59 protein-coding genes and 1 tRNA gene (2 of these 60 only partly in view) are annotated in these 57,671 nt (G+C 35.8%); 35 read left to right on the forward strand and 25 right to left on the reverse strand.

Annotation, left to right across the window (positions count from 1 at the left end; translation table 11 throughout):
* From JAZ75_RS19775 to JAZ75_RS19785, 3 genes are all read right to left on the reverse strand, one after another.
* Positions 1-89 carry the 5' portion of an OsmC family protein gene (locus JAZ75_RS19775; RefSeq protein ID WP_021188554.1) on the reverse strand. It extends 307 nt beyond the left edge of the window, so the window shows 89 of its 396 coding nt (coding positions 1-89); the start codon lies at positions 87-89; its stop codon lies off the left edge, out of view.
* A 5-nt stretch (positions 90-94) separates the two neighbouring features.
* Positions 95-982: a pirin family protein gene (locus JAZ75_RS19780; RefSeq protein ID WP_021188553.1), complete on the reverse strand. Its 888-nt coding sequence runs from the start codon at positions 980-982 to the stop codon at positions 95-97.
* A 385-nt stretch (positions 983-1,367) separates the two neighbouring features.
* Complete coding sequence (locus JAZ75_RS19785) at positions 1,368-2,954, reverse strand: ABC-F family ATP-binding cassette domain-containing protein (RefSeq protein WP_208697884.1); 1,587 nt, start codon at positions 2,952-2,954, stop codon at positions 1,368-1,370.
* Between the two features lie 479 nt (positions 2,955-3,433).
* Between JAZ75_RS19785 and JAZ75_RS19790 the strand changes: the two genes are divergently transcribed.
* The 6 genes from JAZ75_RS19790 (at position 3,434) to JAZ75_RS19815 (ending at position 10,802) form a co-directional block, all read left to right on the forward strand.
* Positions 3,434-3,856, forward strand: coding sequence for an HYC_CC_PP family protein (locus JAZ75_RS19790; protein WP_132839901.1), 423 nt, complete (start codon positions 3,434-3,436; stop codon positions 3,854-3,856).
* An 87-nt stretch (positions 3,857-3,943) separates the two neighbouring features.
* Entirely contained in the window at positions 3,944-5,338 is a 1,395-nt protein-coding gene (locus JAZ75_RS19795) for a TolC family protein (RefSeq protein ID WP_208697886.1), read from the forward strand.
* 13 nt (positions 5,339-5,351) lie between these two features.
* Positions 5,352-8,495: an efflux RND transporter permease subunit gene (locus JAZ75_RS19800; protein WP_208697888.1), complete on the forward strand. Its 3,144-nt coding sequence runs from the start codon at positions 5,352-5,354 to the stop codon at positions 8,493-8,495.
* A gap of 13 nt (positions 8,496-8,508) precedes the next feature.
* Positions 8,509-9,606, forward strand: coding sequence for an efflux RND transporter periplasmic adaptor subunit (locus tag JAZ75_RS19805; RefSeq protein WP_208697890.1), 1,098 nt, complete (start codon positions 8,509-8,511; stop codon positions 9,604-9,606).
* 13 nt (positions 9,607-9,619) lie between these two features.
* Positions 9,620-10,063 carry a hypothetical protein gene (locus JAZ75_RS19810; protein WP_031287440.1) on the forward strand — a complete coding sequence of 148 codons (444 nt, stop codon included), beginning with the start codon at positions 9,620-9,622 and terminating at the stop codon, positions 10,061-10,063.
* A 187-nt stretch (positions 10,064-10,250) separates the two neighbouring features.
* Positions 10,251-10,802, forward strand: coding sequence for a dihydrofolate reductase family protein (locus tag JAZ75_RS19815; protein ID WP_208697891.1), 552 nt, complete (start codon positions 10,251-10,253; stop codon positions 10,800-10,802).
* Between the two features lie 347 nt (positions 10,803-11,149).
* Here the strand turns inward: JAZ75_RS19815 and JAZ75_RS19820 are convergent, their stop codons facing one another.
* Positions 11,150-11,458 carry a 2Fe-2S iron-sulfur cluster-binding protein gene (locus JAZ75_RS19820; RefSeq protein ID WP_208697893.1) on the reverse strand — a complete coding sequence of 103 codons (309 nt, stop codon included), beginning with the start codon at positions 11,456-11,458 and terminating at the stop codon, positions 11,150-11,152.
* Between the two features lie 302 nt (positions 11,459-11,760).
* Between JAZ75_RS19820 and JAZ75_RS19825 the strand changes: the two genes are divergently transcribed.
* The 4 genes from JAZ75_RS19825 (at position 11,761) to JAZ75_RS19840 (ending at position 15,469) form a co-directional block, all read left to right on the forward strand.
* On the forward strand, positions 11,761-12,336 hold the full coding sequence (locus JAZ75_RS19825; RefSeq protein WP_208697895.1) for a TetR/AcrR family transcriptional regulator: 576 nt from the start codon (positions 11,761-11,763) through the stop codon (positions 12,334-12,336).
* A 155-nt stretch (positions 12,337-12,491) separates the two neighbouring features.
* Positions 12,492-13,529 (forward strand): LLM class flavin-dependent oxidoreductase, encoded by a 1,038-nt coding sequence (locus tag JAZ75_RS19830; RefSeq protein ID WP_208697897.1) that lies wholly within the window; start codon positions 12,492-12,494, stop codon positions 13,527-13,529.
* Between the two features lie 8 nt (positions 13,530-13,537).
* On the forward strand, positions 13,538-14,374 hold the full coding sequence (locus JAZ75_RS19835; RefSeq protein ID WP_208697899.1) for an alpha/beta hydrolase: 837 nt from the start codon (positions 13,538-13,540) through the stop codon (positions 14,372-14,374).
* Positions 14,375-14,668: 294 nt separating this feature from the next.
* Positions 14,669-15,469, forward strand: a complete 801-nt coding sequence (locus JAZ75_RS19840; protein ID WP_208697901.1) for a class D beta-lactamase — start codon at positions 14,669-14,671, stop codon at positions 15,467-15,469.
* 306 nt (positions 15,470-15,775) lie between these two features.
* On the opposite strand, the gene JAZ75_RS19845 is transcribed toward JAZ75_RS19840, so the two are convergent.
* Both JAZ75_RS19845 and JAZ75_RS19850 read right to left on the reverse strand, forming a co-directional pair.
* Complete coding sequence (locus JAZ75_RS19845) at positions 15,776-16,015, reverse strand: hypothetical protein (protein WP_208697903.1); 240 nt, start codon at positions 16,013-16,015, stop codon at positions 15,776-15,778.
* Positions 16,016-16,220: 205 nt separating this feature from the next.
* On the reverse strand, positions 16,221-16,556 hold the full coding sequence (locus JAZ75_RS19850; RefSeq protein WP_208697905.1) for a hypothetical protein: 336 nt from the start codon (positions 16,554-16,556) through the stop codon (positions 16,221-16,223).
* 206 nt (positions 16,557-16,762) lie between these two features.
* On the opposite strand from JAZ75_RS19850, the gene JAZ75_RS19855 reads away from it, so the two are divergent.
* Both JAZ75_RS19855 and JAZ75_RS19860 read left to right on the forward strand, forming a co-directional pair.
* On the forward strand, positions 16,763-17,404 hold the full coding sequence (locus JAZ75_RS19855; protein WP_208697907.1) for a DUF4272 domain-containing protein: 642 nt from the start codon (positions 16,763-16,765) through the stop codon (positions 17,402-17,404).
* Between the two features lie 57 nt (positions 17,405-17,461).
* A complete protein-coding gene (locus JAZ75_RS19860; RefSeq protein WP_208697909.1) occupies positions 17,462-18,562 on the forward strand; it encodes a hypothetical protein in 1,101 nt (366 codons plus the stop codon).
* Between the two features lie 106 nt (positions 18,563-18,668).
* Here the strand turns inward: JAZ75_RS19860 and ubiE are convergent, their stop codons facing one another.
* Positions 18,669-19,400: a bifunctional demethylmenaquinone methyltransferase/2-methoxy-6-polyprenyl-1,4-benzoquinol methylase UbiE gene (ubiE, locus tag JAZ75_RS19865; protein ID WP_208697911.1), complete on the reverse strand. Its 732-nt coding sequence runs from the start codon at positions 19,398-19,400 to the stop codon at positions 18,669-18,671.
* 45 nt (positions 19,401-19,445) lie between these two features.
* A complete protein-coding gene (locus JAZ75_RS19870) occupies positions 19,446-20,039 on the reverse strand; it encodes a TetR/AcrR family transcriptional regulator (RefSeq protein ID WP_208697913.1) in 594 nt (197 codons plus the stop codon).
* 53 nt (positions 20,040-20,092) lie between these two features.
* Between JAZ75_RS19870 and JAZ75_RS19875 the strand changes: the two genes are divergently transcribed.
* The 4 genes from JAZ75_RS19875 to JAZ75_RS26100 all read left to right on the forward strand — a co-directional run bounded on the left by JAZ75_RS19875 (position 20,093) and on the right by JAZ75_RS26100 (position 22,596).
* Complete coding sequence (locus JAZ75_RS19875; protein WP_021188542.1) at positions 20,093-20,278, forward strand: hypothetical protein; 186 nt, start codon at positions 20,093-20,095, stop codon at positions 20,276-20,278.
* Between the two features lie 568 nt (positions 20,279-20,846).
* The gene (locus JAZ75_RS19880; RefSeq protein WP_232789276.1) at positions 20,847-21,611 is read left to right on the forward strand and encodes an NADAR family protein; all 765 of its coding nucleotides are present in this window, start codon (positions 20,847-20,849) and stop codon (positions 21,609-21,611) included.
* Between the two features lie 106 nt (positions 21,612-21,717).
* Complete coding sequence (locus JAZ75_RS19885) at positions 21,718-22,260, forward strand: hypothetical protein (RefSeq protein WP_208697915.1); 543 nt, start codon at positions 21,718-21,720, stop codon at positions 22,258-22,260.
* Between the two features lie 213 nt (positions 22,261-22,473).
* Positions 22,474-22,596 (forward strand): hypothetical protein, encoded by a 123-nt coding sequence (locus JAZ75_RS26100; protein WP_262896129.1) that lies wholly within the window; start codon positions 22,474-22,476, stop codon positions 22,594-22,596.
* A gap of 29 nt (positions 22,597-22,625) precedes the next feature.
* Here the strand turns inward: JAZ75_RS26100 and JAZ75_RS19890 are convergent, their stop codons facing one another.
* On the reverse strand, positions 22,626-22,901 hold the full coding sequence (locus tag JAZ75_RS19890; protein ID WP_132768144.1) for a hypothetical protein: 276 nt from the start codon (positions 22,899-22,901) through the stop codon (positions 22,626-22,628).
* Positions 22,902-23,071: 170 nt separating this feature from the next.
* Complete coding sequence (gene folE / locus JAZ75_RS19895; protein ID WP_208697917.1) at positions 23,072-23,746, reverse strand: GTP cyclohydrolase I FolE; 675 nt, start codon at positions 23,744-23,746, stop codon at positions 23,072-23,074.
* 154 nt (positions 23,747-23,900) lie between these two features.
* Here folE and JAZ75_RS19900 point away from each other — a divergent pair, with 154 nt between their 5' ends.
* On the forward strand, positions 23,901-24,692 hold the full coding sequence (locus tag JAZ75_RS19900) for a ZIP family metal transporter (protein ID WP_208697918.1): 792 nt from the start codon (positions 23,901-23,903) through the stop codon (positions 24,690-24,692).
* Positions 24,693-24,714: 22 nt separating this feature from the next.
* On the forward strand, positions 24,715-25,404 hold the full coding sequence (locus JAZ75_RS19905; RefSeq protein WP_208697920.1) for a hypothetical protein: 690 nt from the start codon (positions 24,715-24,717) through the stop codon (positions 25,402-25,404).
* 156 nt (positions 25,405-25,560) lie between these two features.
* On the opposite strand, the gene JAZ75_RS19910 is transcribed toward JAZ75_RS19905, so the two are convergent.
* Positions 25,561-26,253: a DUF6896 domain-containing protein gene (locus JAZ75_RS19910; protein WP_208697922.1), complete on the reverse strand. Its 693-nt coding sequence runs from the start codon at positions 26,251-26,253 to the stop codon at positions 25,561-25,563.
* Positions 26,254-26,588: 335 nt separating this feature from the next.
* Between JAZ75_RS19910 and JAZ75_RS19915 the strand changes: the two genes are divergently transcribed.
* Complete coding sequence (locus JAZ75_RS19915; RefSeq protein ID WP_208697924.1) at positions 26,589-27,179, forward strand: hypothetical protein; 591 nt, start codon at positions 26,589-26,591, stop codon at positions 27,177-27,179.
* A gap of 113 nt (positions 27,180-27,292) precedes the next feature.
* On the opposite strand, the gene JAZ75_RS19920 is transcribed toward JAZ75_RS19915, so the two are convergent.
* A complete protein-coding gene (locus JAZ75_RS19920; protein ID WP_208697926.1) occupies positions 27,293-28,870 on the reverse strand; it encodes a Na+/H+ antiporter in 1,578 nt (525 codons plus the stop codon).
* A gap of 292 nt (positions 28,871-29,162) precedes the next feature.
* Here JAZ75_RS19920 and JAZ75_RS19925 point away from each other — a divergent pair, with 292 nt between their 5' ends.
* Positions 29,163-29,792 carry an NAD(P)-dependent oxidoreductase gene (locus JAZ75_RS19925; RefSeq protein ID WP_208697928.1) on the forward strand — a complete coding sequence of 210 codons (630 nt, stop codon included), beginning with the start codon at positions 29,163-29,165 and terminating at the stop codon, positions 29,790-29,792.
* 88 nt (positions 29,793-29,880) lie between these two features.
* On the opposite strand, the gene JAZ75_RS19930 is transcribed toward JAZ75_RS19925, so the two are convergent.
* The 3 genes from JAZ75_RS19930 to JAZ75_RS19940 form a co-directional block, all read right to left on the reverse strand.
* Entirely contained in the window at positions 29,881-30,939 is a 1,059-nt protein-coding gene (locus JAZ75_RS19930; RefSeq protein ID WP_021188532.1) for a class I fructose-bisphosphate aldolase, read from the reverse strand.
* Between the two features lie 389 nt (positions 30,940-31,328).
* Entirely contained in the window at positions 31,329-32,102 is a 774-nt protein-coding gene (locus JAZ75_RS19935) for a hypothetical protein (RefSeq protein ID WP_208697930.1), read from the reverse strand.
* Between the two features lie 95 nt (positions 32,103-32,197).
* A complete protein-coding gene (locus tag JAZ75_RS19940) occupies positions 32,198-32,821 on the reverse strand; it encodes a zinc-ribbon domain-containing protein (protein WP_208697932.1) in 624 nt (207 codons plus the stop codon).
* Between the two features lie 508 nt (positions 32,822-33,329).
* Here JAZ75_RS19940 and JAZ75_RS19945 point away from each other — a divergent pair.
* Complete coding sequence (locus JAZ75_RS19945) at positions 33,330-34,217, forward strand: hypothetical protein (RefSeq protein WP_208697933.1); 888 nt, start codon at positions 33,330-33,332, stop codon at positions 34,215-34,217.
* Between the two features lie 285 nt (positions 34,218-34,502).
* Here JAZ75_RS19945 and JAZ75_RS19950 read toward each other — a convergent pair whose 3' ends face one another.
* Both JAZ75_RS19950 and JAZ75_RS19955 read right to left on the reverse strand, forming a co-directional pair.
* Positions 34,503-34,904: a RidA family protein gene (locus JAZ75_RS19950; RefSeq protein WP_208697935.1), complete on the reverse strand. Its 402-nt coding sequence runs from the start codon at positions 34,902-34,904 to the stop codon at positions 34,503-34,505.
* Between the two features lie 186 nt (positions 34,905-35,090).
* The gene (locus tag JAZ75_RS19955) at positions 35,091-35,891 is read right to left on the reverse strand and encodes a helix-turn-helix domain-containing protein (protein WP_208697937.1); all 801 of its coding nucleotides are present in this window, start codon (positions 35,889-35,891) and stop codon (positions 35,091-35,093) included.
* Between the two features lie 184 nt (positions 35,892-36,075).
* Between JAZ75_RS19955 and JAZ75_RS19960 the strand changes: the two genes are divergently transcribed.
* The 7 genes from JAZ75_RS19960 to mgtA all read left to right on the forward strand — a co-directional run bounded on the left by JAZ75_RS19960 (position 36,076) and on the right by mgtA (position 43,109).
* A complete protein-coding gene (locus JAZ75_RS19960; RefSeq protein WP_208697938.1) occupies positions 36,076-36,513 on the forward strand; it encodes a GNAT family N-acetyltransferase in 438 nt (145 codons plus the stop codon).
* A 57-nt stretch (positions 36,514-36,570) separates the two neighbouring features.
* A complete protein-coding gene (locus tag JAZ75_RS19965; RefSeq protein ID WP_132768162.1) occupies positions 36,571-37,017 on the forward strand; it encodes a GNAT family N-acetyltransferase in 447 nt (148 codons plus the stop codon).
* A 321-nt stretch (positions 37,018-37,338) separates the two neighbouring features.
* Positions 37,339-37,758 (forward strand): cupin domain-containing protein, encoded by a 420-nt coding sequence (locus tag JAZ75_RS19970; RefSeq protein ID WP_208697940.1) that lies wholly within the window; start codon positions 37,339-37,341, stop codon positions 37,756-37,758.
* On the forward strand, positions 37,755-38,183 hold the full coding sequence (locus tag JAZ75_RS19975) for a putative quinol monooxygenase (protein WP_021190625.1): 429 nt from the start codon (positions 37,755-37,757) through the stop codon (positions 38,181-38,183). Before JAZ75_RS19970 ends, JAZ75_RS19975 begins: the two co-directional genes overlap by 4 nt.
* A 243-nt stretch (positions 38,184-38,426) precedes the next feature.
* Positions 38,427-38,822 (forward strand): hypothetical protein, encoded by a 396-nt coding sequence (locus JAZ75_RS19980; RefSeq protein WP_208697947.1) that lies wholly within the window; start codon positions 38,427-38,429, stop codon positions 38,820-38,822.
* A gap of 742 nt (positions 38,823-39,564) precedes the next feature.
* Positions 39,565-40,266: an MgtC/SapB family protein gene (locus tag JAZ75_RS19985; protein ID WP_208697949.1), complete on the forward strand. Its 702-nt coding sequence runs from the start codon at positions 39,565-39,567 to the stop codon at positions 40,264-40,266.
* Positions 40,267-40,397: 131 nt separating this feature from the next.
* The gene (gene mgtA / locus JAZ75_RS19990; RefSeq protein ID WP_208697951.1) at positions 40,398-43,109 is read left to right on the forward strand and encodes a magnesium-translocating P-type ATPase; all 2,712 of its coding nucleotides are present in this window, start codon (positions 40,398-40,400) and stop codon (positions 43,107-43,109) included.
* Positions 43,110-43,483: 374 nt separating this feature from the next.
* Here mgtA and JAZ75_RS19995 read toward each other — a convergent pair whose 3' ends face one another.
* Positions 43,484-43,840, reverse strand: a complete 357-nt coding sequence (locus tag JAZ75_RS19995) for a hypothetical protein (protein ID WP_208697952.1) — start codon at positions 43,838-43,840, stop codon at positions 43,484-43,486.
* 419 nt (positions 43,841-44,259) lie between these two features.
* Between JAZ75_RS19995 and JAZ75_RS20000 the strand changes: the two genes are divergently transcribed.
* From JAZ75_RS20000 to JAZ75_RS20020, 5 genes are all read left to right on the forward strand, one after another.
* Positions 44,260-44,712, forward strand: coding sequence for a hypothetical protein (locus tag JAZ75_RS20000; RefSeq protein WP_208697954.1), 453 nt, complete (start codon positions 44,260-44,262; stop codon positions 44,710-44,712).
* Between the two features lie 113 nt (positions 44,713-44,825).
* Positions 44,826-45,353: a hypothetical protein gene (locus JAZ75_RS20005; protein ID WP_208697956.1), complete on the forward strand. Its 528-nt coding sequence runs from the start codon at positions 44,826-44,828 to the stop codon at positions 45,351-45,353.
* A gap of 226 nt (positions 45,354-45,579) precedes the next feature.
* On the forward strand, positions 45,580-46,638 hold the full coding sequence (locus JAZ75_RS20010) for an ankyrin repeat domain-containing protein (protein WP_208697958.1): 1,059 nt from the start codon (positions 45,580-45,582) through the stop codon (positions 46,636-46,638).
* 352 nt (positions 46,639-46,990) lie between these two features.
* On the forward strand, positions 46,991-48,586 hold the full coding sequence (locus JAZ75_RS20015) for a sensor histidine kinase (RefSeq protein WP_208697960.1): 1,596 nt from the start codon (positions 46,991-46,993) through the stop codon (positions 48,584-48,586).
* Between the two features lies 1 nt (position 48,587).
* Positions 48,588-49,337 carry a LytR/AlgR family response regulator transcription factor gene (locus JAZ75_RS20020; protein ID WP_232789277.1) on the forward strand — a complete coding sequence of 250 codons (750 nt, stop codon included), beginning with the start codon at positions 48,588-48,590 and terminating at the stop codon, positions 49,335-49,337.
* A 98-nt stretch (positions 49,338-49,435) separates the two neighbouring features.
* Here JAZ75_RS20020 and JAZ75_RS20025 read toward each other — a convergent pair.
* Together JAZ75_RS20025 and JAZ75_RS20030 are read right to left on the reverse strand one after the other, a co-directional pair.
* Positions 49,436-49,508: transfer RNA gene (locus tag JAZ75_RS20025), tRNA-Lys, on the reverse strand.
* Between the two features lie 140 nt (positions 49,509-49,648).
* Positions 49,649-49,939 carry a hypothetical protein gene (locus JAZ75_RS20030; RefSeq protein WP_208697962.1) on the reverse strand — a complete coding sequence of 97 codons (291 nt, stop codon included), beginning with the start codon at positions 49,937-49,939 and terminating at the stop codon, positions 49,649-49,651.
* A 169-nt stretch (positions 49,940-50,108) separates the two neighbouring features.
* On the opposite strand from JAZ75_RS20030, the gene JAZ75_RS20035 reads away from it, so the two are divergent.
* Complete coding sequence (locus tag JAZ75_RS20035; protein WP_208697965.1) at positions 50,109-51,467, forward strand: hypothetical protein; 1,359 nt, start codon at positions 50,109-50,111, stop codon at positions 51,465-51,467.
* A gap of 166 nt (positions 51,468-51,633) precedes the next feature.
* Here JAZ75_RS20035 and JAZ75_RS20040 read toward each other — a convergent pair whose 3' ends face one another.
* Both JAZ75_RS20040 and JAZ75_RS20045 read right to left on the reverse strand, forming a co-directional pair.
* On the reverse strand, positions 51,634-51,933 hold the full coding sequence (locus tag JAZ75_RS20040) for a hypothetical protein (protein ID WP_208697967.1): 300 nt from the start codon (positions 51,931-51,933) through the stop codon (positions 51,634-51,636).
* Between the two features lie 85 nt (positions 51,934-52,018).
* Entirely contained in the window at positions 52,019-55,138 is a 3,120-nt protein-coding gene (locus tag JAZ75_RS20045) for a heavy metal translocating P-type ATPase (protein ID WP_208697968.1), read from the reverse strand.
* A gap of 176 nt (positions 55,139-55,314) precedes the next feature.
* On the opposite strand from JAZ75_RS20045, the gene JAZ75_RS20050 reads away from it, so the two are divergent.
* Positions 55,315-55,641 carry a hypothetical protein gene (locus tag JAZ75_RS20050; RefSeq protein WP_208697970.1) on the forward strand — a complete coding sequence of 109 codons (327 nt, stop codon included), beginning with the start codon at positions 55,315-55,317 and terminating at the stop codon, positions 55,639-55,641.
* Positions 55,642-56,589: 948 nt separating this feature from the next.
* Here the strand turns inward: JAZ75_RS20050 and JAZ75_RS20055 are convergent.
* The 3 genes in view from JAZ75_RS20055 to JAZ75_RS20065 are tightly spaced (at most 54 nt apart) and all read right to left on the reverse strand, a layout consistent with a single transcriptional unit that may run on beyond the window.
* Entirely contained in the window at positions 56,590-56,829 is a 240-nt protein-coding gene (locus JAZ75_RS20055) for a hypothetical protein (protein WP_208697972.1), read from the reverse strand.
* Between the two features lie 54 nt (positions 56,830-56,883).
* Positions 56,884-57,609, reverse strand: a complete 726-nt coding sequence (locus tag JAZ75_RS20060; RefSeq protein ID WP_132768190.1) for a ThiF family adenylyltransferase — start codon at positions 57,607-57,609, stop codon at positions 56,884-56,886.
* A gap of 3 nt (positions 57,610-57,612) precedes the next feature.
* On the reverse strand, positions 57,613-57,671 hold the end of the coding sequence (locus JAZ75_RS20065) for a TatD family hydrolase (RefSeq protein WP_208697979.1). Its footprint extends 598 nt past the window's final position; only the last 59 of its 657 coding nucleotides appear in the window; the start codon falls outside the window, past its right edge; it ends in the stop codon at positions 57,613-57,615.

Here is a 57,671-nt window from a genome sequence, read left to right on the forward strand (position 1 = left end):
TCTGGTTCGTCTACAATAATGCTGTTTTTTCCTGCAGTTACTGTTGTTTTATATTTATCTATACCGATAGTAGCTTTAGCGCTATTCATGATGTTTATTTGTTTAAATAAAATTCTGGAAGTGGAATATTTCCTGTTTCATTCGGAACTTCTGGAAATCTATTGTTGATCCAGTCTTGCTTTGCTTGTTCTAATCTTTCTTTGGAGGAGCTCACAAAATTCCATAAAATATACCGTTCCTCGGGTAAAGGTTCTCCTCCGAAAATATAGATTTTTGAATTTTCACCGATTTCAAATTCACATAATTTAGCATCTTTAGCGACCAATAAATGTTTAGATTCAAATGTTGTTCCGCTATCTGTAATGGTACCATCTAAAATATAAAGACCCGATTCGCCGTATAAATCGTTGCCGATGCTGATCTTTGCCTTGTTTTTAGATTTAATTTCGATGAAGTATAGTTTGCTGTATACGGATACAGGAGATTTTTTTCCAAAGGCTTCACCCGCAATTAAGGTATAGCTGACCCCATTTTCATCTTCCCAATGCGGTAAATCTTCGGCATTAGTATGTTCAAAAGATGGTTCGCACTCTTCAAGCTCTTTTGGTAATGCTACCCAGATCTGAAGGCCATGTAACACTTTATCGGTATGTCTTAAGTATTCGGGAGTACGCTCAGAATGGGTTACGCCTTTACCCGCAGTCATCCAGTTTACCGCTCCGGGTTTTATCTCCATTTCGGTACCTAGACTATCGCGGTGCATAATTGCTCCTTCAAAAAGATAGGTTAGGGTTGATAAGCCAATATGAGGATGTGGACCGACATCGAGGTTTTCATATTCATTTAATGCCGCAGGGCCCATATGATCAATAAAAGTAAAAGGCCCAACCATTCGCTTTTGACGAAAAGGCAATAAACGACCAACCATAAAATTGCCGATATCTGCGGCCCGTTCTTCTATAATAATACCAATGTTAGACATAGCTATGTTATTTTAAAATCTTATTGTATGAAACAGTTGTCATGTATTTTAGTTTTGGTGTCAGCAAAACCATATTCAGTAGGTTATCGCTAGGGATACTGATAAACACATGCCAGAGAACGCCTCGTTCTTCTGTTAAAGATAAGTACTTGTTTTATTTTTATTATTGATCTAGATTAAGAAAATGACGGCAACCAGTAATTTATTTAAAATTCAGGAAGTTTATCCATGATATGCCGCCTATAAAAGAACAATGCCAGATTTTTGTATGAAGCGTGGTGGTACAGTAATCATATGTTACTTTAGGAAAAAGATAACTTTTCGACTCCACTTACAATAGGTCTGAGGTGGAGTCGAAAAGTCAATTTTTATTATGCCAAATAAACTAGAGCATGATTGTTCGCTCGATATTTATCTCCTGTAAAAAGTACTCATCATGAGATACGACCAGTATGGTACCCTGGTAAGTTTTTAAAGCGGTAGTCAATATTTCAATATTCTGAATATCTAAGTTATTAGTCGGTTCATCCATAATGATGAGATCGGGTGCTAGATTCTGAATTGTTAAGCAACATAGGCATAGTCTCATTTTTTCTCCACCGCTCAGGGTATCGCATCGCTTATCCCAGCTGTCTTTACCAAATAAAAATCGATTTAATCTGATTTTGATCTCATGTTCCTGTAAGCTAGTATCATTAAATAACTGTACCTGATCATATATGGTCAGATCATTGTTGATCATGGAATAATCTTGATCAATATACACTGATTTATGTGCTGCACGATACACTTCACCTTGGTAATCATGGATCTTATTGAGCAAAATCTGAATAAGAGTCGTTTTCCCAGATCCATTTTCTCCTTTTAAAGCAATACGTTCTGTGCTTGAGATTTCAAAATCTAAATTTGTATTCCAAAGTGGCTTTCCATTAAAATTGCCATTCAGCTTCTTTACGGTAAAGAGTTTTTTGCCTGCGTGTAAATTGGAGTCCGTTAGACCAAACTTTATTTTATCAATATCTGGAATTCCCTTTCTTAAGCTCTGCAACTCCTGGGATAGACCCGCACTTTTTTCATGATGTGTATCTTTTATTTTAGCGGTGCTTTTTTCAGCATTATTGCGCAAGGTATTCATCATGATTCGGGAAACGCCCTCTTTCTGCTGTTTATTCTTCCCTCTAGCATCTAATTTTTGTTGCCGCTCTATGGTCTCTCGCGCCTTGATCTTTGTTTTTCTGATTTCTTTTTCGACATGTTTGATGTCATGATGCAAGGCCTCTTGTTTCATCTTCTTTTCTTCCAGATAGAAATCATAATTACCGGCATAGTAAATCAATCCAGAAGAGGTCAATTCGTACATGGAATCGAGTTGATTGAGCAAAGAACGGTCGTGACTTACGATAATCATCGTGCTGGATGAAGAACGGATGAATTGATACAGCAGCTTACGGCTCATGGCGTCTAACTGATTGCTTGGCTCATCGAGTAAAATCAGTTTGGGCTGGTGAATACTGATCCCTGCTAGAAAAACTTTCGTTTTCTGGCCACCGCTCAGGCTGTCTAGCTTTTGGTCCAAAGCGAGATCCGTTAATTTCCAGTAAGACAATGCCTCCTGGCATCGATCTTCGATGTTCCAATCATCATCGAGTACAGTTAGATTTTCTTCTGTTACAATTCCTGAAAGTATGGCATGAAGTGCACTTAACTTATGATCGATTTTTAATGCCTGCGCTACCGTTAAATGATTGTACTGACCGAATAGCTGCGGCACGTAATATAAGGTGCCATCAATACTTTTTTGGCCATGAGCGGCGGTTAATTCACCCGCAATGATCTTTAACAGTGTGGATTTTCCGACACCATTGTTTCCGATCAAAGCAACTTTTTTATTGTCCTGCAAACTTAGACTGATGTCCTGAAACAGCACATCTTTATTTTGATGTATATATGAAATGTTTTGTAAAATAAGCATAATTTCTTTTTTTAGCATGAACGATCGTGCGCATGGAGTATGCGTCACATTAATTTTTTGCAAAAAGAAATTATTTATTACATGGATATGTTGCTTTATAGTTACTGATGCAAATCTAGATAATTTTGTGCGGATATGAAAACAAATTTTTGTGGCTGTTTATTTTTTGCACGATAAAATTGACAGATTTGTAATCTGCAGTCGGATGATTTCAATTCGGGTCATCGGCTTTTCTATTTTGTACTAGTGCTTACTTTACAGCTAATTAAGTATTCTTATTTCTGTTTTACGGCAAGTCATATTCCTTATAAAAGGAAAAGTTTAGATATCATATTGAGTGGTACATTTCTAGGGTACAATCACGTAACGGCACTTTATTAGGGTGAAGCTCGGTTCAAATTTCATAAAGTTTTACAAGATTTACCCATAATGTTATAAAAATCTAAGTTGCCTATTGCGCTAGCTTTGCACCAAGTATTATGAAAAAACTATTCGTCATATTCCTCTCATTCGTTTACCTGATCTTGTCCTCGGGCTTTGCTCAGTATGCGCATTTTTGTATGGGAACCGCAACGAAAGAAGTAACCTTAACGAATATCAATCATAATACCAATACGCCTTGTGCCATCTGTGCTTCTAAGGAAAAAGGACTGGAGAAGAAAAAGAAGAACTGTTGCAAAGTAGAAACGCAGATCTTTAAGACCGATAAGGCTTCAAGTAAACAAGCTGGCTTTGATTTTTCGCTAAAAATTTGGGGAGATGTTATTCCCAACCGAACATTAGGTGCTGTTTTCGATAAACTATCGATCACTAATGTCTCTAATAATCCTAATTATCTGTCCGACAGGATTCTTCCCCGGACAAATCCCCTCTATATCTTCCATTGCATCTATAGAATATAGAAAGTCATGTATTGAATTTGACATTTACCATTCCCAATGAAGGGGAATCGGTACTCATTCTTTATATAACTTTTTAAACTTTCGTCTATGAATCTTAAATTCATGGCATCAGTAGGCTTTATGCTTGCTCTTAACTCATCGGGTTTTGGACAAGTACTAAACTTATCTGATGCATTGCAACGTGCAGTTGACCAGCATGATAAAATAAAATCAAAAAGAACTCTTGTTCAGTCTGCTGAACAGAATACTATTTTTCAAAACAAACAATTTCTTCCCGATGTGACCTTGGGTGCACAGCAAAGTTATGGAACGATCAATGCACAAAACGGGCCCATGTATGCTCATGGAGGTTTAGCTTCTGCGGCAACTTCAATGCCTTTGGCTGAACAAAATTGGAATGCTGCTTTTGGGTCTCTGTATTTTGCCAACGTCAATTGGAATGTATTCACCTTTGGCAAAAAAACAAATCAAGTCGCACTTGCCCGTACAAAGGAGCAGACTGCAACTGCTGATGTCGATCAGATCATATTTGAACATCAGGTCAAAGTTGCGGCGTCCTATCTTAATCTATTGGCGAGCCAACGTATTAAATTTGTTCAGGGTAAAAATACAGAACGTGCCCAGGTGTTTTTTGATATGACCTACAGTCGGGCAACAAGTGGTTTAATTCCAGAAGTTGATGTTTCGCTTGCGAAAGCAGAGGTCTCTCATGCGAGATCGTTAGAAATCAAATCTTACGATAAAGAACTGGCCTATTCAAAACAGCTTGCCGTTTTGTTGGACGATGATTTTCAAACGTATGAACTGGACAGTGTATTCAATACCAGCGTACCTATTATGCTATGGGATCAAATTCAAAGTAAAATAGCGAGGCATCCTTTATTGGAATTGCAGCAACGCAAGATTGATGAAAGTGCGCAATCTGAAAAATTTATCCACAGCCATAAAATGCCCAACATCAATATTTTCGGTGTGGTGCAGGGACGTGGTTCAGGTTTTGATTGGAACTATGTCCAGGATAACACCGCATATTCATCTTCCTATTTTAAAGGTGCAGGAATTCAGCGTAGCAATTACCTTTTGGGAGGTACATTGAGTTGGAATTTGACAAATATCTTTCGGTTTGACAGTAAAATAAAGGAGCAACAGTTTCAATCCCAATCCTTAAAGCAAGATTATACTTTATTGGAGAAAGAACTGAATGCGCAAACCAATTTAGCGAAAGTACAGTTTCAAAATGCAGTCGATAATCTTGAAGAAACAAAAGTACAGCTCACCGCTTCACAGTTAGCCCATCGTCAACATACAGCATTGTATGAGAATGGTCTTACAACATTGGTTGATTTCACACAGGCATTGTACAGCCTCAATAGGGCTGAGGTCGATTATGAAATTGCCCAAAACAATGTTTGGCAGGCGATGCTGCTATTAGCATCTGCACAAGGAGATATTTCGATTTTACTTAAAGCGACTCAACACTAATTTTTCTTCGAAAATGAATTTAATCAGATTTGCACTTCGCAAACCAATTTCCATCATGGTTATGGTATTGGGCCTTTTATTCTTCGGAATACGGGCAGCAAAAGATATACAGGTAGATATTTTACCTGAGATGAACTTACCGGTGGTTTATGTAGCTCACTCGTTTAACGGCTATACGCCACAACAGATGGAGGGTTACTTTACCAAGATGTATGTCAATATGATGCTTTTTACGAATGGAATAAAAAGTATTGAGACGAAAAATACACAGGGATTGACATTGATGAAAGTCAATTTTTATGAGGGTACTGAGATGGGAGAGGCGATTGCGCAGCTGACAGCCCTCTCCAATCGCTCGCAGGTATTCTTACCGCATGGTGCTCCGCCACCTTTTATCATTCGGTTTGATGCTTCATCACAACCGGTGGGTCAATTGGTGTTCCGCAGTGAAACCAAAACGAATAATCAGCTGCAGGATATTGCCAATTTTACAGCACGGCCTTTCTTGATTGCCATTCCGGGCTTAACAACAGCGCCACCATTTGGCGGTAGTCCACGGACAATTGAAATTAATATTGATCCCAATAAACTCCGTGTACACCAGCTTTCGCCAGAGCAGATTGTGGAAATCATCAGTCGTCAGAACATCACATCACCTTCAGGAAACGTGTATATAGACGATATCAACTACTTGACACCGACCAACAATACCTTAAAGACGGTAGAAGAGTTTGGCGATATTCCATTATTCAAAGGACAGGTTGATAATGTATATTTAAGAGATGTTGCAACTGTTAAAGATGGTGCAGATATTACAGCTGGCTATGCCTTGATTGATGGCAAGCGTTCGGTATATATCAATGTAGCCAAGTCAGGAAAAGCGTCAACTTATGATGTCGTACAGAACCTTAAAAAGGTCATTCCTAATATTCAAAAAAACCTCCCTGATGATGTGAAGATTTCTTATGAATTTGATCAGTCAGTCTATGTGATCAATGCGGTAAAAAGTCTGATTGTAGAAGGGGTCCTGGGAGCATTGCTAACGGGTTTAATGGTGATCCTATTTTTAAGAGATATGCGTGCCGCAATTATCGTGATTTTAACAATTCCGATTTCCATTATTTCAGGTGTGCTTTTTCTTAAATTATTTGGACAAACCATCAACATCATGAGTTTGTCGGGATTAGCGCTAGCCATTGGTATTCTGGTGGATGAAAGTACGGTCACGATCGAAAATATCCATCAGCACTTTGCAATGGGAAAAACAAAAGCAAGGGCTATCTGGGATGCCTGTATGGAGATCGCTTTCCCTAAATTATTGATCTTACTTTGTATTCTCGCCGTATTTGCACCTGCACTGGTGATGACGGGGATACCGGGATCACTGTTTATGCCACTGGCTCTTTCAATTGGATTTTCTATGATCACTTCTTACCTGATGTCTCAGACTTTTGTGCCGATCATGGCCAATTGGATGATGAAAAACAATCATGTAGCGGGTGAAGTGCATAAAGAAACAGCTTTCGATAGATTTAAAGTTCGCTACTCGAATCTGTTGGAACGATTAATGGCGAGTAAGAAGATCATTGTCTCCATCAGTTTGGTGCTGATCCTAGCCCTTGTTGCTGTTATGTATCAGTTTACAGGAAAAGATGTTCTTCCGAACGTCAATTCGAGCCAATTCCAGGTGCGGATCACTGCGCCTGAAGGAACACGTATTGAAAAAACGGAAGAAAAGGTAAAGGCCGTATTGCATCAACTGGGTACTTTGATCGGGAAAGATAAAATTGCGATCTCCTCTGCCTACGTCGGCTTACATCCATCCTCATTTGCGGTAAGTCCCATTTATCTCTATAATGCGGGTCCACATGAAGCATTACTTCAGGTAGCGCTAAAAGATTTTAAAGGGAATTCGGATGTCCTAAAAGATGAAATAAGAGCGCATCTCAAAAAAACGATGCCAGAACTTAAGCTTTCTTTCGAACCGATCGAATTAACCGAAAAAATATTAAGTCAAGGTGCGAATACCGCTATTGAGATCCGTATTTCGGGTATGATGAAGAAGATGAATGCGATGTCTGCCAATAAATTGATGGCGAAGCTTAAAGAATTGGATTACTTACGTGATGTCAAAATACCACAATCCATGAATTACCCAGCTCTGGAAATTAATATTGACAGAAATAGAGCCGCACAGTTAGGCTTAGATGCGCAGGATATTTCGAAGTCTTTGGTCGCCAGTACTGCTTCTTCACGTTATACAAGTAAAAATATGTGGGTAGGCGGTATGATGGGGATTGCTTATGACGTGCAGGTACAAATGCCTCAAAATATTTTAAACAGCCAAGATGAACTGGCGAACATTCCATTATCTAAAAATGCGGACAGACCTGTACTAGGCGATGTCGCAACCATAACACCTGTCAAAACATTGGGCGAAAGTTATAATTTGGGAACAATGGGTTACACAACTGTAACAGCCAATGTACATCAGACTGATCTTGGCCGAGCTAAAAAAGATGTACAGGCTGCAATTGATTCTTTAGGAGAACTACCAAAAGGTGTGAATATACAAGTAGCGGGTATGGCTCCAGTTTTGGATGATACCATGAATAGCCTAGCAAGCGGATTATTGATCGCAATCGTGGTTATCTTTTTGATGCTGACAGCTAATTTTCAATCCTTCAAGGTTTCAATGACCATTTTAACCACAGTCCCTTTCGTGGTATTTGGTTCTTTGGTTTTACTGAAATTGACCGGATCAACTATCAATATGCAATCTTATATGGGGATTATTATGGCAGTAGGTGTTTCAATTGCCAACGCTGTACTATTGATCAGTAATGCGGAGACATTGCGGTTAGAAAATAAAAATGCCATGCTATCTGCTATTACAGCAACGGGACTGCGTATCCGTCCGATCATTATGACCACTTTGGCGATGACAGCCGGTATGTTGCCGATGGCAATTGGATTTGGCGAAGGTGGAGATCAAGTGTCACCCTTAGGTAGAGCGATTATCGGTGGACTGGTAGCTTCTACTTTTTCCGTACTCATCATTTTACCCTTGGTATTTGCTTGGGTATTGGGTAAAACTAAAGTTCAATTACCTTCTCTAGATCCTGAAGATGAAAACAGTGTACATTTTAACAATTAGAAAACAGAAAAAAATGAAAAACTTAATTTATATAACACTTGTATCGGCATTTATTTTCACGGGCTGCGCTGAATCTAAAAAAGAAAATAAAGAAGAGCAGAAAAAGGAAATGGGGGGTATGATGATGATGAATCCTTTCGAAACCGTTCCTGTGAAGAAAATTAATCCTTTGGTTATCCTGAAACTAGCGGGTGAATTGCAACCTGATCAGAGCACAGAATTGTTTGCTAAAGTAAACAGTTACGTTAAAAATATCCGTGTGGACATCGGTGATCGCGTTTCTGAAGGACAGATCTTGATGACGTTAGAGGCTCCTGAGATCCAGTCGCAGGTAGCAACTGCTAAAGCGAAATTTAAGGCCCAGCAAGCTGTTTATGTATCAACGCTGGCTACTTATGACCGCATGGTTAAAGCCAATCAGACTGCGGGCGCTATCGCGCGCGACGCAATGGATCAGATCACTGCCCGGAAATTATCGGATCAGGCACAATTGGCCGCCGCAGAATCAGCGTATCATGAAATCAAAAATATTGACGATTATTTAGTGATCCGCGCACCTTTCAGTGGCATCATCACGGATAGAAGTGTTGATTTGGGTGCTTATGTGGGACCAATGGGTAAATCACCGTTGTTAGTGGTTCAGAATAATCAGAAATTGCGTCTGAATCTTTCCATACCAGAAGCAAATACTCCTTTTATAAAATTGGGGGATACCATTCAGTTTTATGTGAGATCGCAACCGCAACATAAATATTTTGCGAAGATAAGCCGCAAATCGGGTAGTCTTGATTTAAAATTGCGATCGGAGAAAGTTGAGGCAGATTTTATCAATACCAATAATACTTTGAAACCTTTTATGATAGCCGAAACACAAATTCCTTTACAAAATAGTGAAGCAACTTTCTTTGTCCCAAAATCTGCCGTTGTAGACAGTAATATGGGGATGTATGTCATTGCCGTTGAAGGTGGGAAAGCAAGAAAGATTGCGGTAAGCAAAGGACGTGTGATGCCTGAGATGGTCGAAGTATTGGGCGAATTGGCAGAAGATACGGTGATCCTTAAAATGGGCAATGAAGAGATTCAAGATGGTTCAGCAATTCCAAATAAATAAAATATTTAAAATCATGATAAAACAATTCAACACAATAGCGATGGTGGCAATAGCCGCCATCGTACTGGTATCCTGCACGAATGAAGCACCGAAAGAAGCGGGGGCGATTAGTGGTACACCGGCTCAAAAGCCTATTCTGGTTCCAGCTCCTGCAGGAACTTCAACTCCTAAAAAGGGAGATCAGGTACCCAATAATCTGGTCTGTATGGTGAATGATGCCTATATGGGCAAACAGCAACTGGAAGTTCCGTTCGAGGGTAAGCTATATTACGGTTGTTGCGAGATGTGTAAAGAGCGTATTCCAAATGATGCCAAGGTCAGAATGGCGGTCGATCCTCACACTTTAAAGAAGGTAGATAAAGCAACGGCCTACATCGTGTTGATCGGAGACCAGGATGAAGTCGCATACTTCGAAAGCAAAGATAACTACGATGCGTTTCTAAAAGCTTCGCAATAGGAAGTAGAAAGAAGGATAAAAGGTGCTTTTCATTGACTTGAAGAGCACCTTTTTTAGATCTGTATTTTGGACGATTCTATGTGAAAAGCTATCTTACTTATGGGCAAAGTGAGATTTTACCATTCAAAATTTGTATTTTCATATTGGTATTTCAAAAAACGAGCATTCATATAAAATAAGAGCGGTAATGAAGAAAGTAATTGCAGCGATCAATATGACACTTGATGGTGTTTTTGATCATACGGCCATACAACCGGACGAAGAAGTTCATCAGCATTATACGGATTTATTAAAGGATTCAGAGGTCATTCTATATGGTAGAATTACATTTGAGCTTATGAAATATTGGCAGACGTTTTTAAAAGATCCTTCAGAAGAAAAATCGATGAATGACTTTGCCATAGCAATAGATCAGATTCCAAAAATAGTCTTTTCGAATAAACTGAAAGATACGGATTGGGATACCGCAAGATTAGCAACTCAGGATATTGAAAAGGAAGTTTTAGCACTGAAAGAAAGTTCTGAGAAAGATATTTTACTGGGCAGCAGGAGTATGATTATTCAACTCATGAAATGGGATCTGATTGATGAATACCAGTTTTGCGTGCATCCGCTTATTGCAGGTAAGGGCTTGTCACTGTTTGAGGAAATGCATGATCGAACTTTATTGAAGCTCATCAAAACGAAGATTTTTAGTAGCGGTGCGATCATCCTTTACTATGAACCGCTAAGGGGGTAATTGAATTTCTAATTACTTTTTAGAGCAAAAACGGGGTTTGGTAAACAAGATTAACAATATGTATGTTATTATTCCGTACTGATACCACATCTTTTAATTTCATATCTGCAAGTAAATTATAGATGTACTCTTTCTAATGCGATTGACTTTTTATATTTAAATATTTTAGCACTGTAAAGATTAATACAAATTTTTAGATTCCGTACGCATTATTATTTAATTTATCTTCTTTTACTTCAAAAATTGATATCTAAGTAGGTACATCAACTCAATTTCTTCACCAATGCTATCAATCTTTATTAACAGAAGTATTCTTTTTGTTATACCACTTAAGTCATTATAATTGATCAGAAATTATCATAAGTTATGTGAATACTATCACTAACCGGAGCAGCTACACAAGCCAAAATTAGACCTTGCTGTAGATGAGTTTCAGATAAAACAAAATTTCTTTTTAAACGTACTTCACCAGCTTGCAGTTTGCAAACGCAAGTACCACATTTACCGCTACAACAAGAATGGGGCGCATCAATTCCGGCATTCAACATGGCATCTAGTAATGACATCTCCTTGCGCCATTGTATACGCTGTGTTTTTCCACTAAATGTTACAGTGGCTTCCACTTGATCTGAAAATTCGGTTTCTCTTATTGACATTTTATTGGTTTCATTTAAACTCATTATTACAAATCACACCCAACTATTACGATCCAAAAGTATTTCATCTAAGTCTTACTGCCATGGTACAGTTCGAAGATAAAACAGCTGGTCCAGACACGTGAAATTTGGTATATGGTTATTCTTTTTAAAGCTGATTCTTTATTTAGATTATTGAACTAGCCTATGATGTGATTTTTTATGTTTTATAATGAATTAATTTTCAGTGTGTTATTGTGATAAATTTTAATATATAGATTTTATTGGAATAGTCGTTCCAATTATATACTTTTGTCATCACTATGGCACGCAACAAAGAATTTGATCCAACAGAAAAGTTAGAAAAAGCTCGCGCTTTGTTTTGGGAAAAGGGGTATCATGCCACTTCAATGCAAGAGTTAGTAAGCCAAATGAAGGTGAACAGGGGTAGTATGTATACGACTTATGGAGATAAGCATCAGCTCTTTGTGGAAAGTCTTCAAAACTATGCTTTGGAAACGTATAGTGCATATAAAAAGGCTGCGGTTGGAGAAAATTCACCACTAAGGTGCATTGAACTCATTGTGAAGAAAGCAATAGCACGATCCTTTGAAGAAAATAAAGTTTGCATGATTGTCAAGTCTTCTTTCGAGATGGCACCCCACGATGAAGAGGTTAAAGTATTATTAAAAAAGCTAAGTAATGCGCTGATAACCATTTTCCAAGAATTCATTGAAAAAGCGCAGCAAGCTGGTGAAATTTCTGCGGGTAAAGATGCAAGACAATTGGCACAGTTTATTGTTGGAAATTTTGCAGGTTTATGGCAGATGCAATCTTTATATAATGATAAAAAAATGGTGGAGCAAATGGCAGAAAATATGCTTGCAATTTTGAGATAATATTTTTTAAGGTCGGGAAATCGATTTTTTTTGTTTATTAATAGAACGATCGTTCCATTAATAAACGATATGAATCTTATATATAATAATTAGAGCTTTAGTTTTTTTTTGCACAATAATAGAATGATTGTTCTATAATAATAAATCAAAATGATATGGAATTAGGAATTAGTATGTTTGGTGATTTGCACATCGATCAGGTGACCGGAAAAATGCAATCTGCTAAACAGCGGTTAAAAGAGCTTATAGAAGAGATAAAACTTGCAGATGAGTTGGGAATTGATGTGATAGGAATAGGAGAGCACCATCGAGCAGAATATGCAGTACCAAGTCCGGAAATTGTCCTTGCCGCGGCAGCAGTGGTAACAAAGAAAATTAAGTTAACCAGTTCAGTTACAGTCTTAAGTTCATCAGATCCCGTGAAGCTCTACCAGAATTTTGCGATGGTAGATCTGCTATCTGACGGCAGAGCAGAACTAATGGCAGGAAGAGGAAGCTTTACGGAGTCTTTTCCTCTTTTCGGCTATGACTTACAAGATTATAGTGCTTTGTTTGAAGAGAAGTTGGATCTTTTATTAGAAATCAATAAAAATGAAACCATTAATTGGAAAGGCCGTTTCCGTGCTCCTTTAGAAAATCAGCAAGTATTGCCTAGGACGGAAAATAGTAAGCTTAATGTATGGGTCGCGGCAGGAGGAACACCTGATTCTGTTATTCGTGCAGGCAGACTAGGATTGCCCTTAGTATTTGCCATTGTTGCCGGTACACCTTTGTTAAGATTCAAATCGCTCTATGAGCTGTATAAAAATACCTATCAGCAATTTGGACATGATATGGCAAAATTTCAAGTGGGAATGTTTTCACATGCTCTATTTGGAGATAATAGTAAGGAAATCGCTTCTTATTATTATCCTCTTTACGGAGCGCAAATGGACCGCATTGGAAGAACCAGAGGTTGGTTTCCATTTCAACGAGAACAATATGACTTTGGAAGATCTCGAGAGGGTGCATTGTTTGTTGGCGATGCACAGGAGACAGTCGATAAAATAATATATGCGCATGAGTTATTTGGCATTACACGGTTTTCAGCACACTTGGATGTAGGAGCGCCTTCCCATGCACACCTGATGAAATCAATAGAAATATTTGGGACTAAAATAGCACCAAAGGTAAGGGAAGCATTAAAGAAATAATTACTATAATGAGCGAGATAAAAAGAATAAAACTTTGGGATGGTAATCCCCCAACTGCTAGTGGATTGTCCGAAGCGGAGATTGTAAATTCAGAAGAAATTTTGGAAATTGTCAATGTTACCGAAGCGGAACTTATCATTTATAGTCCAGAAGAAGCAAACAATACAGGTGTCGCTGTGATTATTTGTCCCGGAGGTGCTTATGCTGGCTTAGCTATCACCAGTCAGGGCTATGATTTTGCAGACTGGCTAGTGAACTTGGGTATTACTGCAGCAGTTCTGAAATACAGAATGCCTAATGGTCATCAGGAAGTTCCGCTGGATGATCTTCAGGAATCAATTAGGTATTTACGTAAGAATTTTAAAAATTTAGGTATAAATAAAAATAAGATCGGCGTAGCTGGTTTTTCAGCAGGAGGACATCTTGCAGCATTAGCATCTACATTGTTCTCAGTCGAAGGTATCAGCACCCGTCCCGATTTTTCAATGTTATTCTATCCTGTTATTTCCATGGGACTGCATACACAAGAAGATACCTATCAAAATTTACTAGGTAAACAGCCATCACCAGACACAATAGAAAAGTATTCCTGTCAAAAGCAGGTTCGTGCAGATACTCCGCCTACGTTAATTTTGGTTAGTGATGATGATACGGTGGTTTCGACACTCAACAGTACCACATATTACGAAGCATTGAAAAAACATAATATTCCTGCAACGCTTTACCTATTTCCTCAGGGAAATCATGCGTGGGGAATAAAAGGAAATAACATGTTTGGTGGAAAGTTTGACTATTTAGAAGAGGCAAAAGCATTAATCATGAAGTGGCTCCTTTCTTATTGTTAAAGACTCCTTCAAACAAACCAGCAATCCATGGATTTGGACTTGCCCCTGAAAGTTGAACACTTTTTCGGGGCATTTTTTATGGTAGAAAACAGAATATGATTATGAATTTAAACTAGCTGTGATATATTAATGATCGTTTTTAACTGTTAATATCAAATTTTTGCATATATAAGTACTATATTAAGATGTTTAAAGCTATAATATCTAGCTATTCATGATGTTTTTTGTATTTTACAAATTCAAATAAATGTGTACATGTTAAATCCAATTTATGATAGAAGGAAAACTGGCTCCATGAAAAATGTAATTTTAATCCTAATTGCGATCATTGTGCTGATAGCACCGTCAAGCGCACAAATCAATCTTTCCAAACCATTTGAGGATTGTAATATAAAGGGGAGTATTACGATATATGATCTTAAGGAGAAAAAATGGATTTCTAGCGACATAATTGATAGTAACAGTCCGACTTTACCCGCTTCGACTTTTAAAATTATCAATACATTAATTGCTCTCGAAACGAATATCGTTTCAGGTGAAGAACAGATCATCAAGTGGCCTGGATCAACTGATACTATAAAATATGGTTATCGACCTGATATTTATCACGACATGAGCATGAGAGAAGCATTTAAGCAATCTGCGGGCTGGGCATATGTTGAGATGGCTAAAGTGATTGGTAAAGAGCAGTATAAGAAATATTTGAAAGCCAGCCATTATGGTAATGTAGACCTTTCTGTTGCGGACGATGATTTTTGGAATTTTGGAAATTTTGCAATATCTCCCGTCAATCAAATAGAAATATTACGGGGTGTATATGAAGAAACATTACCATTTAAAAAAAATTCTTTTAAGATTCTGAAAGAAATGATGATTGAAACCAAAACCAAGGCATATACGATTAGAGCAAAAACTGGCTGGACACGAGACAATGGAAAAGATACCGGATGGTGGATCGGATATGTAGAACGTAAGGACAATGTCTATTTTTTTGCGACACGTCTCCTAAAAGATCGAACGGATATCAATACTAATTTCGGTAAATGTAGAAAAGAGATAACAGTTAAGATCTTAAAGGAACTACATATTTTGTAATATTTTTACTTTATCAATGATTGAGATATAAGACAGTAAAATTTGTTTTTTGTTACTTTTGTATGCGCTATCGTACTCGTCTCTTTTAGAGTCGGAACTCATAAAATAATTAGGGAAGACTTGAAAGGATTTTATGATGAAAATCATGTAAATAGATCGTTTATTCCGGATGATGCAGAAGCATGATCAATATATTTTATACAATTTAGGTCAAACCGTTAGTCACTTTACACCAGCATTTACATTTAAAATATACAATTCATTGATTGCATTGGAAACTGATATGCTTAAAGCATTAAAAGTGTTTTAGTCCTGTTTTAAGTTCCTTTTCATCATGATATTCATATGTTCATCATTTCCTAGCTTGAAGATATGGCTGTCGAACTCTTGTATAAATTCCGAGATTTTTAATGAGTGAGCATTAGGCCAATCATTTAATGCATTGATCAATAAGGATGCTGTTTTATTAAAGCTATCTTCATTTTGATATAATTCGGTTAAAAAGACCAATTGATCAAAAGTTTCAAACTTGGTTCTATTTTCCATAAATGCTGTTGTAAATTTATTTATCTTTTTTATTTTAATAGAATAACTCGAAATAAGAAGAATGTTACCCCAATGAATAGAAAACATCCTTAACTCTGATAATTTACTGAGGTAAAGCCATACTGCTCATCATAATAAATAGGGGTCTCATCATTAATGCTAATATTCGATTCGTAAAGGGTGTTTGCATTATTACATGATGTTTTTATTTATAAGCGTAATAACAACTTTGACTGTAAAGGCGTTTTAAATTTTTTGCAGATACCCAATGATACTTATTTAGCATAAACTTTTCAAAAGCTTCAAAAGCAATAAATGTAATCTCTGTCCCTGTATGAACTGGGTTTTCTTGTACATAGCGATTTCCCATTTTATTCACAGTCTTACAAATTAAATGACACTCTTCCAGTTTTTGTGCACTTAAATTCGGAAATACACTTGACAATCTTTCATTGATCGGTTGCAACCAGTTTTCACCAAAGTCCATTGATAGTTCTAGACCGTAGTTTAATATATCAATTGTTAGTGGCATCTGCTTCATTGATAATGATTGTTTTGTTTTCCTTATAAAGCTACCAATAAGCGCTCATGAAAGCAATATGTAGTTAATTACAAATTAACGCATATTCTCTTCTTTATCGTGTTTGCAGATACTATCTTAATCTGTATTTTCGTTTGAGAAGAGAAATGACTTCCATGCTTAGATCATTATCAAACTATGTTTACTATTATAATTGACAATATAAAATGACAGAAGAACAAAAACATCAGATAAAATTAGAAAACGATAAAATAATTAAAGATAAAGGTTATCGTGTTAATGATTGGCTTCCCATTTTAGAGACATCTTCTTTTCGAACATTGGATGAAATAAAAGGCAGAATGTCGGTTATGAATGCGCTCATAAATATTGCTTTTGAGGCTCCTGTTTATGTTATTAAGGAATGGCTTGAAAACCAAAATCTTCTCGTATTTCTTTCAGATGCTGAAAAAGAAATCTTAGAAAAAGACAATGATGAGCTAACGGATATCGAAATTAATAGCCTGAATTGGTATTTAGAAAGTTTATGGGCTTTAATGTGGGCAACTGGTATGATTGAGCGTCTAGAAGCAGAGGACTATGTCGGTGATCATATGGTCTCCCTGTTACCTAATTTACAACATGGTGAAACGAATATTAAGCTTGAGCATTTGTCAAAAGTACGGACAGAGATCGAGCTATATACGATGCTGGATTATTATTATAGATTGCATTGGTACTGTGTAGATGAAAGACTAAATGGCCGTCAAGCTAAGTTAAATGAAGGACTGATCTATGAGCGACGGAAATCTTTGGAATGGGCATTCAACCGCGAAAATGACTGGGATAATGTTGAAATGGGAACGTAAAAACCAATATTTAGTTCCGGCTTTTTCCTAATCACTTTAAAAATAAGATTGAAATAAATGACACAGAGAGCAGCTATACCATGTCCTGAATGTGACAGAGAAAAATATTTTGAGGGACTGTGCTATTCTTGCAAAAACAGAAAGTTGCGAGAACATTATGAATCGATGAGCAGAGGCCAGATTCTTGAAACGGTTGAAAATATTATTGCAAAAATTGAAACCATTGACAAATGGGAAGAAGTCTATAAAGATTTCTCTGGATTACTGGCTTATCAGGACATTGATACAAGTAAAATTGCTGACGCAGCATTTCAAAAAAAGATCTTTTATCCGCCAACCTTATATAGAAATGCATCAGAGGAAATCCAAGATCAATTAATCGCATTAATCTGTACACCTGATTGTGCAAATGCAGGCCATATATTAAGTTGTCTTGCCGTGGTAGGTGGTGAAAAAGTAAGAAAGACTTTCTATGAACTGGAGAAAAATCCACTGCCTTGGCGTAAGAATCTGTATGTAGATCCTTCATTTTATGCCGCATTGGGCGGATGGACTTTTGATCAAGCAGGAAACAAGGTTCAACTTAATTATGAAACGTGTTATTCCCTTTTAGAAGGTGAACAACATGAAGATAATGCAGTCAAAGTAGCTGTGCCAAAAAATGAGAATTGTCAGATCTGTAATTGTCAAACGGTCGATATATTAACCCTGAATGGAAACGACGAACGGCTATCATTTCTTGGATTACCAGGGCTTGTAAAAATTCCAATATGTCCGAATTGTGCAAGTATGTGTGAAAAGACAATAGTTCGTTACCAAATTGATGGAGCGAGCACTTTTGAGATTGTAGAACCGTATACAGAAGAAAACTATTTGTCGTCAGCAGATTTTAAAGAATTGACAACAAACAAACTGGCGCTATCAATTTCAAAAAAACCTGTATATTTCGCATGCGGAAATGATGATGTATCAATAATAGGAGGGAACGCAGAATGGGTGCAAGATTGGCAATATGAAAACTGTCCTGACTGTCAAAAGAAAATGAAATTACTAGCGGCTCTTTCTTGGGATCAAATCATGAACGGTTCAGAAGGAACACTTTACGTTGAAATTTGTACTGATTGTTCTCTTGTCGTAGCTTTTCACCAACAAACGTAAGTGAAAGATTAGTTTTTGTTCCAACGGCGAAATATAATCCCATAAGTGAGCTTCCTGTTGAATTGTGCTGCTGATCTTCACATTTCAGCAGGAAGCCCGCTTTTTATTATTGCTTTTTACCAACATAAATGGTGGCAGCACCAAAAAGTTGTGGATAGGCATTTACTTTAACAAAGCCGGATTCTTCCAGTATGCTCAAGAATTTATCTCCAGAAGGGAAGTTTATAGCCGATTTGGATAGGTAAGCATATGCATTTTTATCTTTGGAAAAGATTCGGGCTATCTTTGGCATGAGGTGTTCCGTATACAGGAGGTATCCAAATTTTATTAATTTATTTGAGGGAACCGAAGTCTCTAAAATAACAATCGTTCCGTCAGACTGCATTACTCTATACATTTCTCCAAGTCCTTTTTCAAGATTTTCAAAATTCCTTACACCGTAGCTGATATTGACTATATCAAAAGAACAATCAGCAAAAGATAGAGATTCAGCATGCTGCACTTCAGTGTGAATGCGTCCGTCTAATTTATTGGCACTAATTTTTTCATTTGCGATCTTAAGCATTCCTTTAGAGATATCAACGCCGATTATATTTTCAGCTTGCGTCTTTCCTAAAAGAATTGCCATATCGCCAGTCCCGGTTGCGACGTCAAGTATGTGACGGGGATGACATTCTGAAACTATTTTTAAAACTTGACGTCGCCAACTTTTATCCATCCTAAAGGTGATAATATTGTTTAGGAGATCATACTTTTCGGAGATGGTATCAAACATGTGTTCAACCTGTTTACTTTTTCCTTCTGTCGAGTCTAAATAAGGTGTAATTTTCGCGTTCATATTTTTTAAATGATGCCGATCCAATTTAAGTTGAATTATTATTAGTTACTGTGGATGTGTGAAATAGGGATACATTAAAGCCTTGATGGAACTGACATAGGATTCATACGCCTGGAGACCTTCAAGTTTTTCATTAATCAAGTTATGTGAGGGCCAAAAGTCAACCACAATAAAAATATTGTTGATCAGATAATCCCACACTTCTTCAGGGATATCATTTCTTAAGACTTTCTTTTGAACCATCAGCTTAAAGAAACGTTTGGTTTCCTTTTTTTGTTTAATCACTATTGCAGCATATGATTCGCGGATTGAAGGGATCCATAAGGAGATTTCAACAAAGTTTATGAATATAAACTGATAACGAGTGAGGAGATTATAAAAATCTTTGAAAATAGTAAATACTAATTCCATGTCAACACCTTCTACATAGTTTTCAAGAGAAGCCATTAGCATATCTGATTCTTTAATCAGACGGTCAAATAAGGCTTGTATGATATCCTCCGTATGTTTGAAGTGATAATGTAAATTCCCTGCACTGATACCCATTTCTGTGGCGATGTGGCGGGTACTGGTATTACGAAGACCTCTGGTATTAAAGACCTGCAATGAAATTTCAAGAATGCGTTCCTTTGTATTCATATTCAAAATTAGAACTTTTGTTCTAATTTTGAATATATTTTTTACTTTTGTGTATGAAAACGCAAAAAGAGAACTGGTTCATAAGAAATCTTAAAGATATTCGAGAAACTATTTTTGGTTTTAATACCACAGATAGTACTTTGAAAAGAGCGAGTAAAGTTATGGGATGGTATATGTTTTTAACCTTGATGACATGTGGAATAGTCGCTACCTTGATCGCAATTTCTTTTGCACATTAAAGCAATACTTATCTGACCCATTCTTGCTGTTTTATGGTCTATCGTGGATTCTTATTCGATATTGCAGGCAGACAGGACAGCCAATCCCGATTTTAAATAACTGGTTGACAGATTTTGTCTTTGTTCCTTTAATCGCATATATCGCATTTTGCATTGGCAATCTCCTTTTAACTTTATACAGCACACCCCATTATTATCCATTATATCAGATATTTGTATTAGCATTTTTCGTTTCCATTGTTTTTGAATATATCATGCCTCAATACACCAATTACAATGTCAGTGATCCAATAGATACCCTGTGTTACTTCGCAGGTGGATGCTTTTATTATTTCTGTCATCAAAATTATTTGAAAAATAAATTTAGCTAACGATTATCCATAAGATTCTTGATTAACACGAAAGGACATAATCTAATTTGGAATATTTCACCCTTTCTTGAAACAGAAAAAATAAATGTTTTTTGGGAATTAATGTTAGATATTATCTAAATTGAACACACTCTAAGATACGGCATAATAAAATTTAAAAATCTCAATATCAATTTGATATACTAGATAGCATCAAAATGAAGATAAAATACGATATAGATTGGTTAATTGAAAGATTTGAAAGTGGTGAGACCTTGAAATATATTTTCTTTTGGGGGCATGAAAATAGACATAAAGATGTGGTAAGTAAATCTTGTTTTAGCCAATGGTTTGATTGCCCTTTTACGGTGGACAGTGTTAATTATAAAACTTCTGAACACTGGATGATGGCTCATAAAGCCCTACTGTTCGCTGATGATAATCTTTTTGATAAGATCATAAATTGTGAAAAACCTGGAGAAGCAAAAGAACTAGGCAGACAAATCCTAGGCTATGATCAACAAATCTGGAATGACCATAAATTTGAAATTGTAAAACTGGGAAATATACATAAATTCAATCAACATCCAAGATTAGCAAATTATCTTTTGCAAACAGAAAATAGAATTTTGGTAGAAGCAAGTCCGGTTGATGTAATTTGGGGAATTGGTATTGCTGTAGATAACGATGATATTGAAAATATTTATAATTGGCGTGGAGAAAATCTCTTAGGTTTTGCATTAATGTATGTGCGTGATTTTTTTAAACAATTTGGACATTTCAAGCCACTTGAGAATTCCATTCAACCGCCGTGGAAGAAATTCCCCAATATGGATAGTAATGATATGTTTTGGAGTATGGGAAAAGGAGAGGACTATCTAACCCAATTTTCAGAATATTATAATGGACTTGATGACAGAGAGAAAATGATTTTTAAAATGACGAACACATGCCCATATGAATGGCAAAGCTTTTATGATTAAGTAATTATGATGCAAATTCCACTTTAAGGAAAATAGATAATTAAGTTAATAAAGGAACTAGGATTCAAGGAGAAGATAGCTGCGGTAATTAAAAATCAATTTAGAAATGAGTAAATATAAAATCTGGATTACTATCGTCATTAATTTAGTGATAAGTGCTTTGTATTTTAAACAGATTTTATACATCGGAAATCTACTTCCGCTACTTAAAACGAAAGAAATATTACTGACACCATTTTTATTATTTTACACAGTATTAGGAATCGTAACCTGTCTTTTTCTAGATAAAAAAATAGTTAAAAATCAGCATATTACTGCAGTTATTTTATTGATTGTTATACTTGGTTTTTTGATTTTCCCAGTTTCGTTCCTACATCATAGAAGGGGATACGAACTTGCATTACCGTTCTTATCAACCCTTGTAGAGCCTATTAAAGTCAAGTACTTATTTGGCCAATCTATCAAAGTTTTATTGCAGAAAACCATTGTTCTGATGGTGATCAGCTTTTGCTTGCTCTTTTTTGCATCCTTGTTTTTTAATATGGATTCGACCAATTATCTTTATGCTTACGGAGGAATGTATTTTCTGATGTTGGCAATTCTAGACTATTACTTTCATCAAATAAAGTTCAGCGCTCAACCACATTGATTGTTTAAGACTACAATAGTTAACTATGGTTTTAGCGACATGAAACTACATTCAATTGAAGCAGTAATAGATCCCGAAAATGTGGCCTGCCAAAGTATTAGAGAAATGTAATTTTATTAAAGAAGGATATTTTAAGGAAAATGAGTTCTACAACGGACAATTTTTGGCTACTGTCATTTATTCGAAAATAAATGGATAAGTAACATACTACGTATGAAGAAAAAAATCCATGTACATTACATGGATTTTTTCGCTTTAAAAGCATATTTCATTGTCCTTTCTTTGAATGAACAGGTCACATTAAATATGCTTCCTGATATCGTGAGCAAACTATAGGCAGTCAAGCATAACTGTTAGTCTATAAATTATTTCAATTCAATGATTTTATTATTATCCGCTTCTTTAACCTCTTGTTCAATCGAAATCGTAAGTTTCGAAAATATCGTAAATGCTAATAGTACGATAAGTGCAACCGGAAATATAATTCCGATAATTATTGCAAAGAGCAATGAAATGCTCAAGTACACTTTTCCAGTACTAGAAGAAACTTTTAATTTAGAATTTTTTAGCGAATCAAATGCTTTTTGAAAACCATTTGTGATTGTTTTGCTATTGATGTCGAAGATTGTTTTAGTTTTCATGATAAATCTGTTTATGTATTTGTTTATGATTCAAAAGTAGCGCTATTGCGTTTCAAAGCTTAGTGGAAATAGGTGGATGAAGGAAGAAAATCGGTAAACCATTATTTTTTAGCGGTCAGTAAGAATAACTATATAGCTCTTTAGTATTTAAACATAATAGATGTTATGATCTATTTTAATAGGTTTAAAAACTCATTTCTCTTTGTCTCTGAAGAGAAAATGCCACCATATTCAATGGAAGTTGTACTACTTGTACTGTCCTTAATACCGCGGGCAGATACACAAAGATGCTCGGCATGGATCACCACAATGATATCATCGGTCTGTAAAGCAGATTTCAATTCATTATATATCTGCAAGGTTAATCTTTCCTGCACCTGAGGTCTGTGTGCATAATAATCGACCACACGATTAATTTTAGAGAGGCCGATTACCTTATTCTTTGCAAGGTACCCGATGTGTGCAAGACCTACAATGGGCAGAAAATGGTGTTCACAGGTTGAATTTACACGGATATTCTTTTCAATCAATATTTTATTATAATCATATTTATTGACGAATGTAGAAAGCTTTGGCTTATTTAAAGGATTGAGACCATAGAACAATTCCTTTATGTACATTTTGGCGAACCTGTAGGGCGTGCCACTTAAACTGTCATCATGTAGATCTAATCCAAGTTCCCATAATATTTGTTGAAAAAGCTCGGAAATGCGATTCATTTTCTCTTCATCACTTCTGAGAAATGCATCCGGTCGTAAAGGCGTTTCGATAGAAGTCATGGCATGTTGATCTCCGATATCCTCTGTATTGGAGATTGTTTCTGTTTGTGATAATGAATTCATCATGATTTATACTGTTGTTATATTAATTCGAAGTGCTATTAAATATTTAACAAATATAAATCAAAATTCTTCAAATGCAACTAAATTGCTTTTGTGAATTATCTTATCTATATTTGATCATTGACAATCCAATTGACATTTTTAATTATTATAATAAATGAATGCTATACTTATTGTTTCTATACTTTTTTTATCTCCATTTATAAGTGGAATTTCTGTTTTATCAGTCAAACGGGATCGTTCAACATTTTTAAAATTGATTCTTTCCTTCAGTGGTGCCTATCTTTTTGGACTGACGATACTTCATCTTATTCCGCACGTGTATGCAGATGCGTCGGAGCATATGGACACCATTGGACTGTATATACTTGGCGGTTTCCTGTTCCAGCTTTTGTTAGAACATTTCTCCCAAGGAGTGGAGCATGGACATATACATATGAAGAAGGAAAATATCAATTCTTTTCCACTAGCTATTTTGTTGAGCTTATGTGTCCATGCTTTTTTAGAAGGTATGCCTTTGGTTAGTGCACAGCGTCAACATCTTGTTTTTGGTATCGCGATCCATCATATTCCAGCAGCATTTGCATTGGGATCTTTACTTCTGGCCTCTCAAGTTTCAAAAAGAACATTACTGATTGCTATTTTCGTATTTGCTATGATGACTCCAGCAGGTTTTTTGACCAGTCAGTTTATCAGTCAGTATGCTGTGGGTGATCTTGCACAATATTTTGATAAAATTATGGCTGTAGTGATCGGTATATTCCTTCATGTTTCCACTACAATTCTTTTTGAGTCCGGATCTGCAGACCACCATGTTTTCAATAAAAAGAAGATGATTGCAGTATTGTTGGGAATAGTATTATCACTGAGCAGTTTAATCATTGGCGGACATGATCATAGCCATTCTGAACATGATCACCATAATCACGAATCACATCACGAACATTAAAAAAAACTAAAGAATGAATACAATGAATTACAAATTATCGATTCTCTTGATGATCCTCATCTTCCTAATTGGATGCAATAATTCTCAAACTGGCATAAGTACGATTAAAGTTGGGAAAACAGGTAATGAGGTTAACGCGTTTATTGGTCAAGATCTCCATTTTAAAACAAATATTTACTTTCCTGAAGGAATTAAATTGCTGACAGTGAAATTTGAACCAATAAAAAAGACAGGTTGGTCCTATGTGAAGGATTATACTACCGATGTCAAACAACATAATCAATATCATTTAAGCGGGGTTATACCTATTCCAGTGTATTTAGCAGTCGGAATTTATAAATTATGTATCAAAGCAGTTTCGGAAGTAGGAGAAACTGCAGAGGAGGAAACTGAGATCAATCTAAAAGTAGATAGTTCGATGCCATTTGCGTCGAAAATTGATGTAGGTCTTAATGCGAAGAAAGATAATCTGCATCTGGAGTCAGAAATTACTGCCTCCAAAAAGATTAAAAGTGTAAAGGTTCAGCTTAAATGGGGTTCATTTTCCAAAACCTATACTTATAATACAGGCGCGATGATCGGCGCTCTACAACATATTTTTCATGAGCATCTGGACCTAAAAGACTTTAAAAATGGGAAATATGATGTTATCTTCATCGTAGAAGATCAGGAGGGGAGACTATTTGAAACAAAAGGAGATTTTATAAAATAACAACGCTCATAATTTTTCATACTCATTTTTAGGAGGTTACTTGATTTAGTAATATCTTCCAATGCCTAAGATAGTTTGTAATGGCTAAAGTCTTAGGCTGTGAAATTTGTAGTCAATAGAAAAGTTTGTTTAAATTTTTATATTGACTGCAATATATTATCGATCAGTCACGACAATGGCACAGCAATTATCCATATTTAGACTTATTTTTTCAAATTTTCCAAGTAAAAGCATTTTGTCTATTATTCTTGAACCATCAGCGAAATTTTCAAAAATATCAATAGGCAGTGGTCTGTACTTTACTGTTGTTTTAATAAATTGTGAAAAGAAGTAGGGGTCTAAGCCACCAAATTCATTCGGGACATTAAGAGAAACTTCTATAATTTGACCTGTTTTGCTGTTTTCAAATCCACAATGAATCCCATGAATGTCGTATCTCCAATCGTCAAGTTTTCCTATTTGCCTTTCATCCCATTTATATTCATCAAAAGTACCCAATGGAAAATCTCGATTTAACTTCACCTTGAGTTTACCCACTAGTTTGAGTATCAACTCTTCACCCAACGTCCTGTAATCCTTTGCACATTGTTCAAAGAAATCTTGATGGTCTTCAATATCCTTATCAGTGATAAGTTTCGCAATATTTATCTTCGGTTCAGAAATGTGTATTCCAACCTGAAAACCTTGAAGTTCTTTTTTTAGATCGTGCCCTATGGTTTCTCTTTCATTTTGAACGCTTTCCCCGAAGATAAGCATTAGTTTTCTTTCTCTGGGAATGGCACGAATTGTTTCAAGATCAGGAATTTCCGCAAGCGAATTTATCGTAATTATATCGATTAATCTATTCAATGGTAACGATTTTAAATTGGTATGTAGTAGAAGTTTATCTAACATTATTTGTTAAATGTAAAAGTAGTAAAGTTATGGCAGAAATACCTAAAGCTGGAAGAAAGATAGGAGGGTGTCTATTTTAAAATTTTAAATCAGCAATGACAGTTTAAAGAAGATCCAGCAAAATACCTTTTTTAGAAACTGTTATAATTTGATTAGAATTGTACAGGGAAACTTTATCGCTTACGCTGGTGTCAGAATCATTGATCATACTTGAATGGAAAAGATAAGACAACTTTTTCTACGAACAGTTTTAAAGTATTAAAACAGGTGAAAATCTAAACAGACAATTTATGAAAACGATATTCTTTCTTTTAGTTATGGGTATGGGTGTTACCGGATGTAACGGGTGGCACAAGTATTCGGACTCTGATAATAAAATCATCAACAAAATACCCCGCAGAAGCGGTTTGCAGGAAATTGATACACTTTGGGTTTCGCAAAATGACACAGCAGTTTTTAGGTCGGAAGAATTAATACAGCGATATCCTGATCGAAACGCTCGATTAGGGCTACGTTATGAATTGCGTAATCCTCAAGATGGAATCTATTATTTCATTTATAACGATAAACAACAGCTAGTGCAGGAGGGAAAATATACAGCACAGTATATTTATGAAGGAATAACATACGGTGGGAATTTCTATAACACAAAAAGATATTTTTATAAAAAGAATGGACGTCTGATTAGTGTACATTATCAGGAAGATGGCAGAAATTTCAAATTAGAACAATTTGCTAAGGACGGGCAACTGACTAAAATAACCTATTTCAATAAGAAAACAGGCGAAAAAGAAAAGATTGAAATTTATAAAAACAAGAAATTAAAGGAAACCCGGATTTATACAGCCTTTAAGACTTATCGCACGGTAAAATCTTTTTAATATTTAGCTTTACATCAGTAGCTTAGCATATGTAAGATAACATATGCTAAGCTTATGAATCAATAACACTATGATTGATCATGTTGTTACGGCATTGGATTATGGTCAAATACCTAACTTTTCATATTCAATCTTTCTTCTTGAAGATCGAGCAATCGAAGATGTTTCCTGATAATTTCTTCATCTAACAGAAGCTCCTCGCGGTTTTTATTGATAAGCCATGTTCTTTGCGTTTCGATTATGTCAATATAAATACTTCGATATTCAGCGAAATTAATGATGATTTCAGAACTGCTCAATTGATTTTCATATTTGTGCAATTGATCTTTCAATGTTGGAAAACTATCTATTTTGTGAGCATAATCTTTACGGATTTTATCTACTGCCACTTGAGCAAGGTTGTTCTGAATTTCATAATCGATTTCCTTTTCACTTCGAGTAAAATCCTGATCTATTTGAGGGAATTTCCTTAATAAGAAAGGAAGCGTAAGTCCCTGGACAAGTAATGTTAAAAGGATGACGACAAAGGTGATGAAAAGTATGAGATTTCTTTGAGGGAAAGGAGTTCCGTCCGCTAAAGTCAGGGGAATTGAAAGTGCCGCGGCCAATGAAACAACACCTCTCATTCCGGTCCAGCCAATGATTAAAGGAGTTTTCCAGCCAGGGGATTTGGCATCAGCAACGGTAATGTAATTTCTCATAATTAAAGTCGTTATCACTGCCGCATAACCGGAGAAAATTCTAACAAGAACCAGCACTACAGTAACAGCTATTCCATAACCGATTGCTGTAGAAATATCAGTATCTCCCAAACCAGAAACAATTTCAGGTAAATCTAAACCAATGAGCATGAAAACAATTCCATTTAACAAAAAGCAAAAACTTTCCCAAACTGTTACAGTACGTATTCTAGATGCACTGCTCAAAAAATCATGACTACGATAAGATAGGAATAGTCCGCCACTTACCACCGCCAAAACTCCCGACGCATGCAGTTCCTCCGCCGCCAAATACATCGAGAAAGGGGCGATAAAAGTGAGCAAAATATCAGTATTAGAATCTGTCGGAAGTATTTTATGCATTTTCAGAAAGATGTATGCAAGTGCAAGCCCGATGCCTACGCCACCAATGCACATCCATACAAAACTTCCCGCCGCTTCGTACCATACAAATTGCCCGGTTGCCGCAGCAATCATCGCAAACCTGAAAATGATTAAAGAAGAAGCATCATTCAGCAAACTTTCGCCTTCGAGGATTGACGCCAATCTTTTAGGCACCTTCACAAATTTTAAAATTGCTCCAGCACTTACTGCATCAGGTGGTGAAACAATTCCGCCCAATAAAAACCCTAAAGCTAAAGAAAATCCGGGGATGAAATAATTAGCGAAGACGGCTACCGATAATGCCGTAAAAAAAACGACTACGAAAGCGAAACTGAAAATAATTCTGCGCCATCGCCATAGCTCTTTCCATGAGGTTGACCAAGCGGCTTCATACAGCAACGGCGGTAAAAAAATGATAAATATTAACTCTGGTTCTATTTTTATTGGGGGTACTCCCGGAATAAAACTTATGGAAAGACCAGCTAATACAAGCAAAACAGGATACGCAACCTGAATCTTTTTCGCCAACATGATCAGCATGGTGATCAGCAGCACCAAAAAAAGATAAAATTCGAAATTTTCTAGCATGTGTAAATTTTAGTTACATAAATATATATTAAATTTTTAGTAACATTTACAACCTATTTAAAATTTAAATGAGTTGTAAATGTTGTCATAGAAATAATGTGTGATGCGTTTTTCCAAATTCCATATGTATCCAGCATCTAATAGTTTGCGGTGTAAAAGATTGTTGCTATAATTTTTATTCCGTACAGATTAAGCAGATCCGGCCTTCATTACCAACTATGGTATTTTTAAACAATTAAAACAAACAGTAAGGTCGAGCTGTATTACTTATTCACGACAAAAAAATATCATTATGAAAGTTGCCATCATCGGAGCATCCGGATTTATCGGATCAGCTATTTTAAATGAAGCGCTGAGTAGAGGTCATGACATAACCGCTATTGTCCGAAATCCAGAAAAAGTAACGGTTTCCGACCCACGTCTTAACGTCAATAAAGGAGATGTTATAAAAGAAGAGGAGTTGGTCAGCCTTTTGAAAGGAAACGAAGCTGTTATCAGTGCTTACAGCGCAAATGACTCATCGACCTATGTAAAGGCTATCACAGCTATTATTAATGCTACGAAAAAAGCAGGTATTACGCGATTATTAGCTGTTAGCGGGGCCGGAAGCCTCGAAGTAAAACCCGGAGTACAATTGTTAGATACTCCAGAATTTCCCGCTGAATGGAAGGACGGTGCTACTGCTACACGTGACGCATTTGATGTTATCAAGCAGGTGACCGACCTGGATTGGTCTGTCTTGAGCCCAGCCATGGTGATCGAGCCCGGCCCGCGTACAGGTGTTTTTCGCTTAGGGAAAGATCAAGTGTTATTTAATGATAAAGGAGAAAGTAAGATTTCTACAGCCGATTTCGCAGTAGCTTTGCTCGATGAGCTGGAACGACCCGCACATATCAAACAACGTTTTACGCTTGCTTATTAAGCTTGGAATAATTTTAGGCATATATATATTAAATAGGAAACAATGCTGTTATGATACATTACAGCACTGTTTTCCTATCTGATATACATTATGCGATTGAAATGGTTTCATCCAGGTAAATATCTTGTATCGCTCTAAGAATTTCTATGCCATCTTTGAGCGGACGTTGAAAAGCTTTTCTACCCAATATTAGCCCTGTGCCTCCGGCTCGTTTGTTTATGATCGCTGTTCTAATAGCCTCAGGAAGATCGCGTTCACCTTTCGATTCACCTCCTGAATTAATAAGACCAATTCTGCCCATGTAGCAATTTGCTACTTGATAACGGCAAAGGTCAATAGGATGCATGGATGATAAATCCGTGTACATTTTAGGATTGCTTTTTGCAAAATTAATGGTAGTGAATCCGCCATTGTTTTCCGGAAGTTTTTGCTTAATGATATCAGCCTGTATGGTTACACCTAAATGATTGGCTTGACCTGTAATATCTGCCGCAACTTCATAATTAACGTTATCCTTTGTAAAACTATTATTACGGGTATAGCACCATAAAATGCAGGGCATTCCTAACTCATGAGCTCTTTCAAAGGCTTCGGCAACTTCTACAATTTGCCTGTTTGAATTTTCTGAACCAAAGTAAATCGTAGCACCTATTGCAGTTGCTCCTAAGTTCCAAGCATCTTTTATACTCCCAAACATAATTTGATCATACTTTGTAGGATAAGTAAGCAATTCATTATGATTTATTTTAACGATGAATGGAATTTTATGTGCATATTTTCTAGCCATTATAGCAAGATTCCCAAAAGTTGTTGCAACAGCATTACAACCTCCTTCGATAGCAAGCTTGATGATATTTTCTGGATCAAAATACAAAGGGTTCGGAGAAAAAGAAGCACCAGCAGTATGTTCTATCCCTTGATCAATTGGCAATATGGATAAATATCCGGTATTAGCCAGATGTCCATGTTTGTAGAGTGCCGCAAGATTTCTAAGTACCTGAGGATTGCGGTTGCTTTGCAGGAAAATCTCATCGATAAATTTTGGGGAGGGAAGGTGAAGTTGTTCCTTCAAAATTTTTGGTGTATTAAAGCCTAGCAGATTTTCGCCTTCGGCACCTAATTCTAATAAAATATTTTTATAATTCATAACGTGATGATATTATTATAAATAAAGTACATTGAGATAATATGCAGTGATTTAAACTGTTATTACAATTAAAGTTAACTAATGATTTCGATAGTCCCTAGTTTTTAACATATTATTTGAAGGTTAATTTACAATCTTAATTAAAAAGACATCTTGTGCAGGATTGCATTCGGAATAAGAATTCTTATAAAAAAATTCAGTGCAGAAGTTTGTGATTCAAAGGGTATAGAGGATGATTGGGGAAATGCAACATCATCATGCTTTCCAATACCTTACATAGGTCATGATGAATACATATCAGATAGTTGCTTGAGATCTCAGGTTAAAGCAAGTGGAGGTATAGCTCATACCAAGCACTTCTAGCTATTTAAAACCGGCTGACTGGTTTTCTATTTCAAATTCGCGTTTTTGAAATCAAATGGTATCCGCTCAATCGAATTTTCATTTTCGATCATCAGTTCAATTTTGATTTCCTCTTTTTCGGTTGCTGCCATATCTTTTTTCAATTTAATCAGCTTATATTTCATATTTGTCCGCTTATCTGTCAAAGTGAGGTTATTGTAACCGTGGTCTAAGTCTTCATTAACAGCTATTATTAAATCTTGATTTTTAGTAGATCGATACGCATACATTAAGTCATAAGACTTGAAATCAATGCTTTTATAATCCTCCCCATTATTGGTTTTATACCTAAAATCTGGAAATGTTTTTTGTATGTTGGCAGAATCTACAATTGAAAAATAAACAGTTGGATTTGCTTTTACTACACTTTTATCTATTAAATTGATGTTTTTTTCTAAACCTTTTAGTTTACCCAAATTGAAATACGATTTTTTATTTTCTGATGGCTTGAAGTATATGATCGTGCCTTTAATATCAATTTTATGATATTTTTTATTTTCCTCAAGTTCGTACCTTGCTACAACATTAGCTCGTCTGAAAGAATTTTCAAATATATTATTGTGCAAAATTTGTCCCTTATTATAGGTCGCAGTAAGCGTATCTATTTTAATCAGGTGAAATCTGTCGTTGGGCTTATTTTCAAGTTCTAAACTTATCTCAATTTCATTGTACATCTTAATGGTGTGAGAAAGTATTACTTTTTCTTGTGAATAAAGACAAATAGGAATCATTAAAATCAAAAGAGTTGTGAGATTTTTCATTTCTACTTTGGAAATCATAAAAATACTGTCATTGCTTCATTTAGTTATGCTTAGAGATCGATCGTGAGTAAACGATAATTTTATTTAGCCGTTATTTAATCCCTCTTGATACTATAAATCTTACCAAATTCACTATTTGTATCATGTTGCATTGACTTTATTTGATCTTTCGTAAATTTTATCGTTGCGTCTGCATAATCATTTTTATATTTTTTTAGCAAGTCGGAAAGTCCAGAATACTTTTTCGTTGATATACTATGTGTTTTAAAAATCAAAGTATCGCCTTTTACTTCATAAACCTTATACAGCGTATAAGTATCATTTTTTTCTATTTTGTATAGATCATCAACTTTTGGATTTGCTAAATATTCAGTTTCATTAACCGAATTTTGATAAACAGTAAAGATGATCATGCAACATAACAATCCTATAACAAATAATCCAAAATAATGTGTAATTGGTCTTTTTGCTTTGGCAGATGCCATGAAATAGTCTTGCTTCATTTTTGGACTCATTTCATTTGCATATAGAACTTGTTTGCAATGACTGCATTGGCTCATTCCTTTTTTTGAAGTTGGAAAAAAAGGAATCCAAAAAATATGAAAATAGCGGGCTAAAAATAAAAAAGTAACAGTCCCTTTGCTATTGCAATTCTCACAGTCGTAAGACAGCATTTCTTTTGAATTTAAGATCTTTGCTCTTGTTCCAAATATTATCATAGCCTGATTTTATTAGGTTTTATTTTTCCGGATTCTATTCTTTAGTTCTTTTAACAGTTTCGTACGACTTTTAGTTTTTATTGTATAGTCCGCTAGTGCATTATTGTTGATATTTTCTGCATTTGGGCATAGTTATACTAGTAATAAGTTTTAAAGCAGTTATCTAAAGTGCATCGTTGCTGTTAGCAGTAATAAAAATACATTTAATAATCAAAACCAAATAGTAGATTTACAATTCGCGAAACATGTTTTACAATTCGTGTAATAAGTCAGTTTATTCCCTTAAACTGATTTAATAACTGTATTTTAGTAAATAGAAGCTAGTTCGAAAATGCGTTTTACGAACCAAAGTTTACTGGTATATACTGATCAGGTCGTATATGTTGGCAAAATATATGCGCTGTAAGAATATGGATGCGAAAGAAAAAAATGGAAAGTGCAATTTTACAGTAAATTACATCAATACTTATTGTATATAGACATCGTTATCAATGATTTATTTAGGCTTATGAAAAGTATAAACGTATTACTGGTTGTAGTTGTTTTGTTGTTCCAGACCTTGTGTTTGGGACAAACTCAAGAACATACGAAAATAGACTTCATTGTTACTAATGATTATATGTCCGAAAGAAATCTTTCTTTGATGGGAGGGCCGATCCCAGTAAATTATAAGAAAGAGATTAAAGAAAGTTTACGAAATAGTTTTGTTGAGTTTTATGATGACAATAACAATAGTATAGCGGAAAAATACTACAATAAAATAGGTGCATTATATCACACGAATCAAAACTTCTATGACAGCAAGAACCGATTAGAAAAAACACTTGAAATTGACGAATTTAAAAACGACACCTGCGTTATTCAGTATCAATATACGGACAGTTTAAATCTAGTGGTCCATAAACAAGTTAGTCGTTCAAGTAATTTTCTCGATTTTTATTACAGCTATAATGAAAAAGGTCAGAAAATTAAAGAAGTACTGAATGAGAACAACACTTTCCTCCGTAAAAAAGTCATTCTGGAAATTTCTAAAAATGAAAGACAAATAAGCTCGTATGATCAAGCAAACCGTTTATCAAATTATCAGTATAAGTATAATGACAAAGATCTGCTTATATACGAAAAACGTAAAGAATGGGATTATGTGCAAAAAGGAGAATATTTTGAAATCGGTGGCGAATATGAGTATTTGTATCAGTATGATCAAAATGGCAATTGGATAGAACGCATTAAACAAACCTATTGTCCAGCAAAGAAGAAAGTCGCAACAAGTAAAAAAGTGGATAACAAAAAAAGTCTAGTTAAAACAGAGGAACCAAAACTCCTCGAAAATATTGATTACAATTGCGAACCTGAAATCAAAGAGAAGCTGATCAGAAAAATATATTATAAGTAGAAATTTCCTTAAAAACAGAATCGTTATTTTCAGCGAGAGTTTCAATATTTACTCTTAAACGATCGAATCCAACGTATGTCAATCGAAATCTTGTTAAATTACACTGGCAAATATCTGATTTTGAAAATATGGATCGCTCATTGGACTATAAAACAGACTTTCTGTGGTATTCTTATCACAATCAACAGATTTGTGGGACTCTAAAATAAATTAAAGAACCTCCAGCTTAAAAAATAGCAGAAGTTCTTTAATTTAAATAGTAAGAATAACCTCAGCTTCGAATTGTTATTGTTGAGCAGCCCAAATTTCAATTTCAATTTTAAGTTCCTCAAGTCCTAGTCCCTTTACATAAGCAATGGTCATCGAGGGATAGACTTTCCCGAATAATTCTTCCCATTTTGCATTTAGAAAGTTCCAATCAATCTCTTCCGTAGCCCAGATGTTGACTTTTATAACGTCATCAGAAGCTAAATTTTGACTATCTAGAAGCTGGCCTATATTTAGAAATGTATATGCCACCTGTTCATTTGTAGAAGATGGAATGGATCCATTATTATCAATACCTATCTGACCAGAAAAAGTATATAGATTGGAATTTTTAGGAATGATCGTAACATGTGAATAGTTCCCGACAGGTGCCGGAACATTTTTAGGGTTTAACCTCGTTACTTTTTGCGTGTTGTTCATACTCATTTTTTTAAAATAAAAACTATAAATTTTGTGAAATAGTGATGCAAATCTATGTTATGGAAGATCTTAGCTATTTCGAGTACAAAAGTATAGGTGATATTTATTGTAGAATTGGATAAAACCGACAGTTCTACATAAAAATGATTCAGATTGGTAAAGAAAGCATTTAGAGGATGGATTTGATCATTTGGAAGCATCCCATAGAGGGAAATTCAGCAACTTTTCGTTTGCATTAAGCATGAATCTTTCAGGGTTGGTCCCAGTAAATCCTTTGAACTCTCTAATATAATGAGATTGATCAAAATACTCGTTTTGATATGCGATTTCTGTAAGACTGTTAAAATCAGCTTGTCGTAAGATGTTTAAACCAGATTGAAAACGCATAATTCTTGAAAACATTTTTGGAGGCATACCCACATATTGTTTTATTAATCGCTCGAGCGAGCGTTCCGACAAATTCATTCCTATTTGAGTTTCTTTAAGCGTTTTTCCGTTTTGAAGAAATAAGGATGCGATTGTAGCTTTCTCAGTATTGCGCTCTACTTTGCTTATGTGTTTTAATAAAAAGTTGGAGATAATTTTAATCTTTTGCTTTAAAGAGACTGCATTAATAATTTGTTGAAGAATTGGTTCTGTTATAATATCTTCTAGCGGAACTTTTTGATCATTAAATTCGAAAGCATCTACATTAAAAATAGTTTTTAAAGCCGTTGGCTGTAAATAAACTCCAATAATCCTAAAATTACCCATAACGCGATGCTCTGTAAACTTAGTTGACTGCCCCTGTATATACAACTGCGGTGCTGCCTGAGCATTCATATCAAAAAAGAGGTTTGGCTTTTCTTGAAAGATCAATGTAGGTATGCCATCTGGGATGATCTTAAATGACTTAACGCTAAAATTATCTGTGTCGTCTTCCAATACCCAAAAATATCGGATGTAGTCTTGTAAAGACGATTCAGGAAGGAACTCTTGATAATGCATTTGTTTTTCTTTTAAAATTTAAAAATACAAAAAATGATGAAGAATACGGAGATCCTTTTCTTATGATCCAGCATCTTTTCAAAGCTTCTATAGAGTCTTATGTTTCAGTTTATTTAGGAGTTTTCGTTTATAATTATCATTTTTAATCAAATAAATTGAATTATACTTTTTGCAATAAAAATTTATGGAATTATCTACATCTATTAGAAGAATCGAAAGCACAGATTTTGACTTTGTTTACGATTGCTTGTGTGCACTTGAAAATGAAATCTTAGATAAAGAAATTATTGAAGAGATATTCAATAACAATATTAAAAACTCAAATTATTATTATTTGATTGCTGAAAATTTAGATGGGAAAATGGGATTTATAACTTTCCATACGCAGTATCTGTTACATCATAGTGGACTGGTCGGCGAAATTCAAGAATTCTACGTAACACAGAATTTCAGAAACAAAGGAATAGGGCGAAAATTGATTGATGAAATTATGGAGATTGCTGATCAAAATAACCTAAAAAGTATTGAAGTAACCACAAACAAAAAGCGAATTGAGAATATTGCCATATATGAAAATCTTGGATTTAACCTGTCTCATAATAAATTTACGATATACAAATAAGCTAACGTGAACACAATTCCTAGAAAATGCAATAATAACCAATCATTAAAAATTAAAATGAAATTTAGAGTAGCAAGAGTCGGAGATATCCCGCAGATACAAGTTGTGAGAAATGCCGTCAAGGAAAATATGCTTTCAGATCCTAATCTGGTAAGTGATGAGGACTGTGAAGATTTTTTAATAAGAAGAGGGAAAGGCTGGATATGTGAAATTGACCAGAGGATCGTTGGCTTTTCAATTGTTGATCTAGTTGACTATAATATTTGGGCATTGTTTGTACATCCAGACTATGAAAAACAGGGCATTGGAAAACAACTGCACGATGTTATGCTGAATTGGTATTTCAATAAAACAAAGCAAACTGTTTGGCTGGGAACTGCACCCGGTACAAGAGCTTCAATATTTTACAAAACTGCGGGTTGGAAGGAGGTGGGTATGCATGGAAAAGGTGAGATCAAATTCGAAATGACATTTCAAGCTTGGAAAACCTTAAATTCTGATTAACAATATGACACATGATTAATATATTGATTTTAAATTTATTGATTTCGTTTAATTAAATTGATAGTTTATCTATTTTAGGTGTCAAAGAGCTAGTTTAAATTTATATAACACCGATCAGTGTAATGATAAATCAGTAAAATTGGTAAGAGATTCCGTGATTTATATACCTTATATTTTTAACTAAATTAGGATTTTTGTACTGGATGTAATTAAATAGATTGTCGAAGACCTGAGTTAAAAACAATAACTATTCAAGAAGGTTATACCTGTAGGCATGACGACCGAATGCAATTTTCATGTAACACCAATAAATAGAAGGATATGGAACAAATAATAAATGAAATATTTGAAAAGGGAAATCAAATAACCAATGGATATTTTACAGGAAATGCATTTCTAAATCTGTTGCAAGAAAAAGATGAAAATAATGATTTTGCCCTCGGTAATGTTACTTTTGAATCTGGAGCAAGGACAAACTGGCATACACATCCAAGAGGTCAGGTATTGATTATCACCGATGGTACAGGCATTTATCAAGAAAAAGGTCAAGTCGCCCAGTTGATTAAAAAAGGGGATATCATCAATATTCCTGAAGATGTGGAGCATTGGCATGGCGCATCTGCAGTAAGTGGCATGATCCACATTGCGATCACCAATTATAAAGATGAAGAAAATGTGACCTGGTTACAGGCTGTTTCAGAGGAAGAATATGCTATTGCCAACAAACAAATACAAAGATGAAAAATATATTCAAATTACCATTTTTGACAATCCTGGTGATGCTAATAAGTAGTCAAATCATATTTGCACAAAGCTCAGTTCAGGATACTACGATTAATAGCAATAAACAATTGGTGCGAATTTCAGAAATTGAAGTGTATCCGAAAGATTTTGATGCATACTGTGCTATTTTAAAAGAAGAAGCAGCTGCCTCTGTAAAATTAGAACCAGGTGTAATAGCCATTTTTCCGATGTACATTAAAGCTGATCGATCACAGATCCGTATTTTGGAAATTTACGCCAACGATGAGGCTTACCAGCAACATCTGAAAACTCCACATTTTCAAAAGTATAAAACAACTACGCTTACCATGGTAAAATCATTGAAACTACTTGACATGGCTGTATTAGACAAGGAAACAATGTCTGATATATTCAAAAAATAGAGGAGCAGCAAACTGTGGAATGACATCAACTTTGTGTTTTTATGATCAAACTTTAAGATAGCTGAAGATTTGAATTGACAGCTTAATACTTAATGAACTTAGTTCTGCGCGATTAGTGTAAAGCAATATAATCGGAACCTGACAGCGGTGTGCATAATAATTTTAGATCGATGTCGGCGCCGCAGTCAGGTTCTGTCATCCTACTTTCTAAAGGTTTAAACGGAAATTCTTATATTTAACGTTATGCTAGCCTTTAACAAGATCTTTCTTTTTCTAATCATTTGGTTTTTATACCCATCAAACGGCTATAGCCAAAAATCTGTCACGATAACACAGCTCCAAAAACAATATGGTGGAACATGGATTGACAGAAAAACAACCAGATGCCTGCAGATAACTTTTAATAATGACCGATTTGCAACGATCATCGACTGGACCCGTAAATACCAAAGCCGAGAACATGGCGATGTCTACAAGGCATATATCAAGAAAGATACATTGGTCATGCCCGAGGATAAGGATCACCATGCACCTTACAGTGAAATTACGATAGAAAACAATAAACTGATATACCGGACCAAGTCTACCAGTATACAGAAAATATCAATCTGGGATAAACAGGTATTTTCCCGGAAGTGAAACCTTTGTGCATTTAGCCCATTTGCAAAAATTTACAAGATGGATGAGTAATTTCTATTTTTGGGAACTTAAAAAAGCTTGTCAAATTTAAATCTAAACTATTCATCATCTTGTTTTCACTTCATGAGTAATAGGTATTATTGAAGTAGATATTCCTAATGCGATGACTCCCTATCATAGGCATGACTATAAAAGATTTTAAACCTAGAACGGAAATTTTATCGCCTGCTCAAAAAATCGTTGTACTAAATCGTGACTCGATAACCCGTGCTGTACATAGTGGTCCTACGCTGATCAGTGAAATTTCACATTTATCTTATCTCCAAATTCTAATAAATTTCTAATAAATTTCTGTTGATCCTCTAATGGCGTGTTAGCGGTATGCATTTTATATTTGCAACACATTTAAACAAAAACAATATGGACTCAGGCCCACATTCAAAGACACAAGAGATAATTATTTAATTGCCCGCGAATCATCATAACCTTGTTTTATGCCGATTGCAGGCCTAAAACAACGTTATGTTTCATTTTTCAAAACTGTTTAAAAAATATACACACGATCTTGTCGTGTATGACTGCTCAGTTGCTTCAGTTATAAGACCAATGATGGTGGTCTCTATAGTGGATCGCATCTGTGACAAGCAAAATTACCCTTTCAGGTACCTCTTTTTAAGATTATCATCCTCACTGTTGTATACGGTTAGGTATAGCCTCACACACACTAAAAATAGGAGGGCCAATGACACTATTTGAATTTATTTTAAGATTATCTATCGCATTTGCACTTGGTGCAGCGATCGGCACTGAACGTCAATGGAGACAGCGGATGGCCGGACTAAGAACCAATATGTTGGTATGTCTTGGCGCCTGCATGTTCGTTTCACTTGGGGTGAAAGTTGGCGGAGATGCTTCTGGTAGAGTAATATCTTACGTCGTAAGTGGCATCGGATTTCTTGGTGCAGGAGTAATAATGAAAGACGGTGTGAACGTAAGGGGACTAAATACAGCAGCTACCCTGTGGTGCTCAGCTTCCATAGGAGCATCCTGCGGATTGGGTTTTCTTTCTGAAGCCACCATCTTTACCGTCTTTCTGATCATTACGCACGTGGTGATGCGTCCTTTAGGTACAAAGTTAAGCCGTATACCTCTAAATAGTGCTGATAATCCAGTCGCGTATCTCTTAATTATAAAATGCAGACAAGATGTGGAGAATCATTTGAGAGTATTATTACTTCAGTTCACTGGAAGTGATGAAAAACTGTTGTTAAGATCGCTAAAAAGTACTGATGATGGAGACGCAAGCAGAGCAATAATAATGGCTGAAATACTGGCAAATAGCAATGAAGATGCGATTATGGAGCGGATTGCGGGACGATTAACGATTGAACATGAAGTTTCTGAAGTGAGCTGGAATAAAGCTGGTATGGAGAATGATCTTTAGCCCCATCGTAGATAGATTAATAACCCAAGGACCAATATCCAAAAACTAATAATAATTTAAAATATCTGATAATGATTGGTGTGATATCGCTTCATTTCCAATTGTATAACTAACAATATCTATTTAATACCATGATTAACGTAAAAGAGCGCTTAAAAGATAAAACGATTACTGACAGAAGAAAAATTATGTCAAAAGGTAGTGATGAGGCTGCTGCGACCAAGCTGCAAAATGTTTCAAGATCGGATCAGGATTTTTATTTCGCCATGCTGGAAAGCCATATCGGCGGTTTATCTTCTATACAAGCCAAAGAGAGGTTAAGTAGATTTGGCTTTAACGAGTTGCACCATGAACAAGCGCCTACATGGATAAAGCAACTATTTCAGGCATTTATCAACCCCTTTATTGGCATACTTCTTATTATTGCCACGATCTCCTTTATATTGGATGTATGGTTGGCCAGTCCCGGGGAGACCGATTATAAAACGGTTGTAATGGTCGGTATTATGGTGATGGTAAGCTCTCTACTCAGGTTCTTTCAAGAATACAGGAGTAATCGGGCCGCTGAGCAACTTAAAAGCATGGTAAAAACTACCGCGACAGTTGTAAGGAATATGACTGAAAAGGAAGAGCTTGATATTAAGAAATTAGTGCCTGGCGATGTCATTTTGCTTTCTGCGGGAGATATGATTCCAGCAGACTGCCGTATCGTAAAATCTAAAGATCTCTTTGTAAGTCAATCTATGCTGACAGGAGAGTCTTTGCCCGTAGAAAAGAGAAGTTTGGCTGTTCGGGACGCTGAAGAGAAACCACTGGTAGAGCTGGATAACATCTGCTTTATGGGAACCAATGTGGTAAGTGGTTATGCGACAGCAGTTGTCGTCAATACAGGAAATCAAACTTATTTTGGCTCACTCAGTAAAGTTATTGTGGGTAAACGTGCCGAAACAAATTTTGATATCGGGGTTAATAAAGTGAGCTACCTTTTGATCAGTTTTATGGTTGTCATGGTGCCCTTAATCTTCATGATCAATGGATTCGTTAAAGGAAACTGGTGGGATGCACTGCTTTTTGCAATTGCCGTTGCCGTAGGTCTGACCCCGGAAATGCTACCCATGATCGTAACTGCAAATCTTGCAAAAGGGGCAGTGAATATGAGTAAGCACAAAGTGATTATCAAAAGGCTCAATGCCATCCAGAATATAGGAGCAATGGATGTACTGTGTACAGATAAAACGGGTACGCTGACTATGGACAAAATCGTTTTGGAAAGACACTTGAATATTTTCGGACAGGAAGATGAAGAGGTACTCAAATGGGCTTATCTGAATAGTTTTCATCAAACAGGCCTTAAAAACCTGCTCGATGTTGCTGTTCTCGAACATGTCGAATTACATGACTACCTGAAAGTGGAAGAGCATTTTTTAAAAGTCGATGAAATTCCTTTTGATTTCCTAAGACGTAGAATGTCTGTTGTGTTAAAACAACGAAATGGTAAACATCTGCTCATCTGTAAGGGAGCGGTAGAAGAAATGCTTAATTTGTGCAGTCACGCCTTTGATCCGGGAGATGATAAACAGCTACATATTCAATCAGATCAGGTAATGCCTATGGATGAAGCGATGCGGAAGATGATTTTAAGAACTTCAAATAAACTAAATGAAGCAGGGCTGCGGGTTTTACTGGTTGCTATACGTGAATTTGATGACAGAGCACTGAATTATTCTTTAGAAGATGAGCAAAATATGACGCTCACTGGATTTATCGGTTTTCTTGATCCTGCTAAACCTTCCGCTAAAGCAGCAATTGAAGCTTTACAGAAGTTAGGTGTGAATATTAAAGTATTGACAGGTGATAACGAGATTGTCACAAAGAAGATATGCCAAGATGTAGGTATTCCTTTTGATCAGGTACTTTTGGGGGCTGAAGTTCAAAAAATGACTGATATGGAATTAAAGGAACAGATTGGAGAGGTTTCTATTCTGGCAAAATTAAGCCCGGTTCAAAAATCTCGGGTTGTTAAAATACTTAAAGAAAAAGGTCATACAGTTGGTTTTATGGGTGATGGTATTAATGACGCAGCCGCACTTAGAGATGCCGATGTAGGGATCAGTGTCGATACAGCGGTGGATATTGCTAAAGAAAGTGCTGATATAATTTTGCTCGAAAAAGACTTGATGGTTTTGAGAAAAGGAGTAATTTATGGGAGGAGAACTTTTGGAAACATCATCAAATATATCAAAATGACTGCGAGTAGCAATTTCGGAAATATGTTCAGCATGTTGGGCGCCAGTGCTTTTCTGCCATTTCTACCGATGCTACCGGTGCAAATTTTAGTGCAAAATTTACTATATGATGTATCACAGGTATCTATTCCATGGGATAGAATGGATGAAGATTTTATTGAGAAACCTAAAAAATGGGATGCTTCAGGCATTAAAAGATTTATGCTTTATATTGGCCCAATTAGCTCCATCTTCGATTATGCGCTATTTGCAGTTATGTTCTTTGTTTTTAAAGCGAATAGTCCAGAACACCAAAGTCTATTTCAGAGCGGCTGGTTTATTGAAGGACTACTTTCACAGACATTGATTGTTCACATGATTCGCACGCGAAAAATTCCATTTATCCAAAGTTGGGCTACTGCGCCTGTAGTGGCGTTAACTTCACTGATTATGGTTATCGGGGTATTAATTCCTTTTTCACCTTTTGCAGGTGCATTATATATGCAACAATTGCCACTGAGTTATTTTCCTTGGCTTATAGCCATACTAGCTTCTTACTGCACAATGACACAGTTTGTTAAAACATGGTATATCAAAAAATTCAATCAATGGCTATGATAACGCAATAGTCAAATGGCTTAATCCGTTTAAGAATTTGTTTATCAATGTTGTATTGCTTCCTATCTATAGGGCTTAATCGGACTCAGGGATCATTTGAAATGCTAGTCGCTAAGACGTTGTATACATACGTCTTAGCGTTTTAAAGAAGCGATATTATTCCTCATTTCCTCTTCAATTGTTTCGCTTTAGCATTATCTTAAAAAATATATAGAAGATCATTTTAAAACGATCACATTTTTACAACTAAAACAAGTGGTACTATACTTCCATTCTGCTTATATATATCCCAGCTATAATTTAAAATTTTAAGTCCTGTTATAGGATAAGAAAAAAGGCGACAGGATTCTTCACTTTTTTCCTTTAAAAATGGTTTACGAGAGGATGATCGTTTCTTTTCCTTGAATCTGGATCTTAAAACTATGGTCTCCAGGGGTATCGTTGAAGAATATAATCTCCATAAATCCATTCATTGGTGAATTTTCTGAACCTTTAATGATACGCCAGTCATAGAATGGTATGCCAGATTCTCCAACACTGACACTTATATTCTTTTCGCCAAAAGCATCTGTCAAGATGAGGTTGGAACCACTTTCCTTATCTGTGAAGGTAAGGCCAATACGTCGAGGAGGTGCTTGGTTTAAGATATTATCACAATTACGGTTTTTTTTACAGCTTGCTATTAAGCAAAAAGTTGCAACTAGGATTAAAATTGGTGTAATTAACTTCATATTCAAGATTATAATAGATAAAGATACTGAATTATCCCGCTTGTGGTAATTTTTCAAATAATTATATTCGTTGATTTATGATAACGATAGGGATAGATCAATCTCTTGAATGCAGCTGATAGGACTTCTCACATTTCACCGTTTTTTAACTTACTGTGATTGATAGAATTGACAATACCTACAATTTCTTGATTATTTGGCATAGCTTTGGCGATGATTTGATCAGTAACAAGCAAATAAACTATTTATTATACGATCGTCTTTTGTAAATACACAAATATTCGACTAAGTTTATTTAAGAAGTTTGTTTTTACATCGTGACTTAAATAATAGAAAGTAGTATTGTACATTTAATGCATTAAGCATGCATAATCAGAATTTTCAGTTGATATACCTAAATAATTATTTAAAAGGATAGCATGAAACCAATAATGCTTTTGATGACAGTATATGTCCTTTTCTCTTGTAGTCATAGTGCTAAAATAGAGGCTACTCATAATGCAAAGGACCACAATTGCGACTGTGAAAAGACGGTCGGAATAGACCGTGTTTTATTTGCCACGAACATTCGGTTGAAAAATGAGAAAAATAGGAGGGTATTGCTTTTTAATTGTGCTACTGTTCATACTGGCATCGCATCTATTAGTGATGCCGATGGTAAGAATGAACGTGAAAAATTTATCTATGACTTGGATTGTATCTCTGCAATAGAACAAAGTCAGGAACTGTCTGATGATTTTAAATATTATACGGAATCGATGCAATCTTCCGAAGATTTTTTTCAAAGCCTGAATGAGGAGAAGAAGTTCTTTTATGAGCTTACTTTTGAGAAGCAAAAGATCAAATCGATCTTAAAAGTGGAATTAGATTGAAAAAACTGTACCCCTGGATAGATCGAGTAAAACGGGATCAGGCCAAATGAATATAAAGTTCACGACGTGAACACTACAATAAACTAAGAATACTAACTTATTAATTATTCGTTATGGGAACACTATTGTTAAATGGAACGTTTTTCTTCTTATTATCTTGGACAGGCCAAAATAACCTTGCTAAGTATCCATATGCAGATTCAGTCGTTACCGTTCAAGTGGAACAAAAACAAGAAAATAAACCGGTCATGATTTTAGAGGCATTTCAGATTCTGGATAGCGATGGCGGTTCTGCTGAAGCTGTATTAAGTATGGATAAGGAAGGAAAGTGCTATGTGGGTAAAGAGTTTATCGGTACTATTACGGCAGCAGGAGAATTGAAGTCTGACACAGGAGAGCTATTGGTCCATTTAAAAGGTAATGAGTTACTGTCCAATGACGGAAAAGTTGTACTCGTCATCAAAGAAGATGGAACAATTTCAAATGGCTCTGGTAAAGATATCACTTGGGGACCGGATGGTGTATTAAAAAATATGGAATTGAGTCTAAAAATTGTTCCTGTAGACAGTAAAGCAAAAAGAGCGGCTTCCCTTCTCGTATATTCCTTTTTTGGTTCCGCAGAAACGGAAGTTCAGAAATAGGGTTTCAATTTGCGATCGCATGACAGATCAAAAAAGTAGGAACGACATTTATAATTATGTAATGCTGCTAACAGTAAAATACGCGACTTTGACGGCAAATCAAAGTAATGGGAGTAACACAATTAAAATTTTGTGTTAAATTTGGATTAGAGAAATTGTAATACCGAATTTCGTAAGGGTCCAAAACATTGGCAATAATTTTTATTGAATCCGAAACCGATAAATAATGGCAAAAAAGAAAAAAGCACTTCCGAAAAATTTCAGTGAATTAATTACTGAAAATAATATAGACAATCTTAAAAAAGTATTTGATACGTGTGAATTCGATGCAAGAGGTGGTTATGGAAAAGCAACAGCTCTTAGTTTTTTTAATGTTCCGGATGAACTTGTTCGCTGGTTGGTGCAAAGCGGAGCAGACATCGAAGCTGTCGATAGTTATGGACGTACGGCACTGCATCAACATGCGATGATGCGAAGTGGCAAGTTAGCCGTCTTCTTAGAATTGGGCGCGAATGTCAAGGCAGTGGATAGCTATGGGGACACACCGCTACATTTTGCGGCTGGAAGTAGTTTTAATGCTTCATCTGTCAAACAACTTGTAGCCTACGGTGCAGATACCAAAGCGCTAAATTCATATAAACAAACGCCCCTCGAGCGAGCTTTAAGTAGTGCAAACAATATTGACATTGTACATTTGGTGGAAATATCGCGAATATTACTGCAAAGTGAATCCGAAATCACTCAAAAAATGAAGGATGAAATTACTCGAATAGGAGAAGGTTTTGAATTTCATCGGAAGAATTTTAATAAAGACTATTTACAAGAGACAGACCAGGCGTTAAGCAAACTCTATGAGATATATCAAGTTGCACCTGTCAAGAAACGTATTATGCATGATGGTGTATCACCAATAATTGCAAATGGAACAACCTGGGAGAAACAATTTGAAGAATTGTGGGAGTTTTTAGTGCCATCAAAGGGAAGCGCTGACACAGTGCAAGGGGAGGTTGTGCGAATTGCAGGGAAAGTACGTGATGAAATATACCGTAATGGGGGTGGAAACTGGAACATTGATTTTAAAAAAATGTTGGATGCATTTTACCTTCACTTAACTTCTGAGCACGCTTTACCTGCTACTGAACTTGAAGAGGCAAAGACTTATATCAAAGATATTCGTAATACTGGATTTGCTGATGATCTTAATTTCCTATGTGAACTTGCTACGAACTGGGTACGTCTAAATCCGACACCAATTTTGCTTAATAAGCCAAATTACAAGAGATAAATTAAATCACTACAGCCGGCGTTTCTCACGACATTTCATTCTATTAAAATAAGAGAGGCCAATCGAAAGATTAGCTTTTCTTATTTACTACCTAATGGAAGATTTGCTGCGATAGAATCAAATTGAAATGGGGAATAAATTGCTAAATAATTAACAACCTGAATATTGTAGTAATAGCGATTTATGGTGAAATATTAAAAATTTAACGTTGAATAATACTTATTTTTAAAGATAAAAATTTTAAATTCTGTATAGAATACTACATTTACTATTTCAAACACTGCCTTTGCTGTTTTATGGTTTTAGTTTTGCTATTATTGCCGCAAGTTTGATGCAAATTAAACTCAACATTATGAAAAAGCTAATTTTAACAGTTCTCAGTTTCTTTACTGCTTTATTTACAGTAAATGCGCAAAAAGGTATCAACTATTCCCACACGTACGCCGCTGGAGGGAAGCTTCTTATGTGTGTTGATAGTGCTGCGGAAAATATCTATTATGACAATATGTTCCCCAACCAACCTAGCACTTACTTTAATTATTTACCTGAAATCAGCAATGTAAGTATCCAAATCTATTTCAGAAAAACAGACAATGTACAGCACTATCGGTATAGCATTTTAGTTGATGATAAACCGATAGCTGTAAACAAGCCAATAGACCTAGCGCAACTAAGAAATGTCGATAGACCAGACGAAGCCTTCAGATCTGCAGCACTTGGTGCTTTTCCTATTACCGGAAAAACCATTACAACCTTAGTCTACAGCATCGAAAAGCCCCTAGATATTGACAAATCTGTTTTTTACGGAAAGCCTATTCCCAACGCTAAAATAAAGGTTATTTCAAAACGGTACGCAACTGATAAAGGAGTCGACTACAGTTATATCGTTGATCCAAAACAAAACACAGCTATTGTTTTTACTGAGAAAGACGATGAACTTACCATTGTAAAAGACAGATCTGATATTGATTATGTTTATGTTATCTCCATAAAAGATAAGCAAACAAATAAAACAGTCTTTGAGTCAGCCTCATGGCAATATGGGGGCTATGTCGATGAACATAAACTTTCACCTTATGTTAAGATGAACAAAAACATTTTAAAAAAATCAGGAGATTACGAAATTAGTATTCAACCATTGATCAAGTGGAATACTTCAGCACCAAAAGATATCGACAAATATACAAGCAGATATACTCTTTCCATAACATTAGACCAAGAAAACTATAGCAAAAAAGAACTTCTAACATATACGCTAATTGTATTTTTTTCTATTGGATTAGCATCTTTTATTATTCTTTACTTTAGCAAAAAAAGAAATAAGAAAAAGCTGGTAGAAAATGAACAGCAAAAAGATACAGCAAAGCTACAACTTAGTTTAATTCGATCTCAATTAAATCCTCACTTTCTGTTTAATGCACTTTCTGGTATTCAAAATTTAATGAACAAAAACGACATAGACAACGCTAATAAATATCTATCTAAATTTGCTCGGTTGACCCGTAACGTACTTGATGATACAGAACTGATTAGTTTATCACAAGAAAAAATTTTACTAGACGATTACTTACAAATGGAGCAATTGCGATTCGGCTTTAAGTATGAAATTAATCAGTCTGGAGACTTAGATTTAGATAACACGGATATACCAAGCATGTTGCTACAACCTTTTGTCGAAAATGCGGTGAAGCATGGCATATCGCAAAAAGCTAGCGAAGGAAAAATTGTGATTGAATTTATCAAACAAGCGAGCAATTTGTTGTTAAATATTATTGATAATGGAAATGGATTTGACACTAAAAATAAGAACGATGGATTAGGGTTGCTGTTAACTAATCGTCGAATAGCACTATTGAATAGTGTTTATAAAGAAAATCACTTTACCTTAGCTATACAATCAAATTCTAACGGTACTAAAATAAGCTTAACATTAACCGATTGGCTATAATATGATGAGAGCAGTTTTAATAGATGACGAAATTTCTAACTTAGAAAACCTGCGGATTTTGCTAGAAAAGCATTGTCCGCAGATAACTATAATCGCAACAGCGCAAAGTGTAGGTGATGCAGTTGATGTTATTGAAAAATATGTGCCAGACTTAGTGTTTTTGGATATTCAAATGGGCGATAAGACAGGCTTTGATGTGCTAAAACTACTTCCAACGCGTAATTTCGATGTTGTTTTTGTTACTGCTTACGACCAATACGGGATAAAAGCTGTAAAATTCGCTGCCTTGGATTATCTTTTAAAACCGATTGATATTGAAGAGTTAATGAATGCGGTAAAAAAGGCCGAGCACAAATTTACAAGGCAAATACAAACCTCACAACTCGATTTTTTATTGCAACAGCTTAAAAAGCCAGAACCGACCATAAGCAAAATTGCCTTACCCATGCAAAGCGAAATAAGGTACATTGCTTTATCAGAAATTATACGTTGCGAAGCCGATAATACATACACCCACTTCTTCCTTTCTAGTGAAGAAAAAATAACGATTTCAAAATCACTGAAGGAATATGCAGATTTATTGAGCCCTAACGGTTTCTTAAGAACTCACCAAAGCCATTTAGTAAACCCGAAATATGTAAAAAGTTGGCTAAAAGAAGATGGCGGTATTTTACTCTTAATATCTGGAGAAAAAATACCCATTTCTAAACCTAACAAGGACATTGTGAAACAAGCCTTGCAACAGTTTTAAATGTTAGATAGCTATCCCCGAACCCATACCAATGCTGATGTTCGCATCCTAATATTTTTAAACAAGAAAAGCCAATCTTGCGATTGGCTTTTTCTCTGTGATCCCGCTGGGATTCGAACCCAGGACCCATACATTAAAAGTGTATTGCTCTACCAGCTGAGCTACGGAATCTTACTCTTTTTTTGAAGTTTCCTTCGTTGTTTGGAGTGATGCAAAGGTAGAAAAAACTAGCATACAGTGCAAATAAAACGACTATTTAATTACAAAGTCCTTTCTTGTCCTTTCATTTATAGGGAATTAATTTTTTAAATTTAAGAAATATAATCCCGATCTTCATTACTTAAAGTTGAATTTGGAACTGAAGATTGTTCAATTTCTGATGGATTAACTGGATTTACTTGAATCACTTCTGTCTTTCTTTTCTTAGGTCTCAACAAAATAGCCCCAATGATGATCCCGATAAAAAGAGTGATTGCTATAATTGAGGATAATGCGAAGATGTGCTTACCAAAAAACCAAAATTCTACCGGAGCAGTGTTCTGCATAAAAAAAATCGTAATAATGACGACTAAAATTAAAAGTATGATCGTTTTGAAATTCATTTTTCGCGTTTTTATTTACCAAAAATAATCATTGTCATTGATACTTTATATTCTTAAAGGTGCAGGATCTATTATTCGCTTTGATAACGATCTGAAGACTAGAATGAATATTGCACACGGTTACTAAATTAATTAACTTGTATTAATATATAAATAAACTTCTATAAGCATGTATGACCGTCTAAAAAAGTTATTGTCACCGCTTTTTATCTTCTGCCTCATACTATTGATCGCCAATGATTTTTATATGAAAGCAACTTTCCACAATGCGTTTACGGGAAAACTTTCTGATTTCTGTGGGTTATTTATTTTTCCTATTTTTTGGTCAACGATCTTTCCCCGTCATAAATTATGGATCTTTATCTTTACCGGAATATTATTTGTCTTTTGGAAAAGTGAACTTGCCTCAGGAATTATAGAACTGCTGAATATCTTATTTAACATCCAACGAACGGTAGACCTGAGCGATCTAATTGCGTTGCCAATGCTGTTTGTAGGTTGGTTTTACATAAAAAACGATTCTATCATATTGATTGCTGATTCCTTAATAGCAAGATTAAGTACTTTGATTGTCGCAGGTATTACAATTTTCGCTTTCTGCGCAACTAGTCAGCAAAGGTATATCCAATCTTTTGATCAGCCACAATATGTTCTCTTAAAATCAGCTACAGTTCCCGATTTAAATTTATATGATGAATTTGAATTTTATCCGAAGGATTCTCTACTTGTCGTTAAGGTCAATCATTGGTATATTAATCGGCCCATTAGAAACGATGATTATAACAAGAATCATTCACTTGAAGATCTAGATAAAAATGTTGTAGCTAGGCTAGCAGATAGCACCACTGTAATTCCTTACGGAAAAATAACTACTCTGATTATTAAAACAGCGGAGGGTGAGGATTTTTTAAGATTTAATGGGGGTCGCCTCGATGGTAAATTTAGTAGAAAAGTAAATGATAAATTAATCATTGAAGGATTTTACAAAATGGGGGTAGAAGACTCAACTTGGACATTTACTTCCGGCGATAGCGATAACGTCGTCGTACAAACATTTGTAAATGGAGAACGGACAAGTGTCAAGCAGTTTGATCATGGTAAATTGGTTGCTAAGACTCATATTAATACCAGAGCAGATACTATCCGAAATACATATGTTCAGATCAGTATTATGATTTTGATTATCATTTTCATGATCCGATTTTTAATCAAGAATTACCGTAATACATTTCCTCAAGAACTTAAACTAAAATTAGTTTGGAAATGGTTAATATGTCTTATATCGCCAATATTTGTCTGGCTATCCTACATTGGAATAAGAATTTTGCTCATGGATTTCAATGAAGATATTTTTGTGATATTAGCATCATTTTTATTTATTTCTATAGTTGTGTGCCCGCTTATGTTTGTTGTTGTATTTTGGATCAAATTACGGAAGGAAATGGATATCCTGTTATACTGCCTAATATTTGGACTTTTATGTAGCATATGGACTTCATGTGGTACACTAATAGCTCTGTATAATTAGTTTTTGTCAAAATTTGACGATGATAATGCTCTTATCGGATTAAAAAAATGGAAATTCTGAATGGGGATTAAAGCAGAGACTATAGTATCAACAGAAATTTATCCGGAAATTTTGAACCTCTTCATAATGTACCAAAAAAGATCCGATAGAACTTAAATGCTACTATTTATAATCTTTTTTTTAATTTCTTAAATAGGAAGCGAACTGCTGCGTAAGTGAGCAAGGAGAAAGCCAGATCTATGGCAAACGCCATTAAGGAATAGTTACTGAAATGCTGCATTTGACCTGTAAGCAGACTTTGTCCTGCACCTTCACTGTAGTACGTTAACGGAAATCCTAATGTAGTTAAACCATCATAGGCCATACCATTGTGATAAGAAAGCCAACTCAGTAAAGCGAAGATCAGTAGCGTAGCTAACAGATAGGCCAATACTTTTTTATAGTTACTATGAGGTTCTTGGTACATGATCATTTAATTTAGAAAAATAGCCTCTTAAAAAAGAGGCTATTTTTTTCAGCTGTGATGGACAGCTATATGTTTTTATTAAAATTTATTTCGCATCGATATTGACCGCATTCAATCGTAATGAATTGAGGATAACGGATACTGAGCTGAGGCTCATTGCTGCGGCAGCAAGCATTGGCGATAACAAGATACCAAAAGTAGGGTATAAAATACCTGCTGCAATCGGAATGCCTAAAACATTATAAAGGAAGGCAAAGAGTAGGTTCTGTTTAATATTGCGCACTAATTTATGACTCAGTATTTTAGCTTTGGCAACACCCATTAAGTCGCCTTTCAATAAGGTTACTTCAGCACTCTCGATAGCCACATCAGTACCTGTACCCATTGCAATACCTATATCTGCCTGTGCTAATGCTGGAGCATCATTGATACCGTCACCAGTCATTGCGACTACTTTATTTTCCTGTTGCAGCTTTTTAATCTCCATCAACTTATCTTCTGGTAGCGCTTGTGCTTTAAAGTGTTTAATACCCAGTTCATCCGCTACAGCTTTGGCTGTTTTGGCATTGTCACCTGTTAACATAATCACATCAACACCATGATCCATCAGGTAATGGATAGCCTGTTTTGCCGTATCTTTTATTTTATCGGCAATAACGAGATAACCTAACAGTGTTGTTCCTTTAGCTAAGTAAGATACTGTACGGCCTTTTTCCTGTTCTACAGCAACTTGTTCTTTAACGCTTTCGCTGATCGCAATACCATCGTCCAATAACAACGATTCATTTCCAAGAAGCACTTTATCATTGGCAATATAACCAATAACACCTTTACCGTTTATGGTATCAAAACGATCTGTCTCTTTTAATGTTAGTTTTGACTCCTTTGCTTTCTTCACTACCGCTTCGGCTAAAGGGTGGGAGCTATTGGCATTCACTGAAGCTGCCAAGATCAACAATTCATCAACCGTACTGTCTGAGGTACTGAATACCTCTTCCAAACTCGGCCTTCCTTCGGTTATGGTTCCGGTTTTATCTGTCACCAGTACATTCACTTTATCTAGCTTTTCGAGCGCTTCCGCATTCTTTATCAAGATACCATTTTTTGCACCTTTACCGATTCCGACCATGACCGACATCGGTGTTGCAAGCCCCAGAGCACATGGACAGGCTACGATAAGAACCGCCAAAGCATTGGCTAAGGCAAAGGCCAGTTTAGATTCTACTCCATAGATCATCCAGACGACAAATGTTAAAATAGCGATGGCAATTACTATGGGAACGAATATGCGGGATACACGATCGGTTAACTTCTGTATTGGTGCTTTACTTCGGCTTGCACTATTGACCATTTCAATAATTTGTGCCAATAGTGTATCATCACCGACACGGTTGGCTTTCATTAAGAATGACTGATTACCGTTAATCGTTCCAGCACTCACTTTATCGCCTTCATTTTTATCGACAGGAACCGGTTCCCCCGTTAGCATGGATTCGTCAATCGAGCTATGTCCAGAAGTTATTTCTCCGTCTACAGGAATCTTTTCTCCTGGTTTAACGCGTAAAATTTGTTCTAACTGGATGTCTGCGACCGAAATTTTCTTTTCCACTCCATTTTCAACTAGATTAGCTTCTGCAGGAGAAAGTTTTATAAGTTCTTTAATAGCTGAATTCGTTCTTGAATGTGCTTTCGCTTCCATTAGTTGTCCCAATAGTACCAGCGTTAAGATAACGGCAACAGACTCAAAATATAGTGCAACCTGACCATGATGACCTAATAATGCATCCGGAAATAGGGATGGAAAGAATAAAGCCACTACGCTGTATAAAAATCCTGCTCCGGCACCTAGACCTATCAAGCTGAACATATTTAAGTTCCAAGTTTTGAAAGAGGTCCAAGCACGCTCAAAAAACATCCAAGTGGCATAAAAAACAACTGGAATGGTTAAAAATAACTGGATCCAGCCTGACATCTTTGGTGTGATGACTTGCCCGATTGGGTTGCCAGGAATCATTTCACCCATTGATAATATAAATAAGGGAACGGTGAATAACAGCGCTACCCAAAATTTCTTTTTCAGTGTTTGATATGTGTGATCATCTTCCTCTGTGTCGGCGTTTGCTACTAAATCCATACCACAGATGGGACAAGAACCCGGTTTGTCACTTTGAACTTCTGGATGCATCGGACAGCTGTAAGTTAAAGCTGCTTTCTTTTCTGGCATTTTCTCTAAGTTCATACCACAGACTGGACAGGATCCTGGTGTATCATACAGTTTCTCGCCCTCACACATCATAGGACAATAATATTTACCCGCTGAACTGGCCGTGACCTTTGGAGTGCCCACTTTTTCATGCAAAGAAAAGTCTGTGGATTTAGTATCATGGTGATGCTTATCTGCTTTATCAGCTAAAGATTCAACTGGAACGAGAAACATACCACAAACAGGGCAGGAACCTTTTTGGTCGTAAGTTTTATCATGACCTTCACAAAACATAGGACAGATATATTTACCTGATGGTGCGCCTGCAGTTTGGACTATCTGTTCATCTTTATTTTTTGATGAACAGCAAGAGGCGTTTGCACTTTCATCCTGTGTGTGTTTATTTTCCGATAATGACTCAACAGGTACTAAATGCATCCCACATATGGGGCAGGAGCCTTTTTGATCGTACGTTTTATCATGACCTTCACAAAACATAGGACAGATGTATTTACCTGATGACTTGTCCACCGTTTGGTTTATCTGTTCTCCGTTATTTTTTGATGAACAGCAAGAGGCGTTTGCACTTTCATCCTGTGTATGTTTATTTTCCGATAATGATTCTGCAGGGACTAAATGCATACCACAGACAGGACAGGAGCCCGGTAAATCGTACGTTTTATCCTGCCCCTCACAGAACATGGGGCAAATGTATTTGCCTGAAACAGCTACTGCACTTTTTTTCGATTGATCATCTGCTTTATGATAAACGGAGTTCTTTCCGTTGTGATGACTATTGTTTTGCACAATGTGGTAATCACCAATTTCTGAAAGTGCTTTATTGCATTCATCTACATCAACACGATCTTCACTATCAATAATGACTTCCGGTGGAGCTAATGTAACAGTAGCTTTTACACCTGGTATCTCATTTAGCTTATCTTCGACATTTGTGCGACATCCATTGCAAGTCATGCCGGATATTTGATATTTTTGATTCATAATCTGCTTTAAATTAACCTATACAAATATCCCTCTTTAGACAAAAATTAATGCTGTAACATTTGAGGTTTAAATTATAAGATTTTAATTAAGCAAGAAATATCCTTTAAATGGATATTTAGCTATCAGTAAAAGAACAAAGAAATTATTACTTTGTTTGTAAATGAAAATAGACCATGGATTTAAATCATAACAGAGATAAAAGAGACAGCTCGGGGCGGACTTCTCATATTTTAAATACTTCAGCCAATTTACTGGGAATTTGTTTTCTGGTCTTAACGACAATAAAAACGATGAAACTCACAGAGGGAAGTTTAATTGATGAATGTGCCGCTATTGCTATTTTCATATTTATGTCCAGCTGTATTATTTCCTTTATTGCGATGAAAAGAGGTGATCTAAGGGAAGTTAAAAGACTGGAAAATATTGCCGATATCATCTTCTTAACAGGCTTATTTGTTCTGTTTGCTGCTTCTATATTACTTGTGTTTAATCTGATATAGCGGTATGACATGAGAGTCAATGCTAATTCGGTTTTTAACCGTAAATTATTGCACTGCAGCCACCATTTATAAGGGTAATAGAATGCGAGATTAGGTAATGGTTCGTAACTTATTCGCCCTTTCTTCGGAAAGGCTTCGGGAATTGTCTATTGTGCCTCTACTGTTTGTATACTGTTTGTCTACCTTTCCTCTACATAGACAGTAGAGGCGGAGTATAGGCATAGTAGAGAATTAGTATAAACTACCCGAGGAAGGGGCGAAGCAGACCCGAAGGGCAGTCAAATAAAACTCGAATTTGCGGAGAAAAGTTCTTGCCGTAGATAACTTGATCTTTTTTTTAGTGATGTATAAATTTTATGCTTTATTACGAAGAATGTATAAGCTAAAAGTCCAAAGAAGTCCGTGAAAGTCCATGGAAGTCCGTAAAAGTCCTTAGTCTTCTTGAGAATGCTTGCACAACGGCTCGATAATGATAGGGAACAACTTCGGGATTGATTCGGGTGCGCTTCGACTGTTCTTCGACTCGGCTTCGACCATAAGACGAAAACAAGTCAAACAAATGGCGAACAAAATACGAACCAGTCTGCTCGCAATCTCAAAGAAATCCCGAACATCTCTCAAAAAAAAGTCGATCATTCCTAATCTATTATTAAAACATACAACAGATCGCCATCAGTATGTCTTTACAATAGATCAGATTAGTTGAAAACAAGAGATTTAAGCAATTTAATCCACCAAGACAAGTCTTTGCTAGACTGGTCACACAGAACTCTTTAAATCGCTTAAAATTAGCTTCAATATAAAGCGGTTAATTTTCAGAATGTGCTGTTCTATAGATATATTGATCAATAGATTGCGACAGTAATTTCAAGGATATATGCCTCAGAATCTTATTGCAGAAAAAAGTAATGTTTAAATGCCTTTGAAAATAATAGGATTGTTAATAAATTACATAAACAGCATAACCTCAGGATGTTTGAGGATCGTTTTGATCAAAGGTTTTGTTTCTCCCTCAATAATGGTTTTGTAGTGCGGTTCTGGAATGAAAAGTTTAAAGGTTTTCTTTTCAATTTTTATAACAAAAATTGCACCGTGTACCACCTGCTTATCATCGATAACCATTGAAAATCCATCAACCGGTTGATTAGCAAGCTTATTCTTTTCAACTAATTTTATAAGTTTTTCCATAGCCAAAACTACATATTCTCGTCAATATAATTCGATATATTGACGAGAATATCATTAATTTTTAGCGATTAAATCTCTTAGTGCAACGGAAGCGATTGCTCCTCCAAATGCAGCTGGCAGATAAGACATCGTTCCGTATGCAGATTTCTTATAGTTACTGCCATCGGTATACAATAAGGATGCTTTATCTGGTAATTCTGTAGAAAATACTGCTTTAAAACCACTTCTTATCCCATGTTTATATAACTTTTTACGGATATGATGAGCAAGTTTACAATTATAGGTTTCTCCGATATCTGCAATTTCTATTTTTGTAGGATCCATTTTTCCTCCAGCTCCCATAGAACTTACAAAACGAACTTTACGCTCTAGAGCCTGACGGATAAAAAATAATTTTGGCGTGATACTATCAATTGCTTCCACTGCATAGTCGGGATTAAGATCCAATAGATCGGAAATCTTTTCAGGAAGAACGAAATCTTCAACAATAGTCAAATCCAGTTCAGGATTTATAGATAATAACCGATCGCGCATGATCTGTGCTTTAGATTGACCATGGTTGGTTGCCAATGCTGGTAACTGTCTGTTTCTATTAGAAGGATCTACAGTGTCGCCATCAATGATGGTCATTTTGCCAACACCGCCACGGCAGATAAATTCCGCTGCAAACGATCCTACGCCTCCCAATCCCAAAACCATGACATGAGAATTTGCCAATTTTTCTAAAGCTTCACGCCCCACTAATGCCTCTGTACGCGATAGCCAAGTTAAGTCTTTCATATTTTACTCAAATACAAGTTGATAGTTTCTTATTATGTTTTCTTTTAATTCATTTATCGATA

This window comes from Sphingobacterium sp. UDSM-2020 (genome assembly GCF_016132525.1).
In the GTDB taxonomy this organism is placed as follows: Bacteria; Bacteroidota; Bacteroidia; order Sphingobacteriales; family Sphingobacteriaceae; genus Sphingobacterium; species Sphingobacterium anhuiense.

Excerpts from the sequence above, each read along its gene's own strand:
- JAZ75_RS19980 (WP_208697947.1), top strand. The coding sequence starts at position 38,427 with ATGCTAGCCTTTAACAAGATCTTTCTTTTTCTAATCATTTGGTTTTTA.
- JAZ75_RS19885 (WP_208697915.1), top strand. The coding sequence starts at position 21,718 with ATGAGTAAATATAAAATCTGGATTACTATCGTCATTAATTTAGTGATA.
- JAZ75_RS19880 (WP_232789276.1), top strand. The coding sequence starts at position 20,847 with ATGAAGATAAAATACGATATAGATTGGTTAATTGAAAGATTTGAAAGT.
- JAZ75_RS19850 (WP_208697905.1), bottom strand. The coding sequence starts at position 16,556 with ATGAAGCAGATGCCACTAACAATTGATATATTAAACTACGGTCTAGAA.
- JAZ75_RS19890 (WP_132768144.1), bottom strand. The coding sequence starts at position 22,901 with ATGAAAACTAAAACAATCTTCGACATCAATAGCAAAACAATCACAAAT.
- JAZ75_RS19975 (WP_021190625.1), top strand. The coding sequence starts at position 37,755 with ATGAAAAATATATTCAAATTACCATTTTTGACAATCCTGGTGATGCTA.
- JAZ75_RS19945 (WP_208697933.1), top strand. The coding sequence starts at position 33,330 with ATGAAAAGTATAAACGTATTACTGGTTGTAGTTGTTTTGTTGTTCCAG.
- JAZ75_RS19815 (WP_208697891.1), top strand. The coding sequence starts at position 10,251 with ATGAAGAAAGTAATTGCAGCGATCAATATGACACTTGATGGTGTTTTT.
- JAZ75_RS19830 (WP_208697897.1), top strand. The coding sequence starts at position 12,492 with ATGGAATTAGGAATTAGTATGTTTGGTGATTTGCACATCGATCAGGTG.
- JAZ75_RS19950 (WP_208697935.1), bottom strand. The coding sequence starts at position 34,904 with ATGAACAACACGCAAAAAGTAACGAGGTTAAACCCTAAAAATGTTCCG.
- JAZ75_RS19855 (WP_208697907.1), top strand. The coding sequence starts at position 16,763 with ATGACAGAAGAACAAAAACATCAGATAAAATTAGAAAACGATAAAATA.
- JAZ75_RS19915 (WP_208697924.1), top strand. The coding sequence starts at position 26,589 with ATGAAAACGATATTCTTTCTTTTAGTTATGGGTATGGGTGTTACCGGA.
- JAZ75_RS26100 (WP_262896129.1), top strand. The coding sequence starts at position 22,474 with ATGAAGAAAAAAATCCATGTACATTACATGGATTTTTTCGCTTTAAAA.
- JAZ75_RS19840 (WP_208697901.1), top strand. The coding sequence starts at position 14,669 with ATGAAAAATGTAATTTTAATCCTAATTGCGATCATTGTGCTGATAGCA.
- JAZ75_RS19935 (WP_208697930.1), bottom strand. The coding sequence starts at position 32,102 with ATGAAAAATCTCACAACTCTTTTGATTTTAATGATTCCTATTTGTCTT.
- JAZ75_RS19920 (WP_208697926.1), bottom strand. The coding sequence starts at position 28,870 with ATGCTAGAAAATTTCGAATTTTATCTTTTTTTGGTGCTGCTGATCACC.
- JAZ75_RS20035 (WP_208697965.1), top strand. The coding sequence starts at position 50,109 with ATGTATGACCGTCTAAAAAAGTTATTGTCACCGCTTTTTATCTTCTGC.
- JAZ75_RS19965 (WP_132768162.1), top strand. The coding sequence starts at position 36,571 with ATGAAATTTAGAGTAGCAAGAGTCGGAGATATCCCGCAGATACAAGTT.
- JAZ75_RS19925 (WP_208697928.1), top strand. The coding sequence starts at position 29,163 with ATGAAAGTTGCCATCATCGGAGCATCCGGATTTATCGGATCAGCTATT.
- JAZ75_RS19780 (WP_021188553.1), bottom strand. The coding sequence starts at position 982 with ATGTCTAACATTGGTATTATTATAGAAGAACGGGCCGCAGATATCGGC.
- JAZ75_RS20055 (WP_208697972.1), bottom strand. The coding sequence starts at position 56,829 with ATGGAAAAACTTATAAAATTAGTTGAAAAGAATAAGCTTGCTAATCAA.
- JAZ75_RS19810 (WP_031287440.1), top strand. The coding sequence starts at position 9,620 with ATGATAAAACAATTCAACACAATAGCGATGGTGGCAATAGCCGCCATC.
- JAZ75_RS20005 (WP_208697956.1), top strand. The coding sequence starts at position 44,826 with ATGGGAACACTATTGTTAAATGGAACGTTTTTCTTCTTATTATCTTGG.
- JAZ75_RS19785 (WP_208697884.1), bottom strand. The coding sequence starts at position 2,954 with ATGCTTATTTTACAAAACATTTCATATATACATCAAAATAAAGATGTG.
- JAZ75_RS19995 (WP_208697952.1), bottom strand. The coding sequence starts at position 43,840 with ATGAAGTTAATTACACCAATTTTAATCCTAGTTGCAACTTTTTGCTTA.
- JAZ75_RS19825 (WP_208697895.1), top strand. The coding sequence starts at position 11,761 with ATGGCACGCAACAAAGAATTTGATCCAACAGAAAAGTTAGAAAAAGCT.
- JAZ75_RS19930 (WP_021188532.1), bottom strand. The coding sequence starts at position 30,939 with ATGAATTATAAAAATATTTTATTAGAATTAGGTGCCGAAGGCGAAAAT.
- JAZ75_RS20045 (WP_208697968.1), bottom strand. The coding sequence starts at position 55,138 with ATGAATCAAAAATATCAAATATCCGGCATGACTTGCAATGGATGTCGC.
- JAZ75_RS19870 (WP_208697913.1), bottom strand. The coding sequence starts at position 20,039 with ATGAATACAAAGGAACGCATTCTTGAAATTTCATTGCAGGTCTTTAAT.
- JAZ75_RS19860 (WP_208697909.1), top strand. The coding sequence starts at position 17,462 with ATGACACAGAGAGCAGCTATACCATGTCCTGAATGTGACAGAGAAAAA.
- JAZ75_RS19960 (WP_208697938.1), top strand. The coding sequence starts at position 36,076 with ATGGAATTATCTACATCTATTAGAAGAATCGAAAGCACAGATTTTGAC.
- JAZ75_RS20000 (WP_208697954.1), top strand. The coding sequence starts at position 44,260 with ATGAAACCAATAATGCTTTTGATGACAGTATATGTCCTTTTCTCTTGT.
- JAZ75_RS19940 (WP_208697932.1), bottom strand. The coding sequence starts at position 32,821 with ATGATAATATTTGGAACAAGAGCAAAGATCTTAAATTCAAAAGAAATG.
- JAZ75_RS20040 (WP_208697967.1), bottom strand. The coding sequence starts at position 51,933 with ATGTACCAAGAACCTCATAGTAACTATAAAAAAGTATTGGCCTATCTG.
- JAZ75_RS19985 (WP_208697949.1), top strand. The coding sequence starts at position 39,565 with ATGACACTATTTGAATTTATTTTAAGATTATCTATCGCATTTGCACTT.
- JAZ75_RS19970 (WP_208697940.1), top strand. The coding sequence starts at position 37,339 with ATGGAACAAATAATAAATGAAATATTTGAAAAGGGAAATCAAATAACC.
- JAZ75_RS19790 (WP_132839901.1), top strand. The coding sequence starts at position 3,434 with ATGAAAAAACTATTCGTCATATTCCTCTCATTCGTTTACCTGATCTTG.
- JAZ75_RS19820 (WP_208697893.1), bottom strand. The coding sequence starts at position 11,458 with ATGTCAATAAGAGAAACCGAATTTTCAGATCAAGTGGAAGCCACTGTA.
- JAZ75_RS19905 (WP_208697920.1), top strand. The coding sequence starts at position 24,715 with ATGAATTACAAATTATCGATTCTCTTGATGATCCTCATCTTCCTAATT.
- JAZ75_RS20015 (WP_208697960.1), top strand. The coding sequence starts at position 46,991 with ATGAAAAAGCTAATTTTAACAGTTCTCAGTTTCTTTACTGCTTTATTT.
- folE (WP_208697917.1), bottom strand. The coding sequence starts at position 23,746 with ATGATGAATTCATTATCACAAACAGAAACAATCTCCAATACAGAGGAT.
- JAZ75_RS19835 (WP_208697899.1), top strand. The coding sequence starts at position 13,538 with ATGAGCGAGATAAAAAGAATAAAACTTTGGGATGGTAATCCCCCAACT.
- ubiE (WP_208697911.1), bottom strand. The coding sequence starts at position 19,400 with ATGAACGCGAAAATTACACCTTATTTAGACTCGACAGAAGGAAAAAGT.
- JAZ75_RS19805 (WP_208697890.1), top strand. The coding sequence starts at position 8,509 with ATGAAAAACTTAATTTATATAACACTTGTATCGGCATTTATTTTCACG.
- JAZ75_RS19795 (WP_208697886.1), top strand. The coding sequence starts at position 3,944 with ATGAATCTTAAATTCATGGCATCAGTAGGCTTTATGCTTGCTCTTAAC.
- JAZ75_RS19955 (WP_208697937.1), bottom strand. The coding sequence starts at position 35,891 with ATGCATTATCAAGAGTTCCTTCCTGAATCGTCTTTACAAGACTACATC.
- JAZ75_RS20020 (WP_232789277.1), top strand. The coding sequence starts at position 48,588 with ATGATGAGAGCAGTTTTAATAGATGACGAAATTTCTAACTTAGAAAAC.
- JAZ75_RS19900 (WP_208697918.1), top strand. The coding sequence starts at position 23,901 with ATGAATGCTATACTTATTGTTTCTATACTTTTTTTATCTCCATTTATA.
- mgtA (WP_208697951.1), top strand. The coding sequence starts at position 40,398 with ATGATTAACGTAAAAGAGCGCTTAAAAGATAAAACGATTACTGACAGA.
- JAZ75_RS19800 (WP_208697888.1), top strand. The coding sequence starts at position 5,352 with ATGAATTTAATCAGATTTGCACTTCGCAAACCAATTTCCATCATGGTT.
- JAZ75_RS20010 (WP_208697958.1), top strand. The coding sequence starts at position 45,580 with ATGGCAAAAAAGAAAAAAGCACTTCCGAAAAATTTCAGTGAATTAATT.
- JAZ75_RS20050 (WP_208697970.1), top strand. The coding sequence starts at position 55,315 with ATGGATTTAAATCATAACAGAGATAAAAGAGACAGCTCGGGGCGGACT.
- JAZ75_RS19875 (WP_021188542.1), top strand. The coding sequence starts at position 20,093 with ATGAAAACGCAAAAAGAGAACTGGTTCATAAGAAATCTTAAAGATATT.
- JAZ75_RS19845 (WP_208697903.1), bottom strand. The coding sequence starts at position 16,015 with ATGGAAAATAGAACCAAGTTTGAAACTTTTGATCAATTGGTCTTTTTA.
- JAZ75_RS20060 (WP_132768190.1), bottom strand. The coding sequence starts at position 57,609 with ATGAAAGACTTAACTTGGCTATCGCGTACAGAGGCATTAGTGGGGCGT.
- JAZ75_RS20030 (WP_208697962.1), bottom strand. The coding sequence starts at position 49,939 with ATGAATTTCAAAACGATCATACTTTTAATTTTAGTCGTCATTATTACG.